Source organism: Aeromonas sp. PrichA-15 (genome assembly GCF_017939245.1).
GTDB lineage: Bacteria > Pseudomonadota > Gammaproteobacteria > Enterobacterales > Aeromonadaceae > Aeromonas > Aeromonas caviae.
On the sequence record NZ_JAGKRH010000078.1, the window covers coordinates 1 to 41,634 of the forward strand.

The window sequence follows — 41,634 nt, forward strand, 5'->3', positions numbered from 1 at the left end:
ATAACCTGGCCAGAAGGAGGCAATATCAATATGATGCACGGCGACAGCAGGGTGATGGTGGTGGTGTGTTTGGAGACAACCAGTTTACCAGCACCCTGTCTGTCAACTTCCACTTTCCCAGGATCCCGCGAAGAACCTTTTTTTATGGTCGAATACCTGCCATCGACAACAAAGGCGCCCGTAGGCGCCTTGTGGAAGATGACCGTGCTTACTGGTCTATCTCGTCCATGTAATCGTCGAGGTTGCCATCATCCGCCGCCTCTGGCTTCTGCTCCTGGAGCTCGGGTTTGCGACCCGTCACCTTGCCATCGTTGTACTGCAAGTAGAAGTCCTTGGTCAGGGCGTAAGGATCCAGCGCGTTGTCGATGATGCGCTCCTGATCGATCAGCTTGGAGCGGGTACCGAGGCCATCCAGCGCCCAGTGCACCACCTTCAGCGGGAAGGTCAGCAGGGCATAGGGGAAGTAGATGGTATCGATGGTATCCCCAACCAGTTGACGGGTGGTGGTGGGACCGTAGACCGGCACCATCAGATAGGCGCCATCCCCGATGTCGGCCTTGCCGAGCACGGTGTCCATTTCCAGCGTGTTGCGAGCCAGGCCCGCATGCTTGGCCACGTCGAACAGACCGAGCAGGCCCACAGTGGTGTTGAGGGTGAAGCGGCCCAGGTTAGTACCGGCCCCTTTCAGATCACCCACCAGCAGGTGGTTTACCATGCTGCTCGGTTCGTCGAAGTTGTCCACGAAATTCTCGATGCTGTCCCTCACTCCTTGCGGGACATAGCGGGCATAGCCGTGTACCACGGGGCGCGCTACATAGGGCTCCAGCACGTCATAGTTGACGGCCCACATGGCACGGTTGGGCCCCTGGAAGGGGTCGCGAGGATCGCTGGCCGTGCTGGATGCCCCGGGGCGGCTCGGGGTCTCACCGAGATCCAGGCTCTCCGGGCCCGGCTTGGGAGGGCCGCCCGCACAGCCCGCGAGCAGCAATGCCACCGCCAATGCTCCTGAACGCAGATACATATGAAAGTCCTAAGATTTTTTTGGGTATTGATATGAATTATACAGGGGGCCCACCCCAAGGGGTGGGCCAAAAGCGTATTAGAGGGCGTGATCGATGCGGATGTCAATCGGCGCTGTGGGGATGGTGCTGGTCAGCACGGTGACCGAAACCCCTTCAAAGGCGCCTTCCTTGTTCATGACGTTGCCGCCCCGGGAGAGGCGCGCCTTGAACTGCAGCTCGGCATGGGCCGCCAGCTTGCTCCCCTCCATCATGGCATCCCCGTCCCCCAGGGAGAGGGTGAGCGGGAGATGCGGGCCTGCAATGCGCTTGACCGCGATGGGCATGGGCGGACCGTTGGGGATCACCGCAAAGACGAACAGATGGGCATCTTCCGGCATCTTGATGCCCGGCGCCAGGGTGATGTGCAGGGGGAACTCCCCCTCTTTCACCGCCAGCACCTCGGCTTGTGCCTGGCCTTCGGCAGACGGGGTAGTCACGGCGATGCCACGCTGGCCAAGCTGCTGCCTGGCGTACTCCATGGAGCGTTCCACCATGGTGTAGCGGGCCGAGCCCGGCTCCAGCAGCGGCAACATCCCCTGCCAGCGGTCGAGGGCGGTCTGGAAATCCTCTTTTTGCAGGGCCATGAAGGCGTGGACGGAGCGAGCCTCGATGTTGGCCGGGTCCTCGGTAATGACCGCCTGCAACAGTTGATCCGCACGGGCTTCCTCCCCCGTCATCATCAGGGCCTGGGCATAGGGCACCGCCACCATGGCCTTCTGGGGCGCGAGAGCGTAGGCACGCTCCAGCGCCTCGCGGGCCATCTCGGGATCATTGCCATCCAGGGTCAGGCGCCCCAGCAGCAGCCAGCCACGGTAGTCGTTCGGTTCTTCTTTCAGCCGGGTTCGCAGGGCCAGGGTGAAGTCCAGCAGATCCTGCTCGGTCACCCGGGTGTCGCGCTCCACCAGGATGCGATTGCTGAGCTCCCCCAACCGGCTGCTGGCATCCTGCCAGCGGCTCACCTCCTGCCAGGCGCCGAGCTTGGCGTAGAGGCCGATGCTCACCACCGCCAGCACCAGCACACCGGGGATCCAGATCAGGCTCTTGCCGCCACGGGCGGTCTGCTCCACGTCGGGAATGTCGTCCAGGAGGCTGCGCTGCAGCTCCACCAGGGATTCCGGCTCCTCCGCCAGTATCCCCTGCTCCCGCTCCTCCCCTATCTCCAGCAGGCGCTGGCGATAGAGCTGCTTGTTGAGGGCCGAGCGACTGATGCTCTGCCGGCCCTCGCCGCGCCACAGCGGCACGATCAGCGCCAGGCTCGCCAGCACCAGCAGGGCCGCACCCAGTATCCAGAATGGGGTCATGGTTTATCTTCCTCTTTGAGCAGGGCGGACAGCCTGGCCTGCTCTTCTGCACTCAGGGTGCCTTCAGGCTGTTGCAAGGGAGCAGGGGCATGGCGGCGGCTTCGCACCACCACGGTGGCGACGCCAATCACGATGACCAGCAAGGGGCCAAGCCAGAGGATCAGGGTCGAGGCCATCAGGGGGGGATCATAGAGAATGAAGTTGCCGTAGCGGGCCACCATGTAGTCCACCACTTCCTGCTTCTCCTTGCCCTCGCGCACCATCTGGTAGGTCTTGTCCCGCAGATCCTTGGCAAGCCCGGCGTTGGAATCCGCGATGTCCTGGTTCTGGCACTTGGGGCAGCGCAGCTCCTTAGTCAGCTCGCGAAAGGTCTGCTCCTGGGCGTCGCTCTCGAAGGTGTAGACATCGATGGCGGCGCGGGCCTGTCCGGCGCAGACGAGACCGGCCAGCAGCAACAGGGATGCAATCAGTGTTTTCATCGGGGAGGCCTCACTTCATGGCATCGAAGATGGGTTTGAGGGTCGACGCCCAAACGTCTGGGTTGATGTCCCCCACGTGGCGATAGCGGATGATGCCCTGGCTGTCGATGAAGAAGGTCTCGGGCGCGCCATAGACACCGAGATCCAGCCCCAGCATGCCGTCCGGATCGTAGAGGTTGACCTGGTAGGGATTGCCAAGCTCCGCCAGCCACTTGATGGCCTTGTCACGCTCATCCTTGTAGTTCATGCCGACGATGTAGATCCCCTGCCCCGCCAGCTCCTTGAGGTAGGTGTGTTCTCCGTAACAGGTCGGGCACCAGGTGGCCCAGACGTTGAGCAGCATGGGGCGCCCCTTGAGGATGCTCCTGTCGTGCTGCTTGCCCAGGTCATAGATGTCCTGCAGGGTGAACACGGGCACCTCCTTGTCCACCATCACGGATTCGAGCTTGGTGGGATCGGAGTAGAGCCCCTTGAACAGAAACACGGCCCCCATCAGGAAGATGATGAAGGGCAGCAGATAGAGCCAGGTCTTCTTGCTCATGCCTTGGCCTCCTCGTCACGACGTCCGAAGCGGTAGCGCTTGTCCAGCATGGCCAGCACGCCGCCGAGGGCCATGAAGACGCCGCCGAACCAGATCCAGCGCACGAAGGGCTTGTAGTAGATCCGTACCGCCCAGGCGCCGTTGTCGAGCTGCTCGCCGAGCGCCGCATAGAGATCCCGGGTAACCCCCGCATCGATGGCCGCCTCGGTCATCGGCATGCGGCTCACGGTGTACATCCGCTTCTCGGGTTTGAGCAGGGCAACCTGCTTGCCATCCCGGTGCACTTCCAGCACGCCCTTGAAACCGTCGTAGTTGGGGCCGTTCTTCTCCTTGATCCCGGTGAAGACGAACTCGTAATCGGCGAACTGGACGCGATCACCGGCCTGCATCCGCAGGTCCTTCTCGATGCTGTAGTTCTGGGTGCAGGCGATGCCGATGATGCTGACCGCGAGCCCCACGTGCCCCAGGATCATGGCCCAGTGGCTGTTGCCAAGCTTGCGCACGCCGGTGGCAAAACCGTGTTTGTGGGTAGCCCGCGCCCAGGTCTCCTGCACGCTGGTGACGATGATCCAGACGCCAAGCCCGATACCGAGCGCAGCCCAGGGTTTGAACGCCTCGGCAAAGAGTTTGGGCAACAGCAGAGCCGCGGCCAGGCTCAGCACCAGGGCGAGCATCACCTTGCCCTTGAGCTCACCGAGATCCTGGCGGCGCCAGCGGAACAGGGGGCCCACCCCCAGCAGCAGGGCGAAGGGGATGATGAGCCAGCTGTAGATGTGGTTGAAGAAGGGGGTGCCGATGGAGATGCTGCCAAGCCCCAGCTCCTTGTGCACCAGGGGCAGCAGGGTACCGAGCAGCACGGTGAGCAGGCCCGCCACCAGCAGGATGTTGTTGCCAAGGAGCAGGGTCTCGCGGCTCCACAGCTCATGCTTGCCGTGGCTCTTCACCTGGGAACCCTTGAAGGCGAACAGCAATAGGGAGCTGCCTATCACCGCCAGCAGGAAGCCCAGGATGAACAGACCCCGGGTCGGGTCCGAGGCAAACGCATGGACCGACACCAGCACGCCGGAACGCACCAGGAAGGTGCCGAGCAGGCTCAGGGAGAAGGCCGAGAGCGCCAGCAGCACGGTCCAGGCCTTGAAGGTGGCGCGCTTCTCGCTCACCGCGAGGGAGTGGAGCAGGGCCGTGCCCGCCAGCCAGGGCATGAAGGAGGCGTTTTCCACCGGGTCCCAGAACCACCAGCCGCCCCAGCCGAGTTCGTAATAGGCCCACCAGGAACCGAGCACGATGCCCAGCGTCAGGAAGACCCAGGCCGCCATGGTCCAGGGACGGGACCAGCGCGCCCAGGTGGCGTCCAGACGCCCCGTCATCAGGGAGGCGATGGCGAAGGCGAAGGCCACCGAGAAGCCCACGTAGCCCATGTAGAGCATGGGGGGGTGGAAGATGAGACCGGGATCCTGCAGCAGCGGATTGAGATCCCGCCCGTCCACCGGGAAATACGGCAGGGTGCGGGTGAAAGGATCCGAGGTGAACAGCACGAAGGCGGTGAAGCCCACCGAGATAAGGCCGAGCACCCCGAGTACCCGCGCCACTGCATCGAGCGGCAGGCGGCGGCTGAAGAGGGCTACCGCCGCCGTCCAGCCTCCCAGGGTCAGCACCCAGAGCAGCAGCGAGCCTTCATGGGCTCCCCACACCGCCGAGATGCGGTATTGCAGGGGCAGCAGGCTGTTGGAGTTGGTGGCCACGTACTGCACGGTGAAGTCGTTGTCGATAAAGGCCCAGGTGAGGCAGAGAAACGACAGCAGCAGCAGCAGAAACTGGCTGTAGGCGAGCGGGCGGGCTGCCGACATCATGCCAAGACGACCGAGATGGGCCCCGATCAGCGGGTAACTGCCCAGCAGCAGGGCGGTGGCGAAGGCCAGGATCAGTGAGAACTGCCCTAATTCCGGGATCATTGACTATTCCCTCTCGATTGCACGGAGAAACCTGCCGATTTGGCGGTATAAAGAAGTGAATTCTTGGCGCATACCGGCATCATTGCTTGGCTCCCTGCAACTGCGCCTCTGTGTATTCGGGCTTGAAGTGCATGCCGTTGGTGGCGTCGGCCACTTCCGGCGGCATGTAGTTCTCGTCGTGCTTGGCCAGCACCTCGAAGGCGGCGACCGTGGTGGCATCCTTGAGGGTGCCTTGAGCGACAATGCCCTGCCCCTCGCGGAACAGGTCCGGCAGGATACCGTCAAACTCCACCGTCACCAGATGGCCGCCGTTGTCCACCAGCTTGAAGGCTACCTTGAGGCTCTGGGGATCCCGCACCACAGACCCCGGCACCACCAGGCCACCGATGCGCAGGCGCTGCCCCTCCTCGGGCTTGATCTTCTCCGGCCCCTTCCCTTCCACCAGCTCGCTCGGGGTGTAGAAGAGGTCGATGTTCTGGCTCAGGGCATAGAGCACCAGGCCAGTCACGCTGGCAAGGCCCAGGCTGATGGCCAGGATGATGGTGAGGCGTTTCTTGCGGCGCGGGTTCATAGGGTGTTCTCCATCTGCTGGGCCGCCTTGCGGCGTGCCTCCCGAGCCTGCTTGTTGCGCAGTTCGCCGAGCAGGCTGCGGGTCTTCAACCGGGTGGAAATGACGATGCCGACCAGGCAGAGCAGGGTCAGACCGAAGGAGAGCCAGACGTAGAAGGCATAGCCTCCCATGGCCATGAAATCACTGAACGAGGCAAAGTGCATGCTTACTTCTCCTGCCTGGCGATGTCGGCGACCCAGGGGCGGTGCCACTCCCGCATCAGCAGCTCATTGCGAAAACGCATCAGGGTCAGGGCACCGAGAAACGCGGCGAACGCCAGGATCATGATGAGCAGCGGCCACAGCATCTCGGGGGAGATGGAGGGCTTGTCAAACTTGGTGATGGTGGCCCCCTGGTGCAGGGTGTTCCACCACTCCACCGAGTAGTGGATGATGGGCAGGTTGATCACCCCGACCAGCGCCAGGATGCCGGCGGCGCGGCCCGCCACCACCTTGTCGCTGAAGGCGTTGTAGAGGGCGATGACACCCAGATAGAGGAACAGCAGGATGAGCTCGGAGGTGAGCCGGGCATCCCACACCCACCAGGTGCCCCACATGGGTTTGCCCCAGGCGGCGCCGGTAAAGAGGGCAATGAAGGTGAAGACGGCCCCCACCGGGGCGATGGCCGCCACCGTCATGTCTGCCATGCGCAGTTGCCACACCAGGCCAATGAAGGCGGCCACCGCCATGGTGGAGTAGGCGCCCATGGAGAGGATGGCGGAGGGCACATGGATATAGATGATCCTGAAAGAGTCGCCCTGCTGGTAATCGGCGGGTGCGAAAGCCAGCCCCCAGACGGTGCCGATGATGAAGGCGAGCAGGCTTGTCACGGCAAACCAGGGCAGCAGGGTGCCGGCCAGCCCATAGGCGCGCTCGGGTTTGGCATAAGGGTGCAACCATTTCCACATAGCTCACGAAACCTTTCAGTTATTAATTTTTAAGTGGCGAGGGCTACCATACCCATGGGGGAAAAACATCATATCCCCCGAAAGCAATAAGCAGCCATCCCCTTGATCTATCTCAACTATCTCGCCCCTAACAAGGCTTCAAACGAAAATCTTTTCACCAAATCAATCAGTTGACACTCACCCGCAGCGCCGCCGAGATGGCCAGGGGTGTCAGGGTCAATGCCCCCACCAGCATGGCCCCCAGGATGGCGAGCTGACCCCCGTAGGGCAACCCCATGCTCGCCGCGTCGATGGCGGACGTGGCGAAGATAAGCACCGGAATATAGAGCGGCAGCAACAACAGGCTGAGCAGCACGCCCCCCTTGCGCAGCCCTGCGGTCAGCGCCACTCCGACCGCCCCGAGCAGGCTCAGCACCGGTGTACCGAGCGCCAGGGTGGCCACCACGGCCAGATAGGTCTTCAGCTCCAGGGAGAGCAGGATGGCGAGCAAGGGGGAGACCAGCAACAGCGGCAGACCGGTCAGCAACCAGTGAGCGATCACTTTGGCCAGGGCCAGCAACCCCAGGGGATGGGGCATCAGCATCATCTGCTCCAGGGCGCCGTCACTGAAGTCGTCACGAAACAGCCGCTCCAGGGAGAGCATGGCCGCCAGCAGGGCCGCCACCCAGATGATGCCGGGAGCGATGCGGGCCAGCAACTGGGGCTCGGGCCCGATCCCCAATGGAAACAGGGTGATGACGATGAGGAAGAACCAGAGCGGGTTGAAGATGTCGGCGCGCTGGCGCAGGGCCATCAGCAACTCGCGGTGAATAAGGTGTATGACGGCGTGCAGCATGGGCTACTCCTGCAACAGCGAGGTCAGGGAGAGGGTCTTGAGCCGCCCCTGCATCAGGGTCAGATCCTGGTGGGTCGTAAGGACCACCATGCCCCCCCTGTCCGCGTGGGCGAGGAACAACTGCTCCAGCACCCTGACCCCCTGCTTGTCGATGGCGGTGAAGGGCTCGTCCAGGATCCAGAGCGCCGGTCGCTCGCTCAGCCACAGCCTGGCCAACGCCACCCGTCGCTGCTGCCCGGCGGAGAGCTGTCCCGCGGGATAGTCTTCGAAACCGGCGAGGCCGACCTGGGCCAGCACCCGCCAGAGATCCACGCCGTCCCCGGCAGGGCAATGAAGCTTCTGGTAGAAGGAGAGATTCTCAAGGGGGGTCAGGGTCGCCTTGACGCCGGGCTGATGGCCCAGGTAAAGCAGGCTGGCGTGGTATTCATCCCGGCAATGGCGGATATTCTCCCCATTCCAGCACACCTCGCCAGCAAAGGGCTGGGAGAGGCCGGTGAGCAGGCGCAACAGGCTGGTCTTGCCCACCCCGTTGGGACCCTCAATCTGCATCAAATCCCCGGCACGCACCGCGAAGGAGAGATGTTCAAACAGGGTGCGATCTTCACGCACGCAGCTCAGATTGTTCGCTTGAAGCAGCATGGGGATGTAATCGTTGAAAATGAGGCTGCCTGCATCTTAACACAGGATCCGGAGGCGTCTTTTCAAAGATGCCAATAATCAACAGGATTTGTGGGGAAGATCGCGCCCCCACCAAAGAGATTGATGCCAAAGGATTATCCACTGTCCCGGCATCGAGAAAGAGGTGGCCACGGGTCGAACAGAAAGCGGGGAGGCACCGGCCTCCCCGCGACACATCCGTCAGCTGCGTCCCTTTCGCAAGGAAATAAGCAGCTCCGCTTCCGCCTGGGGCAACTCGCACTCGCTCATCACCTCGTCCAGATCGGCACCAAGCTCCACCATCTTGGCGGCGCGGCTGTAGAGGCGGCGCTCCGGATCCTGCAACGTCAGCTCCTGCTGGCTGTCGTGGATCTTCTGCATGGCCCCTTCTGCGGCTTGCAGACGCTGACCCATGCCGATGGCGCCCGTGTGCAGCTCCATCATCTGCTTGCGCAGACTCTCGAGCTGCCCCTGCAGCGCTTCCACCCTGGCCTCGGACTCTCGCTGGCGACGACGGTGCCCCAGGATCCCGTAAAGGGCCAGCACCAGTGCGAGCAAGGACAACCCCAAGGCTGCAAATTCAATCATCAAACCATCACCTTACCGTCACAGGGAGGCGGACAGGTGCCATCGCCCCCGTCCGCACGTTCCCGTCCCTGTTACAGGGAACCAATGTCTTCCCACTCTTCGTCGGAGAGCAGCTTGTTGAGATCCACCAGGATCAGCAGTTGGCCGTCACGGTTGCTGACGCCCTGGATGAACTTGGCGCTCTCCTCGGTGCCCACCGCCGGGGCGGCATCGATCTCGGAGGAGCGCAGATAGACCACCTCGGCCACGCTGTCCACCATGATGCCGATCACCTGCTTCTCCGCCTCGATGATGACGATGCGGGAGTTCTCGCTCACGTCCCCGGCCGGCAGGCCGAAACGGGAGCGGGTATCGATGACGGTCACCACGTTGCCACGCAGGTTGATGATACCCAGCACGTAGTCAGGTGCACCCGGGACCGGAGCGATCTCGGTGTAGCGCAACACTTCCTGAACCTGCATCACGTTGATGCCATAGGTCTCGTTTTCCAACTGGAAGGTCACCCACTGCAGCACTTCGTCTTCGGCCAGATTCTGTGCAATATTGCGCTTCTCTGTCATCTTCTTGATCCTTGTATGAACCCGTCAACGGGTAAAATTAGCAATAAAACCATGGCGATGCCGATGTTGTCAGCGGCCTTCGATGTTCACGCCCCGGCCAAGCAGCAGCAAGAGCTCCCTGACGTGCAGCAGGGCACACATCTTCTCCTTGACCATGCCGGCCAACCAGGGGCGCTTGCCCTCCTGATGGCGCCACTTCACCTGGTCCCGGTGCAGCAGTTCTGTGCCCTTCAACTGGTGACAGGCCAATCCCCAGGGTGATTCTCCCAGCATAATCAGATATTTGTAATCGTCCATCTCCAGATGCTGGCCCGGCATGACCCACTGGGCCGTGTCCACCACGTTCATCTTCTGCTCGCGGGAGGTCATGATCCCCTTGTACCAGCCCGGCTGGCCGAAGAGAGAGGTCACCTCCCCCAGTTGATGGATGCCCCCCAACTCGGTCAGAGGCACCGCAAACGTCACCCCGGCCACGTCGAAGAAGAGCGCCTGAAAATCGTTGCCGGTATCCAGGTTCTCCCAGGTCGACGGTGCGGGCGCCGCCTCGAGGACGGGCGCGGGTTCTGCCACCACGAGGGCGACGGGCTCGACCTCCTCCACCACGGCTTCCACCACCGGCTCTGCCAGAGCGACCAGAGGCTCACTGTCAACCACCTCCGCCTCGAGCTGGAATGGCTCGACATGCACCTCTTCGTGGCTCAGGGCATCCATCTCGAACTGGACCTGTCCCACCTGGGCAAGCAGCTCGCTCAGCTGGGCCAGTCGGGTATCGGCTTCAAGATAGGGGGTGCCAGCCACCTCCGGCACGGCGACGGTCTGACGTTGCAACGCAGGGGTCGGTGCTTCGTCTTCGGGATCTTCCCGCAGCAGGGCATCGTCCAGCAGCAGGGAGTGGAAATAGTCGTCCATGGCCCGAACCTGGGTGGTCTCTCTCACGGCATCACCTCCTGGGTCCGTTGACGCTCCAGCGCGTCGAGATGGTTGAGCAGGGTCTCATAGGCATAGGTGCCCCGGCTGCCCGGTGCATAGATGGAGGGAGGAATGTGCACCAGACTGGCATCCCTGAATTTGGTGTCGATGGGAATGACCGCATTCCACACCGCCTCCCCATACTGCTCCTTGATGGACTGCAATGTCATCAGGGAGGCGCGGGTACGCTTGTCAAACATGGTCGGAATGATGGTGTAGCGGAACTTCTCCCGCTTGGAGCGCTGCATGATCTCGAAGGTCTTCATCATCCGCTCCAGCCCCTTGAGGGCCAGGAATTCGGTCTGTACCGGCACCAGGATGCGATCGCAGGCCGCCAGCGCGTTCACCATCATGACCCCCAGCACCGGCGGGCAGTCGATGAGCACGTAGTCGAACTGATCCTGCACCCGCAGCAGAGCGCGCTTGAGCACCAGCCCCATCCCTTCCCGGTTGCCCATCACCCGATCCAGCGTGGCCAGGGTAATCGAGGCGGGCAGCAGGCTGATGTTCTCGAATCGGGTCTTGAGGGTCATCCGGTTGACCAGCTCGGCGCTGGGTTTGGCCGCCTGGAACAACTCGTACAGGGTGCCTTCCAGCCTGTCCGAGTCGAAATCGAGATAGGAGGTCAGGGAGGCGTGGGGGTCGGTGTCGATCAGCAGTACCCGCTGGCCACGCTGGGCCAGAATGCCCGCCAGGGAGACGACCGTGGTGGTTTTACCGACTCCACCTTTCTGATTGGCAACCGTCCAAACAATCACTATATCAATCCTGCCTTGTTGTTATGCGTATGCCCCCACCGGGCAGCGCGATCACCCTGATCTTTTCACTGTCGACACTCTGCGGTGCGTCCTGCACCGGTGCCACCGTCAGCGGTTTGACGGGGGCTGGCGGCACCCAGGCGAACCTGGATATGGCGACCACCACCTTGCGATTCTGTAATCGTCCCTGCTCGGTGCCATTGTCGACGAAGGGGGAAAACTCTCCGTACGCCTCGTAGGCGAGCCGACCGGGAGCCACCCCTTTGCCCACCAGGGCATTGAGCACTGCCTCGGCGCGGGCCGCTGACAATGTCCAGTTGGAGCGGAAAATTTCGTTGTTTATCGGTTGGTTATCCGTGTAGCCCCGCACCCTGACATAGTTATCGACCGGTTTGAGAATACCTGAAAGCGTATCGAGCACAGGGGCGGCATTGTTACCCAGAAAAGCGCTGCCACTGTTGAACAGGAGACCTGAACTCAACTCCACCGTCAGCCAGTTGTCATCCTGCGCAAGCTTCACCACCCCCGCATCGACCAGGGCGCCCATGGACTCCTGGATCTGCATGTCGATCTGCGCAAGAGCCGTGCCATCTTGCGAGACGGGCGTACCCGTGATGGGGGCCCGCGAAGGGGACGCAGAGGCCTGGCTCTCCAGCAGGCTGGGGGCGGCCGACACCGGGTTGTCCAGCAAGGAATTGCCCCGTCCTTCCAGCAGGCCATCGCTGCGCGGCGCCTGGTTGAAGGCCTGGGTCATGCCCTCGATGACGGCGCGGTACTCCTCCTTGTTGACGATGGCAACGGAGTAGAGCACCACGAAAAGGGCGAAGATGAGCGTCATGTAATCGGCATAGGAGACCAGCCAGCGATCGAGATGCTCTCGCCCTTGCAGGTGCAAACGATAGCGCTTGCGCATGGCTACTCCCCTTTCAGATAAGCCCGTAACCGCCTTTCAACCTGCGGGCCGTTCTCCCCGTGGGCGATGGCCAGAAGCCCCTCCAGGGTCATCTCCTGATAGAGGCCGTAATGGTAGTGGAAGGCGCGCAACCGATTCGCAATCGGCAGATAGAGCAAGTTGGCAAAGCCCACCCCGTAGATGGTGGCGACGAAGGCCACGGCAATGCCCGCCCCCAGGGTGCCTGGCTCCTCCAGATGAAACATGGCCTGGATGAGGCCAATCACGGCCCCGATGATGCCGATGGTGGGGCTGTACCCCCCCATGGACTCGAACACCCTGGCCGAGTGCTCGTTGCGCTCCTGCTCGATGTCGATGTCCGCCTCCAGCAAGCTGCGGATATCCTCGATGGAGACGCCATCCACAATCATGGAAAGCCCCTGGCGGGTGAAGGGATCGGGCTCGGCCTCGGCCTGGTTTTCCAGCGCCAGCAAGCCTTGCTGGCGGGCGAACTGGGCCCACGCTTTCAGGCGTTCGGCCTGCTCCGCAAGATCCAGCTGCGGCGGAAACAGCATCCAGGTTGCCTGCCTCAGGGCACTGAGCAGGTACCTGCGGGGAGTCTGCAAGATCACCGCCCCCCAGGTTCCCCCGACGACGATGACAAAGGCCGGGCCATCCAGCAGGGTCAGCAGGCTCCCGCCATGCCACCACTGGGCGATGGCGACGGCCCCCAGCGCCAGCACCAGGCCGAGCATGCCCATGGTCAGCGACCCAACTCGACCAGAATGCGCTGGGCCACCCGATCCAGCGGCAGGGATTCGCTTGCTATGCCCGCCTTGGCAACGGCCTGGGGCATGCCATAGACCACGCAGGAGGCTTCATCCTGCGCCCAGATGGTCGCCCCCTGCTCCTTGAGCAGACGGGCACCGTCGCGGCCATCCGCGCCCATGCCGGTCAGGACGATGGCCAGCACCTTGTCGCCATAGGTCTTGGCGGCGGAGGCGAAGGTAATGTCCACGCAGGGTTTGTAGTTGACCTTGTCATTGCCATCGATGATGCGAAGACGGGCACCGGGCCCGCGCCCTTCCAGCAACATCTGCTTGCCACCGGGGGCAAGATAGGCCTGACCCGGCTTGAGCACGTCGCCATCCTGCGCCTCCTTGACCCCTATCTGGCACAGCCCGTTGAGGCGGGCGGCAAAGGCAGCGGTGAAGGTGGCCGGCATGTGCTGGATCAGCAGGATGGGATGAGGGAAATCTCCCGGCAGCTTGGTCAGCACGTTCTGCAGTGCCACCGGCCCGCCGGTGGAGGTACCGATGGCAACCAGCTGGTAACTCTTGCCACTGCGCTTGAACGCGGCGGGAGCCGCCGCTGCCCGCGCAGGCTCGGGCTGGCGTTCGGCCAAGGGACGATTCAGGGCCCCCGTGACGGCGGGCCGGACGGCAGGCTCGGGGGCTCGGGGCCGGGTGGCCATCAGGAAGCGTTTGCGGGCGATCTCCTTGACCCGCTGCTGCAGCAGGTTGACGGCTTCGTCCTTGTCGCGGGCGATGTCTGCAAACTTCTTGGGCAGAAAATCGAGGGCGCCCGCATCCAGCGCATCCAGGGTTGCCTTGGCTCCCTCGTGGGTCAGGGAGGAGAACATCAGGATGGGGGTCGGACACTTGGCCATGATCTCGCGCACGGCGCTGATGCCGTCGAGCACCGGCATTTCAATGTCCATGGTAATGACGTCTGGCCGCAACTGCTGCGCCTTGTCTACCGCCTCCCGCCCGTTCTGGGCCGTGTCGATCACCGTCATCAGGGGATCCTGATTGATGATCTCGCTGACCCGACGGCGGAAGAAACTCGAATCGTCGACCACTAATACCTTGACTGCCATTGTTATTCTTTTAACTCCTTGAGCCTGGCGCTCAGTGGCGACGGGCATAGGCCTTAAGCAGGCTGGGCACATCCAGAATGAGGGCGATGCCGCCGTCGCTGGTAATGGTAGCGCCGGCCATGCCGGGGGTACCTTGCAGCAGGTTGTCCAGGGGCTTTATCACCACCTCTTCCTGACCGATGAGGTTGTCTACCACGAAGCCGACCTGCTGGGTGCCGATCTGGACGATGACCACGTGGCCCTGGTCCTGGCGGGCCGTCTTGCCGGCACCGCGTACCAGCCACTTGTGCAGGTAGAACAGCGGAATCGCCTTGTCACGGACGATGATGGTGAGCTGGCCATCCACCACGTTGGCCTTTTTCAGATCCAGGTGGAAAATTTCATTCACGCAACCGAGGGGCAGGGCGAAGGTCTGTTGACCCACCTCCACCATCAGGGTCGGCAGAATGGCCAGGGTCAGGGGAACCTTGATCTCGAGACGGGTGCCCTTGCCCCAGGTGGAATCGATGTGCACCGAGCCATTGAGGCTGACGATGCTGGTCTTCACCACGTCCATGCCCACTCCACGGCCGGAGATGTCGGAGATCTCCGACTTGGTGGAGAAGCCGGGGGCGAAGATCAGGTTGTAGGCATCGTTGTCGCTCATGCGCGCTGCGCTGTCAGCATCGAGCACGCCACGGCTGATGGCGATCGACTTGAGCTTCTCCGGGTCCATCCCTGCGCCGTCATCCTCGATGCAGAGCAGAATGTGGTCCCCTTGCTGGGAGGCGCTCAGGGTGATGGTACCCTGACGGGGTTTGCCCGCTTTCTCGCGCACGTCCGGCATCTCGACGCCATGGTCGCAGGAGTTGCGCACCAGGTGAACCAGGGGGTCGGCCAGGGCCTCCACCAGGTTCTTGTCCAGATCCGTGTCCTCACCCACCATCACCAGCTCGATCTCCTTCTTGAGGGTACGAGCCAGGTCGCGCACCACACGCGGGAAGCGGCCGAATACTTTCTTGATAGGCTGCATGCGGGTCTTCATGACCGCGCCCTGCAGATCGGCGGTCACGACGTCGAGGTTCGCGACAGCCTTGGACATCTCTTCGTCATTGCTGGCGATGCCGAGGCTCACCAGGCGGTTTCTCACCAGCACCAGTTCGCCCACCATGTTCATGATGACGTCCAGGGTCTTGGTATCCACCCGCACCGTGGTATCGCTCTGTACCGCGCTGCTCTCGGCGGGAGCGGCCTGCTTGGCAGGGGCGGCCTTGGCTGGCGCTGGGGGCTCTGCCGGTGCGGGTTTGGCGGCCACTGGCGCCTTGGGCTGCGTCACCGGGGCTGCGGGGGCAGCGGGTGCCGGAGCCTTGGGTTCGGGAGCGGGCGTAGGAGCAGATGCCAGACTGTGCTGGGGCCCCTGCCCACGGCCGTGCAGTTCATCCAGCAGGCGCTCGAACTCATCGTCGTCGATGAGCTCGTCCACCTCTTTCTGGACCGACTGCAGGGGGGCCAGATCGGGGGCACCACCGTGCTGGCCCTGACCATGGAGCTGGTCGAGCAGGGCTTCGAATTCGTCGTCTGTGATGTCACCTGAACCGCTCAGCACGGGGGCGGCAGAGACCGTCGGCGCTTTGCCGACACCGTGCAGCTCATCGAGCAGGCGTTCAAATTCGTCGGCGGAGATCTCGTCGATGGAGCCACCGCCATTGACGGCGACAGGCGCCACCTCGGCGATGACCTCGGGTTCTGGTTCGGGCTCAGGCTCGGGTGCTGGCTGGGCCGCCACGCTGGCGGTACGCAGCTGCTCCTGCCCTTCCGGCTTGCACAGCTCGTGCAGATCGTGCAGCAGATCGGGAGAAGCGGGGCTTATCTCTTCGCGGTTCTGGACCTGGGCAAACATGACGTTGATGGCATCCAGCGCCTGCAAGATGACATCCATCAGCTCGGCACTGAGGGTCCGCTTGCCGTTGCGCAGCATGTCGAACAGGTTCTCGGCACCGTGACAGACATCCACCAGTTCGGTGAGGGAGAGGAAGCCCGCTCCCCCCTTGACGGTGTGGAAGCCGCGGAAGATGGCGTTCAACAGGTTCTTGTCATCGGGCCGCTTTTCCAAGTCGACCAGTTGTTCAGACAACTGTTCCAATATTTCTGATGCTTCGACCAAAAAGTCTTGCAGTATGTCTTCATCAACTTCGAAGGCCATGCGTCACTCCATTAGAATCCCAGGCTAGACAGCAGATCGTCCACATCATCTTGACCATTGACCACATCTGAGCGGGTCTGCGGGTTCATGATGGGGCCTTCCGCCTCGATGCCGCTCGCTGGCAGGCTACGTGCCGAATTGTCGCTAACGCCCTCACCGAACATGGTCAGCATCTCTATCAACTTCGTTTCAACTTCCTGCACCAGTTTGATCACCTTGCGGATCATCTGACCGGTCAGGTCCTGGAAATCCTGAGCCATCAGAATTTCCGTCAGCAGTTGTCGTAACTTATCGGCATCCGTCTCAGAAGCCTTAATAAAATCATTCAGTTGATGGCACAGCGCCTTGAATTGACCCAGCTCGAGATCCCGGCTCATCAGGGCATTCCAGTTGGGCATGACCAGCTGAATGTTGTCGTTGAGTCGATCGGCGATGGGAAGGCTTGCCTCGACCGCATCCATGGTGCGATTGGCCGCCTTGTCCGTCATGTCGATGACATAGCTCAGACGCTCCCGGGCATCCGGGATCTCATGGGTGGCCAGGTCGGGGATCCTGGGATCCAGGCGAAAATCCTGCAATGAGTTGTGCAATTGGCGGGTCAGCTGCCCCACCTTGTCAAACAGGGCCGCCGCATTGGGGGCGCACACATCGGCGAGGATGGTATCGGCCTGTTCAAACTCTTCCCGCTCCAGGTGGGCAACCAGCATCCTTGCCTGGTCAAGCGAGATCATGGCACTCGTTTTGGCCTTCATCCCTGCCGCTCCTTAGCCGATACGTTCAAAGATTTTGTCGAGCTTCTCTTTGAGGGTGGCAGCGGTGAACGGCTTGACGATATAGCCATTGACCCCGGCCTGGGCGGCTTCGATGATCTGCTCGCGTTTGGCTTCGGCAGTCACCATCAGAACCGGCAGGTGCTTGAGCTTGTCGTCGAGGCGAATCGCCTTGAGCAGGTCGATGCCCTGCATGCCGGGCATGTTCCAGTCGGTGACCACGAACTGGAAGTCGCCATTTTTCAGCATCGGCAACGCCGTGTTGCCATCGTCTGCTTCATGGGTATTGTTGTATCCCAGGTCACGCAGCAAGTTCTTGATAATCCGGCGCATCGTTGAAAAGTCATCGACGATGAGGATTTTCATGTTCTTGTCCAAAGTTCCTCCTAAATAGCCGCCAAGACGGCTCACTTACATGATGCAGATCGCAGGTTTTATGGTGCGGATTATGCCTTAGAGTTGTGCTCCAGTGTAGCCAGTACAACCACTTATAAATTCCAATCTCGCAAACGGGCGCGCAGCCTGTGCATGGCCTGACTATGAATCTGGCTCACCCGAGACTCACTCACACTCAATACTTCACCGATCTCGCGCAGATTCAGCTCTTCATCGTAATAAAGGGAGAGCACCAGCGCCTCCCGCTCCGGCAGGCGGGCGATGTGCTCGGCCAGAGCCCCCTGGAAGCGTTCGGCCGCCAGATCGTCGAATCCTCCCTGACCGTTGCCGTCATCGGGATGACCGATGACATCTTCACTGACGCCCAGATCCTCAATGCCGATGATCTTGCCGCAGGAGACATCCTGCAGCATGGCATGGTACTCCCCGAGGGACACCCCCATATTGGCGGCCACCTCGGTGTCTCTGGCATCCCGGCCATGGGCCTGCTCCACGTTCTCGATCGCTTCTGCGATGGCACGGCTGTTGCGGTGCACCGAGCGGGGCACCCAGTCCCCACGGCGGATCTCGTCGAGCATGGCACCACGGATGCGGATGCCGGCATAGGTTTCAAAGCTGGCGCCCTTGCTGCCGTCAAAGTTGCGGGAAGCTTCGAGCAGCCCAATCATACCTGCCTGGATCAGGTCATCCAGCAAGACACTGCTTGGCAGGCGAGCCAATAAATGCTGGGCAATCCGCTTGACCAGCGGAGCGTGTCGCTCGACCAGCACGTAGGAATCCTGATGACGCAAGTATGCTTGGGCTTTATTCACGGGAGTCTTCCTGTGTTATGACCGGCTTTTGCAACAAGTTTTCCAGGAAAAATTCGAGGTGGCCGCCCGGCTGATTCGGGATGGGCCAGCTCGCCGCCTTGTTCGCCAGGGCACGAAATACCAGGGCGGCAGGGGATTTTGGAAACGCCTCAACTATCAGTTTCTGCTTGCGCACCGCGGCCCGCAGGTTGGTGTCGTAAGGCACGCAGGCCACCAGCTCCAGGGAGGTATCCAGGAAGCGGTCGGTGACCCGGGTCAGCTTGGCGAACAGCTCCTGCCCCTCGCGCAGGGAGCGGACCATGTTGGCCACCACCTTGAAGCGGAACACACCGTGATCCTTGGAGAGGATCTTGATGAGCGCGTAGGCATCCGTGATGGAGGTGGGTTCATCGCACACCACCACCATGATGTCCTGGGCGGCGCGGGTGAAGCTCAGCACCATGTCGGAAATCCCCGCCGCCGTGTCCACCAGCAACACGTCCACCTGGGTCTTCATCTCGCTGAAGGCGCGGATGAGCTCGGCATGTTGTACCGGGGAGAGCTCGACCATGGACTGGGTACCCGAGGTGGCTGGCACTATCATCATGCCGTAGGGCCCCTCGACGATGATGTCATCCAGGGTGCATTCCCCCGCCAGCACATGGGAGAGGTTGCGATGCACCCTCAGCCCCAGCATGACGTCGACGTTGGCCAGGCCAAGGTCGGCGTCCAGCACCAACACCCGCTTGCCCTGGGCGGCCATGGCTCCCGCCACGTTCAGGGTCACGTTGGTCTTGCCGACGCCCCCCTTGCCTCCGGACACGGCGATCACTTTCACTCGATTGTTTTGACGCATTTTGCGCAGACCACTCGCCTGATCCATATACATGTTACTCATAAAACTCCGAATCTTCGGATTCGCCAAAACCCGATCCCCAGAAATAGGGATCTTCTGCTTCCCGTTCCAGCGACCCCATGGCGGCACCGACCAGCAGCGCCGCGTTGGCAACTTGAATATCTTCCGGCACCCGTTGCCCGTCGGTGATGTAACTGATGGGCAGGGCGTTTTGAATGCACACGTTGATCACTTCACCCAGATTCAGGCTCTCGTCTAGCTTGGTCAGAATGCAGCCGGAGAGCGGAATGCGCCGGAAGTGATCCACCGCCTCCTGCATCACCCGTCGCTGGGAGGTGGCCGACATGACCAGATAACTGCGTATACGCACCTTGGCATTCTTCACCAGGGTGTCGAGCTGTTCGGTCAGGCGGATATCCCGCTGACCCACCCCGGCGGTGTCGATGAGCACCAGCCGGCGATGGCGGAACTGATAGAGGGCACTGGCCAGCTCTTCGGCGTCCCGCACCTGACGCACCGGGCAACCCATGATGCGACCATAGGTCTGCAGCTGTTCGTGGGCCCCGATCCGGTAGTTGTCCGTGGTAATGAGCGCCACCTGCTCGGCGCCATACTTCATGGCAAAGCGAGCCGCCAGCTTGGCGATGGTGGTGGTCTTGCCCACCCCGGTCGGTCCGAGCAGGGCCACCGCCCCTCCCTGACGCAGGATCTCGTCCTCGCTGATCTTGAGCTGGGCCGTCAGCACCTCGGCCAGCTGGGCCATGGCCTGATGGATCGGCATGTCTTCGGGGATGAGGCCCGCCAGCTGATCGGCGAAGGCGTCGTCAAACCCCATCTTCTTGAGCTCCTTGATGAGCAGGGCGCGCATGGGTTCGCGGCGTTCCACCTCCTGCCACATCAGGCCGGAGATCTGGTGCTCCAGCAGCTTGCGGATGCTGGCCATCTCCTTGCGCATCCCCTCCATCTCCTGATCTCGCTGGGCGGACTGGGCCTGGCGCGGGGCGGCGGCAGGACGGGCCTTGGGCTTGGCGGGCTCGGGAGCGGCGCCCCACTGGCCCTGTTCGGCCAGGGTTCTGGGAGCACTGGCCGCGCCCGCCAGTCCGGCGGACTGGGTGCCGGCAGCGCCATTGGCGGGCCAGGAGGCCGAGGCCGGCTGACCGTTGCCTCCGTTGCCAGACCATGATCCCGGTGCGGCATTGCCACCCGCCGGGTTGGCCGGATTGAGCTTCTGCTGGCGTGCCAGCAGGGCCGCCAGGGTATCGGCGTAGTATTCGTTCTGTTCCTTGGGTGGCGCCGACCTCGTCATCTGCTTGCCCGCAGACGAGATATTGACGCTCTCTTCATTCAACTGACGGCGAACCGGCGCGTCTTTGGGCCCCGGTACCTGGGATTGATAATCGACGGCCGCGACTATCTCCACCCCACCGGTGACCTTTTTGTTGGACATGATGACGGCATCGGGTCCGAGAGTCTCCTTGACCTCGGCCAGCGCCGTGCGCATGTCTTTGGCAAAAAACCGCTTAATCTTCACCCGTCATCTCCGCTAACTAGCCCTGTCCCACCGCACTGACGATGCGGATCTGCTTGTCGTCAGGCACTTCCTGATAGGACAGCACGCGTAATCCAGGAATGGCATTCTTGACAAATTTCGCCAGGGTATTGCGCAATATCCCCGATGTCAGAAGCACGGCCGGCTGGCCTTCCAGTTCTTGTCGTTGAGTGGCTTCCACCAGGGAGCGTTGCATCCGCTCCGCCAGTCCCGGTTCGATACCGGCGCCATCTCCCCCACCTGCTTGCAGGGATTGATGCAATATACGTTCCAGTTCTGGTGACAAGGTGATCACCGGCAGCTCGGGCTCGGGGCCGGCAATCTCCTGCACAATCAATCTACGCAGGGCGATCCGGCAGGCTGCGGTCAGCACTTCCGGGTCCGGGCTGCGGGGCGCATATTCCACGAGGGTCTGCAGGATAGTGCGCATATCGCGAATTGGCACGCCTTCATTGAGCAAATTCTGCAATACCTTCACCAGGTTGCCCATGCTGATCACCTCGGGAACCAGTCCTTCCACCAGCTTGCTCTGATGCTTCCCTATCATGTCAAGCAGTTGTTGCACCTCGTCATGACCCAGCAGCAGCGCCGCATGGTTGGAGAGGATCTGGCTCAGGTGGGTAGCCACCACGGTGGCCGCATCGACCACGGTGTAGCCAAGGGTCTGGGCCTGGGAGACCTGCTCCTTGGCGACCCAGACCGCCTCCAGCCCGAACGCCGGGTCCTGGGTGGCGATACCGTGGATCTGGCCGAACACCTGCCCCGGGTTGATGGCCATCTCCTTGTCGTGATAGACGGTGGCTTCCCCCGTACTCACGCCCATCAGGGTGATGCGGTACTGGTTGGGGGCAAGATCCAGATTGTCGCGAATGTGGACGGCAGGCACCAGAAAGCCCAGCTCCTGGGAGAGCTTCTTGCGCACCCCCTTGATCCGGTTGAGCAGCTCGCCCCCCTGATTCTTGTCCACCAGCGGGATCAGCTGATAACCCACCTCCAGGCCGATGATGTCCACCGGCATGACGTCGTCCCAGCTGAGATCCTTCTGCTCCACCGGGGCATCCCCCTGGGCCGGCATGAGTTCGCCGCTCGCCGCCTTCGCCTTGTTCTGCTTCTCGCGGCGCAGCAGCCACCAGGCGCCCGCCGCCGCCACCGCCCCCAGGCTCAGGAAAGCCAGGTGCGGCATGCCGGGCACGCTGCCCATCATCAGCAGGATGCCTGCGGAGATCACCAGCGCCTTGGGATTTTCGAACAGTTGGCCGAGTACCGCTGTTCCCATGTCTTGGTCGGTATTCTGACGGGTGACGATGATGGCCGCGGCAATGGAGAGCAGGAGCGAGGGGATCTGGGCGACCAGACCGTCACCGATGGCGAGCAGGGTATAGACCTGGGCCGCTTCGCCGAAGGTGAGCTGGTGCTGCATCATGCCGATGATGAAGCCGCCGATGATGTTGATGAAGAGGATCATGATGCCCGCGATGGCATCCCCCTTCACGAATTTGGAGGCACCGTCCATGGAGCCGTAGAAGTCCGCTTCCTGAGTCACGTCCTGACGGCGCTTCTTGGCCTCTTCCTGGTTGATGAGACCGGCGTTCAGATCCGCATCGATGGCCATCTGCTTGCCGGGCATGGCGTCAAGGGTGAAGCGGGCGCTCACCTCTGAGATCCGGCCCGCCCCCTTGGTGACCACCACGAAGTTGATGATCACCAGGATCATGAAGACGATGATGCCCACGGCATAGTTGCCGCCGATCACCACGTTGCCGAACGCCTCGATCACATGGCCTGCCGCCGCGCTGCCGTTGTGGCCTTCCAGCAACACCACCCGGGTGGAGGCGACGTTGAGGGCGAGCCGCAGCAGGGTGGCGATCAGCAAGACGGTGGGGAAGGCGGCAAATTCCAGGGGGCGGCGGGTATAGACCGCCACCAGCAGCACCACGATGGAGAGGGCGATGTTGAATGAGAAGAGGATATCCAGCATCAGGGGCGGAATGGGGAGTACCACCATCCCCAGAGAGGCCAATACCAGCAGCGGCGTCCCTACCCCTCTGCTGAGCAGCCACTTGTACTCTTTGAAACGGCCCAGTCCCGCTTTGAATCCCATCGTGCTTCTCAATGATAAACTGCCAATGACGGATTAAAGCAAATATCAAGCCAAGGATTCAATGCATTGATCTATATGGCTTTTATTTTAACGCTGTCAGAAGTCCGTCGTTGGCGTCACGGGGAATGGTGACAGGGGGAAGCTGCCTTCACCAAGCCGGCCAAAGGCCAGCCCAGGCCATGGGGCGAGGCGCCGCGCCTCGACAGGGAGATTGCGGCCTTGTTTTCGACACAAGGGAGAGATCGGATGGTGGGGACATCCCACCGCTTTATTTGCGAAACGCGGGGGCGCAAGGGAGAGAACCCGGGATCAGGCTGCCTCCACTGCGTTATTTGCGAAACTCGGGTGGAATGGGCAGATCCGTGGCGATGGGGGTCGGACGCCGGCCGCGGCCACGGCGGAACTTCTTGAGCTGATAGACATAGGCCAGCACCTGGGCGACGGCGGCGAAGAGCCCCTCCGGGATCTCCTGGCCAATCTCGGTGGCGTGGTAAAGGGCCCGGGTGAGCGGCGGGGAGGACATGACGGGGATGTCGTATTCGCGCCCGATCTCCCGGATCTTCATCGCCACCTCGTCGACCCCCTTGGCCAGTACCTTGGGCGCAGCCCCCGGCTTGCCCGCATCGTATTTGAGCGCCACCGAATAGTGGGTCGGGTTGGTGATGATCACATCGGCCTTGGGGACATCCCCCATCATGCGGCGCATGGCCATCTGCATCTGCAACTGGCGTATCCGCCCCTTGACCTCGGGCTTGCCTTCGCTGTCCTTGAACTCGTCCTTGATCTCCTGCTTGGTCATCTTGAGCTGGCGATTGTGGTTCCAGCTCTGGAACGGCACATCGATGGCGACAATAGGGATCAGGGCGCAGCAGAGGATGATCAGCATCCAGAGCAGCAGGTCCAGGGCATCGACGATGCCGCCGGGAAAGCCCTCAAGAGAGAGATTCAGCAGATGGTTGAACTGGCTTGATAGCATCCACCAGGCGAACAGACTAATAAACACCACTTTTGCGATGGATTTGACAAGTTCCACCAGAGATTGCACCCCAAACATCCTTTTGATGCCGCTCAGGGGGCTCAGCTTGCTCCACTTGGGCAGCATGGCCTCGGAGGAGAAGTTCATCCCGCCGAGCAGGGTGTTGCCGACGAAGGCGGCGATGATCACCAGCATGAACAGCAGCCCCAGAGGCTGGATCAGCTCCCCCAGCAGGGCAGGCACCATGGCCCCCATGGCATTGGGGTCGAACGCCTGATCCCGGTCCAGGGTAAAGCCCATGGTGAGTACCTTGATCATGGCCCCTGCCAGACTCTCCTTGATCATCAGGAGGCCGAACACGGTCGCCAGCAGGACGCTGGCGGTACCCAGCTCCTTGGAACGTGCAATCTGCCCTTTTTCCCGGGCTTGTTGCAGTCGTTTGCCCGTGGGTTGTTCTGTGCGTTCCTGATCGGTATCAGCCATGCTGGCCTCCTGCCGGCATCAGCCGACTGGCGGCCCGCCAGACTGGCAGCAAAAGGGCCGCAACCGGGAGGGCCTCAGTCATGCTGGCCCCCGAAGCACTGGACGTTGATGAGCTCGCAGCTGGTCTCCTGCACCCGCTCCCAGAGCGCGTCGAAGTGCCCCATGAAGCCACCTATGGTGAGCCAGAGGATGAACAGGCCCGACATCATGCTGACCGCAAAGCCGATGCTGAAGATGTTAAGCTGGGGGGCCGCACGGGTCATCACCCCGAACGCGAAGTTGATCAGCAGCAGGGCGATGATGGCCGAAAGCGCCATCACCAGAGAAGCCTGATACATGACCCCGAGAAAGCTCACCAGGCTGCGGATGGCAGGCAGGGTGAGCCCGCTGTCAGATACCGGCAGGGTTTCGAAACTCAGCACCACCATGCGCAGCATCAGCAGGTGGCCGTCCACCGCGAGAAACACCAGGGTCGCCAGCATCAGGTAGAACTGGCCCACCACGGGAGCCGACTGGCCGTTCATGGGATCCACCAGGGTGGCAAAGCCCAGGCTGGTCTGCATGGCGATGACCTGACCCGCCATCACGAAGGTCTCCAGCAGGAACTGGGTCATGAGGCCGAGCGCGATGCCGATGAGCAGTTGCTGCCCCAGCACCAGGAAGCTGCCTAGGGAGAAGAGCTCGATCTTCGGCATGGGGGGCAGCAGGGGGGCGATGATGAGGGTGATCGCCAGCGCCAGGCCGATACGGATATGGGCGGGGGCGAGCCGGCTGCCGAAGACCGCCATCACCATCAGGAGACTGCTCACCCGGGCCAGAGGCCAGAGGATGGAGGAGAGCCACTCCATGATGAGCGCCGTGGTGTAGGTCATGACAGCAACACTCCCGGCAGGGGCAAGCCAACGGGAGGACGCAGGCCCCGGTCTGCCTCGGCCAGAGCAAAAGAGTGGCCCTTGGCTGGCATCAGCCCACCACCTCGGGGATCTGGCTCACCATCAGCTGGAAGAAGTCCATCAGACTCTGCAATCCCCAGTGAGCCCCCGCCCCCAGGGCCAGCAGGGTGACCACCAGACGGGGCAGGAAGCTCAAGGTCTGTTCGTTGATGGAGGTGGCGGCTTGGAAGATGGCGACCACCAACCCCACCATCAGGCTCGGCAGGATCACGGCGCACACCATGATGGTCACCAGCCAAAGCGCCTCGCGAAAGACGTCGACGAAGGTTTCAGGACTCATTGCTCGCTCCTTGTGATGGGTTTGCCCAGGGCCGCATCCTCCTGGCCTCCTCTTTCGAGAGAAAGAGAGGCCTCGCTTCCTCCCCGAGTGAATGGGAGAGCCGGGGGAGGGTCTGCCCTCCCCTAACCACCCGAGCCCAGCCCGAAGCTGGTGGCCAGGGAGCCCAGAATAAGGTTCCAGCCATCTACCATGACGAACAGCATCAGCTTGAACGGCAGGGAGACCAGCATGGGGGAGAGCATCATCATCCCCATGGCCATCAGGATACTGGCGACCACCAGATCGATGACCAGGAAGGGCAGAAATAGCATGAAGCCTATCTGGAAAGCGGTCTTGAGCTCGCTGGTGACAAAGGCCGGGATCAGCACCCGCAGCGGCACGTCAGCAGGCTCGGCTACCTGCACGTTCGCTATCTCCATGAAAGTATTGAGATCCTTGACCCGGGTCTGGGCCAGCATGAACTGGTGAATGGGCAGCTCCGCCTTCTCCAGGGCCTCCTTGGCCCCGATGGTCTCGGCCAGATAGGGCTGCAACGCCTCGTTGTTGATGCGATCCAGCACCGGCGACATGATGAAAAACGACATGAAGAGGGCGATGCCGATCAGCACCTGGTTGGAGGGGCTCTGCTGCAGACCGATGGCCTGGCGCAGGATGCCGAGCACCACGATGATTCGGGTGAAGGAGGTCATCATGATCACCATGGCCGGCAGGAAGGAGAGCGCGGTCATCAGCGCCAGTACCTGCAGGGTCAGGCTGTACTCCTGACTGCCATCCGCCATGGTCTTGACGGTGAGTGCCGACATGCCGTCCTGGGCCATCGCCAGGGGCGAGAGCACCAGAGAGAGCAGTGCCAGCCACCGGGTCCAGTTAACGTTGTTCATGCTTGCCCATCAGTTTGCCCAGTTGCTCGGAGAACGCCTGGGGCTGGCTCTCGTCCAGCGGCTCCTCCAGGCGATAGAGGAAGTTGACCTGCTGCGGCGTCACCCCGACCAGCAGCTGCTGGCCGCCCACCTTGACCACCATCAGCTTCTCCTTGTAGCCAAGGGGCAGGGTGGCGATGACCTTCATCTGGCCCCCTCCCATCGCCTGGGAAAGCTTGCTCTTCTTGAGCAGGAAGCCGAGCACCAGGATGAGGCCGATCACCATCAGGCTGGAGAGCAGCCAGGAGGTGAGGCTGGGGGGATTGGCCCCTACCCCCGGGTTGGCCAGGGCTGGCAGGGAAAACAGCCACAACGGGAGCACACGGATCATTTGAGCTTCTTGATCCTTTCAATCTGGCTGATGACGTCGGTGAGGCGGATACCGAACTTGTCGTTCACCACCACCACCTCGCCGTGGGCGATCAGGGTGCCGTTGACCAGCACATCCAGGGGCTCACCCGCCACCCGATCCAGCTCCACCACCGAACCCTGGTTCAGTTGCAGCAGGTTGCGAATGCTGATCTGGCTGCGGCCCACTTCCATGGCGATGGTCACCGGGATGTCCAGAATGGTGTCCAGCTTGCGCCGCTCTTCAGCGCTGATGGGGGCTTCGTCCTTCAACTCCTCCAGGGGGGCAGGCTTGGCTTCGGCCGTGACCTGCTCCTCCAGTGCGGCCGCCCAGGCGTCAGCCATCAAATCCTGCTCGTCATCGGTTCCGCTCATCTTCAATTCCTCAGTGTTGCAACACCTCCCCCGGGGGGAGGATCAATCAGGGTGTTTGTCAGAGATGCTTCGCTCGAGCTCTTCCAGCTCGGCTTCGCCATCAATGCGCACGCCCCCGCGGGTCACCAGATGCATCTCTGTCTTGACCCCGTCAGGGCGCTTGATTTTGTCGGTGATCTTGAGCGCCACGTTCTCCTTGGTGCGCCCCATCTTGGCGTGGAAGGTGGGCAAGTCCTCCACAAAGACCAGCAGGTTCTCCGGCATCTCCACCGGGATGATGTCCCCGGGTCTGAGCTCCATCAGCTCACGCAAGGAGAGCTCGGTCTCCAGCAGCTTGGCCTTGAGCTCCACCTTGACGTCCATGATCTCGTCGCGCAGGGCCTTGCTCCAGCGCACGTCGGTATCCCCTTTGTCGCTCTGCACCCCCGCATCCAGCAATTCGCGGATGGGTTCCAGCATGGAGTAGGGCATGGCCACGTGGAAGTCGCCGCCACCGCCGTCCAGCTCGATGTGGAAGGAGCTCACCACGATCACCTCGGTGGGGCTGACGATGTTCGCCATGGCCGGGTTCACTTCGGAGTCGAGGTATTCAAAGCCCACGTCCATCACCGGCGCCCAGGCATCCTTGTAGTCCTCGAACACCAGCTTGAGCAGCATCTGGATGATGCGCCGCTCGGTGGGGGTGAATTCCCGCCCCTCGATCTTGGCGTGGTAGCGGCCGTCACCGCCGAAGAAGTTCTCCACCAGGATGAAGACGAGGCGGGCCTCCATGGTGATGAGCGCCGTGCCCTTCAAGGGGCGGAAGCGCACCATGTTCAGGCTGGTCGGCACGAACAGGGTGTGCACGTACTCGCCGAACTTCAGCATCTGCACGCCGTTGATCGACACCTCCGCGGTGCGCCGCATCATGTTGAACAGGCTGATGCGCATGTGGCGGGCGAAGCGTTCGTTCACCAGCTCCAGGGTCGGCATGCGGCCACGGACGATGCGGTCCTGGGAAGAAAAGTCGAACTGGGTGATGCCGGGATCCCCGGCAGGCCCTAACTCTTCCTCTTCGACATCATCGACACCGTGCAGCAGGGCATCAATTTCGTCCTGACTTAACAGATCGCTCACGCTTCACCTTTTATTGCATGACAAAGCCGGTAAACAGCACTTGTTCGATTACGGGGGAAGAGACCAGGTCGTTCAGCACCCGGCGACACTCTTCCAGCGAGTCCTGTCGCAGCTTCTCCTTGCCTTCGAAGGTCATCAGCTGTTCGGCTGTCGCCGCGCTGAAGACCCGCAGCAGGGTGCCTTCGATCAGGGGAATATTCTGTTTGGCCAGGGTCTCGTCGGGGGCCCCCCGCACCATCAGCTGGATCTTGATCTGCACCAGCCGATCCCGCTGGCTGCCCGCCACGTTGAACACGAAGGGGCGCGGCATGCCCACATAGAGTGAGGGCTGGGGCGTGTTGGCCTCAGGCTTGGCCTCGGCCTGCTCGGCCGGCGGTGTATCCGAGCCGGCGAACATGAACCAGGCACCGGCCCCGCCGCCGCCCAGCAGGACGACAACCAGGGCGACTATCATGATCAACTTCTTTTTCTTGGCCGCCGCCGGGTCTTTCAGCGTCAGCTCGTTATCCTCTGCCATCCCTTGTCCACCCTAGTCTTAAACTTGTTCGGTATCATAAACTTACTTATGAATGCATCAAGCATAGAAATCGATCCCGGCATCGTTTGCCGATTCCACCAGCAGGCTCAGGGTGCGGGACCCGCCCTCGCCCCCCGTCTGCTCGCCGCCACCGAAGCCGCCCCCCCCCTGCTGACCCTGACCACCGAAGGCTGACTGGCCCTGGGATTGCTGCTGGGCCTGCTGCTGCGCCTGCTGTTGCGACTGCTGCTGCACCTGGGTCTGGCCGAGCTGGATCCCCTGTCCCGCCAGCATCTCCCTCAGCCGCGGCATGGCCTGCTCCAGCATCTCCCGGGTCTGGCCATGCTGCACCACGAAGTGGACGTTGGCCTGGCTGGAGGCATCAATCTGGATCTGGATCTTCATCTTGCCAAGGCCCAGGGGGTCGAGCTGGATCTCCGCCTGTTGCAGCTTGTCCGCCAGCATCAGGTTCACCTTCTGGTGCAACTGGGCCGGCGCCTCCGGGGTCGCCAGCTTGAGGTGGGGCAGACTCTGGGGCTCCCGCCGTGCGGCGAGCTCGGCCGCGGGCTTGCTCTCGCCAGCCGCCGTCTGGGCAGGCGGCAGGGAGGCCGTGGCGTCGGTCTGTCCCGCCCCCTTGGTCTCAACCCCGCCAGGCTTGCCCACTTCGTCCAGGGACCCCTTCATATCGCTCTTCTTGAACTCGGCGGCAACCTTGACCATCGCGGGGGCCGACTCCATCTGCTGGATGCCGGCCGACAAGGCCGTCAGAGAGGCCTGGGGCCCCTGGGACTCCTGGCGGGCCAGGATCTGTTGCGGCGCCGCCAGCGTCGGCTCCGGGGTGCTCACGGGGGCGGCTGCCGGGCTGGGGCTGCCGGTCTGAGCCGTATTCTGTTCCGGCTTGGTCGTATTCTGTTCGAGCCTGGCTGCCTGCACCGGCTTGTTCTCCGATGCGTCCTGAGCCGAGCCGGGCTTGCCGTCCCCGGTCGTGCCCGTCAGCCCGTCCCGGGTGCTGGCCTCACGGGGCAGGTTCCCAGCGGCATTGGGCGCGTCACCCTGGGCTGTCACCTGACTGTCCAGACCAACCTTGACCAGCCCCTCGCCGAAGGACCTGGCCGCACCGGCCTGCGCCGTTGGGGCTTCGAGGTGTACCGCAGTGCCGGTTCCCTTGTCAGCAGCGGCCTCCGGGCTCGGGATCACTTTTGATAGCAAAGCCGCCCGCTCCGCGCCGGACAGGGGGGATGGCCCCTCGGTCTTGGCCCGTGTGGCGCCAGTGTCGGCGGCCTTGTCTGTACCCTTCTCCGTGCCTTTCTCCGCAATCTGGTCGGGAGCGGCGGATCCGAGCTCTGCGTCGCTCGCCACAAGGGCGTCTGCCAGGGTCCCTTGTCCCCCCTTGCTTGCGCCAGCCTCGGTCGTAGCAGATTTATCCACGCTCTGGACATCGCCGCGCACCGCGGTTTGCGTCGTCTCGCCGTCCGCTGCTAGTGCTGGCTCAGCCTTTGCGAATCCGGTCTGAGCCAGGGCGCCTCTGGCAAGGTCGCTTTGTGTCACGTCGCCCTGTGCCTGGCCACTCTGTATCGGGCCACGGGCTGTCGCCCCGGTCTGTGCCAGCTCGGTCAGTCCTGCGCTGCCCGGCACAGGGCCGCTCGGCGGCATCGGTGCAGGCTTTGCGGTAACGCCCTTGCCTTCGGCACCGGGCCCGGACAGGGCACGGGACTCGACCAGCGGCTGCGACTCGGGCGGCAAGTCATTGCCGTCGACGGGCGCACTCTCTCCCTGAGGTGAAGGAGGCACGGCGGGGTGCACCAGGCTCACGTCCTGACGCAGGGAGGCCTGCAACTGCTGAAGGAAATCGTCGGGGGGCAGACCCGGCTCGTCACCCGCCGCCCTCGCGGGCTGGGTCTCGTCGGCAGGGAGGTCGGCAGACGCCAAAGATTTGGCATCAGCGCCGTTCGTCTGCGGGATATCGTCACTCACCTGAGGCGTCATCGCGGCCTGACTGGCGGGGGCCTTGCCCATCAGCTGGGCCCTGACCATGGCGTCGGAGAAGGCAACCTTGCCATCGACCGGCAGCTGACCCCCCTCTACTCCTCCGATGGGAAGCGCCGAGGACGCACTGCTGTCGCTGGAAAGCACCTGAGCGGGCGTTTTAATCAACTGGGTCTGTATCATGCTGGGATCCCTGGCGACGATTCGGTGATGACAGCACGAGCAGCGGGGTAGGCCACGTGCCCGTTCAGACTATGGAAAGCAAATTACAGGCCAGATTGGTGGTAACGACGCTGGATGGCGTAATCGTCCAGCATCTTCTGCTCCTGGCGCTGGGCCTTCTGGCGCACCTTGTCCGCCTTCTTCTCCAGCAACAGCTCCACCGCCTTGCGCCGCTGCTGGGCCTCGAGCCACTGGGTACGGCACTGGGCCAGCGCCTCGCGCACCTGAAGCACCCCCTGGTACTGCTGGGTGGCCGCATTCTCGAGCTTGTTGATGAAGGCGTGATACTGGCTGTTCTGTTGGGGGCTGATCCCCTGCAGACCGCGGTCGGTCCACTGCTGGTGATAGATCTGGCGGTACTGATTCAGCGCCTCTTGCTGCTCCATAAACAGCTTCAAGTCCTGCTGCGCCTTGGCCAGCGCCATGGCGGCCTGGTTCTCGGCCTCCACCAATCGGGTCGCCAGCAACTCCAATCCTTTACTCATCTCGGCACTCCAGCGGCATTATCGGCTCAACGCATCAATGGCATGGCGACCATGTGCAGGGATTGCAGGCCTTCGTCGTAGGGAATGACCTCGCGCATCTTCTGTTGCAAGAACTGATCCAGATAGGGTTTCTGGATGATGGCCCGGTCGATCCTGGGATCCGATCCCTGGCTGTAGGCGCCTATGGTGATGAGATCCCGGTTCTGCTGGTAGAGGGAGTAGAACTGCTTGAAGGTGCGCGCCAGCTCCATGTGCTCAGGCGAGGTGACCATGGGCATGACCCGGCTGATGGACTTCTCGATGTCGATGGCCGGGTAGTGCCCCGCATCCGCCAGCTCCCGCGCCAGCACGATGTGGCCGTCGAGGATGGCCCGCGCCGCATCGGCGATGGGGTCCTGCAGATCGTCCCCCTCCGTCAGCACGGTGAAGAACGCCGTGATGGAACCCTGACCGTCGCTGCCGTTGCCGGCCCGCTCCACCAGCGCCGGCAATTTGGCAAACACCGAGGGGGGATAGCCCTTGGTGGCCGGCGGCTCCCCCACCGCCAGTGCAATTTCCCGCTGGGCCTGGGCGTAGCGGGTGAGGGAGTCCATCAGCAGCAGCACGTTGAGCCCCTGCTCGCGGAAATACTCGGCGATGGCGAGCGCCGTCTCGCACCCCTTGAGGCGCATCAGCGGCGAGGCATCGGCAGGGGCGGCCACCACCACGGCGCGCTCGCGCCCCTCGGCGCCGAGGATCTCCTCGATGAACTCCTTCACCTCCCGGCCCCGCTCGCCGATGAGGCCCACCACGACGACATCCGCCACCGAGCCCCGGGTCATCATGCCAAGCAGCACGGATTTGCCGACACCGGAGCCGGCGAACAGCCCCATGCGCTGACCCCGGCCCACGGTGAGCACGGCATTGATGGCCCGTACCCCCACGTCCATGGGTTGATGGATGGGGCGACGGGCCAGGGGATTGATGCGGTGCTGGGCGAACTGCACCGTCTGGGACGAGAGGATGGGACCGAGCCCGTCCAGGGGCTGGCCGATGCCGTCGATGACCCGGCCAAGCAGACTCATGCCCACCGGAATGCCGTGATCTTCGGTGACGGGCACCACCCGGGCGCCGGGAATGACCCCCTTGAGCTGCTCGCTCGGCATCAAGAACAGGCGATCCCCGGCAAACCCCACCACCTCGGCCTCCAGGGCCCCATCCTGGGTATCGATACGGCACAGGGAGCCGATGGCGGCGCGGCAGCCAATGGCTTCCAGGGTCAACCCCACCACCCGGGTGAGCTTGCCTGCCACGGGCGGTATGGGGGCCTGCTCGCGAACCCGGTAGCCTTTAAGCCGATCAAGAAGGGGTGCCGTCATGTCGCCTCCGACGATGGGTGCCTGATGATGCCGTCAGCAGGGCGCTGCACGACGGGTTCGAACCGGGCCATGGCTCAGCTCGCGTTGTCACGCAGGAAATTGCGCAGCAGCTGATCGATGCGCCCACAGAGGGTAAGATCGATGCTGGAAAGCTCGGTGGCCAGTTGCAGATCGCCGGGGGAGAAGGTGGGCTCGCTTTGCAGCCGCCAGTGGCGCCTGGCGCACTCCTCGGCGCCAAAAGCGGCCTCTACCCGGGTCACATCCTCCGGGTGCAGCATCAGGGTGACCCCCTGCTCGGCGGCAGGGAGCAGGGCCAACCCCTGCTTGAGGGCCTCCAGCAGCAGCGTGGGGGAGGTTTGCGCCTCATGGCGGATGAGGGCGCGGGCGAGCTGTTGCACCAGGGCGATGAGCTGCTGCTCCACCGCCTCGTCCATCTCGCCAAGGGGAGTGGCCAGGCGTGAGACCAGGGCTTGCCAGCGGGCTATCTCCAGCTCCACCTGCTCCCGCCCCATGGCGAGTCCCTCTTCCCTGCCCTGCTCCAGCCCGGCCTGGTGGCCCTGCTGCAAGCCTTCGAGCTTGCCCTCTTCCAGCCCCTTGGCAAAACCGGCCTCGCGCCCATCGCGCATCCCCTCTTCCCAGGCGGCCTGACGAATCGCCTCCACCTCTTCGGCGGTGATGCTGGGGGCGGGTTCTTCGGGTTGTTCTTCCGGCAGGGCCGCATCGGCCTGCTCCTGACGATACCAGTCAGGAGCCAGCCCCAGGGCATTGGTCTCGACCTCGGCTTCGGTCTCCATCTCTGGCCAGCCCCAGGTCTCAATCTGCGCCGTGTCGGACTCGGGCCTCAGATAGCCGCGCAGTTTGCTGTTCTTGTCATTCATGTGCCGAAGAGACTCCTATCGAGGGCCGGGTACAGGGCCGACATCATCGCACATTCCATGGCCCATGGCTTAGAGGAACTCTTCGCCACCACCCGCCCCCAGCATGATCTCGCCCGCATCCGCCAGGCGGCGCGCCGTGGAGAGGATCTCCTTCTGGGCGGCCTCCACCTCGGAGACCCGGATCGGCCCCATGGCCTCGAGGTCGTCCGCCAGCATCTCGGCGGCCCGCTTGGACATGTTCTTGAATACTTTTTCCCGCATCTGGTCGTCCGACCCCTTGAGGGCCCGTTGCAGCAGATCCCCGGGCACTTCCCGCAGCAGGGTCTGGATACCCCGATCGTCCACGTCGATGAGGTTTTCGAACACGAACATCAGATCCTGGATCTGCTGGCTCATCTCCTCGTCCGACTCGCGGATGGAGTCCATCAGCTGCCCTTCGATGTTGGTGTCCAGGTAGTTCATGATGTTGGCCGCCGCCTTCAGGCCGCCCATCTTGGCCGCCTGGGCACCGGCTGCACCGGCGAACTGTTTCTCCATGATGTCGTTGAGCTCCTGCAGCGCCGCCGGTTGCACCTCTTCGAGGTTGGCGATGCGCATCACCAGATCCAAGCGCACCTGCTCCGGGAACTGGCTCAGGATCTCGGCGGACTGCTCCGGCTCCAGATAGGAGAGGACGATGGTCTGGATCTGCGGGTGCTCGTTCTGGATGATGCTGGCCACCTGGCGGGCATCCATCCACTTGAGGGAGTCGAGGCCACGGGCGCCTGAGCCCAGGATGATCTGATCCACCAGGTTGCTGGCCTTGTCCTCCCCGAGCGCCGCCACCAGAGCCTTGCGCACGAAGTCTTCACTGCCGATGCCGATGTTGGTGTACTTCTGGATGTCGTCGATAAATTGACGATGCACCGCCGCCACCCGATCGTGGCTGAAATCCGACATGGAGGCCATGGACATGCCGAGCCGCTGCACCTGCTTGGGCTCGAGGTGGCGAAAGATCTGGGCCGCGTCCTCCTCGTTGAGGCTCAGCATCAGCACCGCCGCCATCTCCATGCCCCCCATCTGATCCAGGATCAGACGCTGGCTTTCGGTGATGTCGTTGCCGGTGACCTGGCTTTTATTCTCTTCAGGCATCTTTGGTTACCCATTCTTTGATGACCTGGGCGGCCAGGTCAGGTTCGTTCGCTACCAGGGCGCGCACGGCCTTGAGCAGATCCTCGTCACGGTGCAGGTCAGGCAGCTTGAGCTGACCATCCCGCAGACCGAATACCGGTTCGGCCTCGGCCTGGGCGGCCAGCAGGCTCAGTTCGTCGTCGCCACCCAGCACGGTGTGGTTGTCGAAGTCCAGCTCCCCTTCCGGCTTGGCGTCCGGGTAGAGCAGGCGCTTGAGCATGGGCCGCACCACGGTGACGATGAGCACTATGATGACCAGCACTGAGGCGGCGATGCGCACCGCGCGCCAGAACCAGGGCTGCTCGTAGAGGGGGATGTCGGCCACGGTCTCGAGTTCCGGACGGTTGAACGGAATGGCGACCACCTCCAGGGTATCCCCCCGGGTCACGTCAAAGCCCAGACCGCCGCTCAGCAGACGGCGCAGGGTATCGAGTTCGGCCTGGCTGCGGGCTTCCCGGGTCACGGCACCGTCGGCGCCGGGGATGGCCTTGTAATCCACCGCCACCGACACCGTCATGCGGCGAATGCCGCCCTGCTGGCGCCGGATGTGGCTGACGGTGGTGTCCAGTTCGAAGTTGCGGGTCGCTTCCTTGCGGGAACGGCCGGAAGAGGCGGTTCCTTCCCCGCCGGCAGCCTGCTCGGGAATGTTGGACGCGGCGGGCGGCTGGTTGGAGAGGGCGCCGGGCACCCCGCCGTTGCTGCCGCTGGCGCTGTTCTCTTCCATGGTCATTTCGGAGCGCACCGCCGGCAGGTCCGGGTTGTAGGTCTTGCGGGTCTGTTCCTGCTGGGAGAAGTCGAGGGAGAGATCCACCTCTGCCGTATAGTTGTCGGCCCCCAGCACCGGGATCAGGATGGCGTCAATTTTTTGTTTGTATTCGAGCTCCTGCTTCTGCTGCATCGCAAACTCCTTGCGGGTCTGGGCAGAGAGGGGATCCTGGGAGCCGGAGTTGAGCAGGCGACCGTTCTGGTCGGTCACGGTGACGCGGGTCGGCTCCAGACCGTGAACGGCGGAGGCGACCATGTCGACGATGGAGTCCACCTCACCCTGGCCCAGGGCGTTGCCCTTGAGGCTCAGGACCACGGTGGCGCTGGGCTTGCGTTCGTTGCGGGCAAACACGTTGTCTTTCGGGATGGCCAGCAGCACCTGGGCCTTGGCTACGTTCTGGAACTGCTCGATGGCGCTCGCCAGCTGACGCTCGCGGCTCAGTTTCAGGCGCTCGCTCTCCATGCGCTGGCTGACGCCGAAGCTGGAGTCCTTGAGCAGGATGGCTTCGCCGTCGTTGCTGGCGTCGCTGTTGTTGGCCAGACCGGCGCGGGTCAGGCGCAACCGGATGTCCGCATAGTTTTCAGCACTGACCAGCACGCTCTTGCCATCCACCTGATAGGGGATCTTCTGCTGATCCAGGTAATCCAGGGTGGAGACCAGCTCCTGGGTGGTGAAGGTGCCGAGGGGACGCATCTCCGGCTCCTTGCCCCACAAGAGGATGAAGACGGCGATGGCCAGACAGATGGTCAGCCCCAGGATCAGGGTGATCTGGCGCAACACATCGGTGTTGGACAGGAAGCCCAGCGCCGAGCTCTTCTGCTCGTGCTCGTCGAGGGCGGCCGCCCCCTCGTTGTTGATCAGCAGATCGCCGTTTTGATCAGTTGCCACGGTTTATGTCCTTATTGCTGACATCTTCATGATGCTCGGTCGCCATGGGCCCGAGTTACACCGGCATGTTCATGATGGTCTTGTAGGCATCGACCATCTTGTTGCGCACCTGCACCGTCGCCTCGAAGGCGATGGAGGATTTCTGGCCGGCGATCATCACCTGGGAGAGATCCACCGACTTGTCGCCGAGATCGAAGCGGGTACGCAGATCGTTGGCGGTGCCCTGCAACTCGTTGACGTTGTCCAGGGCCTGTTGCAGCATCTGGCCGAAATCCGAGCTGACCGGACGACCGGGCTGGGTCAACGGCGTGGCACCGGCTTCCACCTTGAGGGCCTGCATCTCTTGCATCAGGCTGCTTGCGCTAATTTCCATCTTCCCTTCCCAGACAAATCATTGACACTGACTGGCTTGAAGCAATAAAGGTGCCAACCAGAGCGAGATCTCGAGATCAGGGATAAAAGCGGGGCGCGATCAGGCCGACGGGCACCGGCCATCCGGGGATCAGGCCGCAGAGCCGGGGGGATCGCCCAGCAGCCGCCGCAGGTAGATGCTCTGCTTGTCCCACTCCCGGCGGTGGGCAACCATCCGATCCTGCTCGGCCTCATGGGTCATCTTGCTCTCCTTGTCGCTGGACTCTGTGCGGCGCCCATGAAAAAGAGGGCCCAAGGCCCTCTTTTTACTGCAAGTCCCGACAATTAAACAGAGTGCACCTCGATCTCCTCCAAGAAAAAACGAGTCAGATCGGCAGGGATCACTTGTTCAGGTCATCATCCAGCCAGTACTTGGAGCCCGAGATGTTGGCGTCAAGCAACAGCCCCTTCTCGCCAATCTGGTAGATGGCCATGCCGCCATTGTACTTGGCGGTGAGCTCGGCGCTCTCCTTGCCCGCCACGGCGCCCACCTCGGAGGTGGCTTCCCACCCCTTGCTGACGAAGGCATCGAACCTCGCCTTGTCCTCGAACAGGATCACCTGCTGGTAGAACTTGCCGCCGATCCCGGCCGCAAGACCGGCACCGAACATCTTCATGTAGGTGTGCTTGCCACTGGTGCGATTGACGGCGACCCCGGCCCCCTGATTGGTGTGGATCATCAGGGAGAACTTGCGCGAGTCGAACACCGCATAGCCATAAGCCTTGTCAAACAGCAACTTGGCCGAGGGCTGCTCGTTGAACAGCCGCACCAGGGCGGTATCGGCCATGGTATCGAGGGCGGTTCTCGCCTCCTCCGGGGTCTTGGGCTCGAGCATGGTGTCGAGCTTCTTGTCGGCGGCGGTCAGCCACTCCTTGCCGGTGGCCGCACTCTCTGCCGTCCAGGCCCCCGCCTTGTTGTAGGCCTCGGCCCCCCAGCTGGACACCGACTCCCAGGTCTCCTTGGAAAAATCGGTGATCCCCTTCCACGCCTCCTTGCTGGTATCGCTCACCGCGGTACCGAGTTCGGAGGCGGCCTCCTTCAGCTTTGCCCAGTCGGCCAGACCGGGGGTCGAGGCCAGCGCCAGTGCCGTGGCTATCACCAGGAATCGAATCTTCATTGTTTCCACCCTCTGTGATGAGTCGAAGGTCACAGTAGCAGATCTGGCGCCTGCCCGTTAAGGGCATCCCCCCGGCGCGGGTCAGACGCTGACGCGCAGGGGCTCAACGAAGCCGTTTGCCCTGACCGTCCACCACCTGCTCACCATCCTCCTTGGCAAAGGCCCCTTGCTGCGGGTCGGGCAGGATATCGAGCACCACCTCCGACGGGCGGCACAGCCGGGTGCCGAGGGGCGTGACCACGATGGGCCGGTTGATGAGGATGGGATGGGCCAGCATGGCGTCGATCAGTTCGTCATCGCTGAAGCGATCTTCTGCCAGCCCCAGCACTTCGTAGGGGGGCACGTTCTTTCGCAGCAGATCGCGCACCGGCATGCCCATGGCGGCGATCAGGGCCACCAGCTCGTCGCGGGAGGGGGGCGTCTCCAGATAGTGGATGATGGTGGGCTCCACACCGCTGTTGCGAATCAGCGCGAGGGTGTTGCGGGAGGTGCCGCACTCCGGGTTGTGATAGAGGGTGATTGCACTCATTTGCCTGTCTCTCATGACTCAAGTGAATAGAAATGGGTTAGTGGCCATCCGTTAGCGCCTTAGTCCCGCCTCGTACCAGGGTTTGCTGGCGTTGACCACGCGCACCACCAGCAGCATGACCGGCACCTCGATGAGCACCCCGACCACGGTGGCGAGCGCCGCGCCCGAATGAAAGCCGAACAGGCTGATGGCGGCGGCCACCGCCAGCTCGAAGAAGTTGGAGGCCCCGATCAGGGCGGAAGGGCAGGCCACCGAGTGCTTCTCCCCCACCTTGCGGTTGAGCCAGTAGGCGAGCCCTGAGTTGAACAGCACCTGGATCAGGATGGGCACCGCCAGGAGGGCGATGACCAGCGGCTGCTCCATGATGGCGTTGCCCTGGAAGGCGAACAGCAGCACCAGGGTGAGCAGCAGGGCCGCCACCGACCAGGGCTGGATGCGGGTCATGACGCCGTCAAAATGGGCCTGCCCCTTTCTCAGCAAGGCCTTGCGCAGCAGCTGGGCGAGGATGACAGGGATGACGATGTAGAGCACCACCGAGGTGAGCAGGGTATCCCAGGGCACGACTATGCTGGAGACCCCGAGCAGCAGCGCCACCAGCGGGGCAAAGGCAAACACCATGATGAGGTCGTTCACCGCCACCTGCGACAGGGTGAAGTAGGGATCGCCGTTGGTGAGGCGACTCCAGACAAACACCATGGCGGTACAGGGGGCCGCTGCCAGCAGGATCAGCCCAGCCACGTAACTGTCGAGCTGATCCGCCGGCAGCCAGTCGGCAAACAGCACCCGGATGAAGAGCCAGCCGAGGAAGGCCATGGAGAAGGGCTTAACCAGCCAGTTGATGAAGAGGGTGACCCCGATTCCCTTGAGGTGCCCCTTCACCTGGTGCAGGGCGCCAAAGTCGATCTTGAGCAGCATGGGGATGATCATCACCCAGATAAGCAGCCCCACCGGCAGGTTGACCCTGGCCACCTCCATGGCGCCGATGGCCTTGAAGAGACTCGGCAACCCCTGCCCCAGACCAATGCCCACCAGGATGCAGAGGGCGACCCAGGCGGTCAGATAACGTTCAAAAAAGCCGATGGCAGAGGCTGCCTTGGCCTCACAGTTTGCAGACATGATGACTCCCGGTGCGATCCACGCTCGCACCCCAGGTTGAATAGATGAATGACACGGCACATGGGCATCGACAGCCCTGGCCCGTTACGACTCGCCGCAGCAGGGCGACGGCCCCTCGGCGCGGGAAGCGCTGCCGGGCCCGGCGGGCAGCAGGCCGCACGCCTCGGGATGACCGGCGCAGCATTCCTCGGTGAGGTAGGCGATCACTCCCAGCATCAGGGGGATGTTGGCGCGGTAGCGCAGAAAGCGCCCCTCCTGCTCCACCGACAGCAACCCGGCGTTGAGCATCCCCTTGAGGTGAAACGAGAGGGTATTGGGGGCGATGTCGAGCTCGCCGGCCAGCTCCCCCGCGACCCGCCCCTCCAGCCCGGCCTTGACCAGCAGCCGCCACACCTCGAGCCGGATGCCGGAAGCCAGCGATTCAAAGACCTTGGTGGCCGTCTCTTTGTTCATGGGTCTCCCCCCTTGAATGCTTCATTTCAACTATACAAGAATTATTGAAATGATCAAAGTGTCACCACCTAGCCGACATCGCGACGGGACGGGCCACCAGAGGCGCCGTCCCGGCCATGTCGTGCCCGCCAGCGGCCTCATACCAGTCATATGGCTAATATATTTCCTCTCTTTATAAGGCAATCTTATGACCTTACCCCGGACAATCCTCCCGTTGGCCGCCCCGCTCACCGCGGCGCCCTGCCCCGCCGCAAAGCCGCAATGCCGCAGAACAACCCCCGGCGCCGGATGCACCAAAAGGCGATGAAACGAGAAATGGCCCCAGGCCCCGCCATCAGATGACGGGGCCTGGGGAATCCGGGAGAAACCGGGGAGGAGAGAGAGGCGCAATCAGGTGATCACGGGATGCATATTCCGGCCGATCATGAACACCGATTCTGGTTCAACGTGAACACCATTTCCGGACCAACGTGAACGCTCATTCCGGTTCAACCTGAACACTTTGCACCTCCTTTCCGGAAACAGTGTTCAACATCCCGGAATCACTGTTCACATTCACCAGAATCATCCTTAACGCATTGATTTAACAACCTTTGATACGCTCTCCCTTTTGCCAGGGAAGAGCCTATGTCTGCCAAGAGGATTGCAATGCGTAAAATTCGTGAAGTGCTGCGACTGCGGCTGGAAGCTGACCTCTCTGTTCGCCAGATAAGTTGCTGCACCAAGGTCAGCGTTGGCTCCATCCAGAAACTCCTCAAAAGTGCCCAGACGCTCGGCCTGACCTGGCCTTTACCTATCGAGCTTGATGATGGCCAACTGGCGGCCCTGTTCTATCCGCAGGCCGATACCACCATCTCGGCCCGCCATGTTGTACCGGATTGGCCCTCTGTCCATCAGGAGCTCAAGCGCAAGGGGGTCTCCAAACAGCTGCTCTGGGAGGAGTACACCCAGCGCTATCCCAATAGCTGTTACAGCTACTCCCAGTTCTGTGACCGTTACAAGTCCTGGTGTCAGTTGCAAAAGCGCTCCATGCGCCAGATCCATAAGGCGGGGGAAAAGCTCTTTATCGACTACTGCGGGCCCACGGTGCCCATCGTCTCGCCGACTACGGGTGAGGTCCGTCAGGCCCAGATCTTTGTCGCCGTGCTTGGTGCGTCCAACTACACCTTTGCCGAGGCCACCTGGTCCCAGTCACTGCCGGACTGGCTGCAAAGCCATGTCCGTGCCTTTGAGTTTTTCGGTGGTACACCGGCACTACTGATCCCCGACAACCTCAAGAGCGGTGTCAGCAAGGCTTGCCGATACGATCCCGAGCTCAACCCCAGCTACCAGCAGTTGGCCGAGCATTATCAGGTGGCGGTGATGCCAGCTCGTCCTTACAAGCCCAAGGACAAAGCCAAGGCCGAGGTGGGTGTGCAGATCGTCGAGCGCTGGATCCTGGCCCGTCTACGCCATCAGACCTTCTTCTCGCTTGCCGAGCTCAACCAGTGCATCCGGGCTTTGTTAAATGAGCTCAACGAGCGCCCGTTCAAGCAGCTGCCCGGTAACCGACGCGAGGCGTTTGAGCAGTTGGACCGCCCGGCACTGGGGTCACTACCGGTGCATCCCTATCGCTATGTCGCCATCAAAACGGTCAAGGTCAACATCGACTA

At 62.5% G+C, this 41,634-nt stretch carries 44 protein-coding genes; 1 reads left to right on the forward strand and 43 read right to left on the reverse strand.

Features of this window, described 5'->3' with window-relative positions; all coding sequences use genetic code 11:
• Positions 1–208: 208 nt before the first annotated feature.
• The 43 genes from J9889_RS12105 to J9889_RS12315 form a co-directional block, all read right to left on the reverse strand.
• Positions 209–1,021 carry a VacJ family lipoprotein gene (locus tag J9889_RS12105; protein ID WP_029314176.1) on the reverse strand — a complete coding sequence of 271 codons (813 nt, stop codon included), beginning with the start codon at positions 1,019–1,021 and terminating at the stop codon, positions 209–211.
• A 78-nt stretch (positions 1,022–1,099) separates the two neighbouring features.
• Complete coding sequence (gene ccmI, locus J9889_RS12110) at positions 1,100–2,362, reverse strand: c-type cytochrome biogenesis protein CcmI (protein WP_210556832.1); 1,263 nt, start codon at positions 2,360–2,362, stop codon at positions 1,100–1,102.
• Entirely contained in the window at positions 2,359–2,841 is a 483-nt protein-coding gene (locus tag J9889_RS12115; RefSeq protein ID WP_182721776.1) for a cytochrome c-type biogenesis protein, read from the reverse strand. Before J9889_RS12115 ends, ccmI begins: the two co-directional genes overlap by 4 nt.
• A 10-nt stretch (positions 2,842–2,851) precedes the next feature.
• Positions 2,852–3,382, reverse strand: coding sequence for a DsbE family thiol:disulfide interchange protein (locus J9889_RS12120; RefSeq protein WP_041215578.1), 531 nt, complete (start codon positions 3,380–3,382; stop codon positions 2,852–2,854).
• Positions 3,379–5,334, reverse strand: coding sequence for a heme lyase CcmF/NrfE family subunit (locus tag J9889_RS12125; protein ID WP_041212639.1), 1,956 nt, complete (start codon positions 5,332–5,334; stop codon positions 3,379–3,381). Before J9889_RS12125 ends, J9889_RS12120 begins: the two co-directional genes overlap by 4 nt.
• Before the next feature lie 79 nt (positions 5,335–5,413).
• Positions 5,414–5,905, reverse strand: coding sequence for a cytochrome c maturation protein CcmE (gene ccmE / locus J9889_RS12130; RefSeq protein WP_010673948.1), 492 nt, complete (start codon positions 5,903–5,905; stop codon positions 5,414–5,416).
• Positions 5,902–6,108, reverse strand: a complete 207-nt coding sequence (gene ccmD / locus J9889_RS12135; RefSeq protein WP_039039901.1) for a heme exporter protein CcmD — start codon at positions 6,106–6,108, stop codon at positions 5,902–5,904. Before ccmD ends, ccmE begins: the two co-directional genes overlap by 4 nt.
• A 2-nt stretch (positions 6,109–6,110) precedes the next feature.
• Entirely contained in the window at positions 6,111–6,851 is a 741-nt protein-coding gene (locus J9889_RS12140) for a heme ABC transporter permease (protein ID WP_010673946.1), read from the reverse strand.
• A gap of 166 nt (positions 6,852–7,017) precedes the next feature.
• On the reverse strand, positions 7,018–7,686 hold the full coding sequence (gene ccmB / locus J9889_RS12145; protein WP_182721774.1) for a heme exporter protein CcmB: 669 nt from the start codon (positions 7,684–7,686) through the stop codon (positions 7,018–7,020).
• Between the two features lie 3 nt (positions 7,687–7,689).
• Positions 7,690–8,325, reverse strand: coding sequence for a cytochrome c biogenesis heme-transporting ATPase CcmA (gene ccmA / locus J9889_RS12150; RefSeq protein WP_210556833.1), 636 nt, complete (start codon positions 8,323–8,325; stop codon positions 7,690–7,692).
• 219 nt (positions 8,326–8,544) lie between these two features.
• Positions 8,545–8,931, reverse strand: coding sequence for a DUF2802 domain-containing protein (locus J9889_RS12155; protein ID WP_010673943.1), 387 nt, complete (start codon positions 8,929–8,931; stop codon positions 8,545–8,547).
• 71 nt (positions 8,932–9,002) lie between these two features.
• Entirely contained in the window at positions 9,003–9,491 is a 489-nt protein-coding gene (locus J9889_RS12160; RefSeq protein WP_010673942.1) for a chemotaxis protein CheW, read from the reverse strand.
• A 69-nt stretch (positions 9,492–9,560) separates the two neighbouring features.
• Positions 9,561–10,427, reverse strand: a complete 867-nt coding sequence (locus J9889_RS12165; protein ID WP_210556835.1) for a chemotaxis protein CheW — start codon at positions 10,425–10,427, stop codon at positions 9,561–9,563.
• A complete protein-coding gene (locus J9889_RS12170; protein ID WP_010673940.1) occupies positions 10,424–11,218 on the reverse strand; it encodes a ParA family protein in 795 nt (264 codons plus the stop codon). Before J9889_RS12170 ends, J9889_RS12165 begins: the two co-directional genes overlap by 4 nt.
• Positions 11,219–11,222: 4 nt before the next feature.
• Positions 11,223–12,131: an OmpA family protein gene (locus J9889_RS12175; protein WP_134996662.1), complete on the reverse strand. Its 909-nt coding sequence runs from the start codon at positions 12,129–12,131 to the stop codon at positions 11,223–11,225.
• A 2-nt stretch (positions 12,132–12,133) separates the two neighbouring features.
• On the reverse strand, positions 12,134–12,871 hold the full coding sequence (locus J9889_RS12180) for a flagellar motor protein (RefSeq protein ID WP_042016381.1): 738 nt from the start codon (positions 12,869–12,871) through the stop codon (positions 12,134–12,136).
• 2 nt (positions 12,872–12,873) lie between these two features.
• Positions 12,874–13,989 (reverse strand): chemotaxis response regulator protein-glutamate methylesterase, encoded by a 1,116-nt coding sequence (locus J9889_RS12185; protein ID WP_210556837.1) that lies wholly within the window; start codon positions 13,987–13,989, stop codon positions 12,874–12,876.
• 31 nt (positions 13,990–14,020) lie between these two features.
• Positions 14,021–16,171, reverse strand: coding sequence for a chemotaxis protein CheA (locus J9889_RS12190; protein ID WP_210556839.1), 2,151 nt, complete (start codon positions 16,169–16,171; stop codon positions 14,021–14,023).
• A gap of 11 nt (positions 16,172–16,182) precedes the next feature.
• Positions 16,183–16,923, reverse strand: a complete 741-nt coding sequence (locus J9889_RS12195) for a protein phosphatase CheZ (RefSeq protein WP_010673935.1) — start codon at positions 16,921–16,923, stop codon at positions 16,183–16,185.
• A 12-nt stretch (positions 16,924–16,935) separates the two neighbouring features.
• Positions 16,936–17,319: a chemotaxis response regulator CheY gene (cheY, locus tag J9889_RS12200; RefSeq protein WP_010673934.1), complete on the reverse strand. Its 384-nt coding sequence runs from the start codon at positions 17,317–17,319 to the stop codon at positions 16,936–16,938.
• A gap of 110 nt (positions 17,320–17,429) precedes the next feature.
• Positions 17,430–18,149 carry an RNA polymerase sigma factor FliA gene (locus J9889_RS12205; RefSeq protein WP_041212632.1) on the reverse strand — a complete coding sequence of 240 codons (720 nt, stop codon included), beginning with the start codon at positions 18,147–18,149 and terminating at the stop codon, positions 17,430–17,432.
• Positions 18,142–19,017: a MinD/ParA family protein gene (locus J9889_RS12210; RefSeq protein WP_041215585.1), complete on the reverse strand. Its 876-nt coding sequence runs from the start codon at positions 19,015–19,017 to the stop codon at positions 18,142–18,144. Before J9889_RS12210 ends, J9889_RS12205 begins: the two co-directional genes overlap by 8 nt.
• A 1-nt stretch (position 19,018) precedes the next feature.
• On the reverse strand, positions 19,019–20,515 hold the full coding sequence (gene flhF, locus J9889_RS12215; RefSeq protein ID WP_041212630.1) for a flagellar biosynthesis protein FlhF: 1,497 nt from the start codon (positions 20,513–20,515) through the stop codon (positions 19,019–19,021).
• Positions 20,516–20,531: 16 nt separating this feature from the next.
• Positions 20,532–22,634: a flagellar biosynthesis protein FlhA gene (gene flhA, locus J9889_RS12220; protein ID WP_010673930.1), complete on the reverse strand. Its 2,103-nt coding sequence runs from the start codon at positions 22,632–22,634 to the stop codon at positions 20,532–20,534.
• Between the two features lie 328 nt (positions 22,635–22,962).
• Positions 22,963–24,093 (reverse strand): flagellar biosynthesis protein FlhB, encoded by a 1,131-nt coding sequence (gene flhB / locus J9889_RS12225; protein ID WP_010673929.1) that lies wholly within the window; start codon positions 24,091–24,093, stop codon positions 22,963–22,965.
• A gap of 74 nt (positions 24,094–24,167) precedes the next feature.
• Positions 24,168–24,965, reverse strand: coding sequence for a flagellar biosynthetic protein FliR (gene fliR / locus J9889_RS12230; RefSeq protein WP_010673928.1), 798 nt, complete (start codon positions 24,963–24,965; stop codon positions 24,168–24,170).
• 91 nt (positions 24,966–25,056) lie between these two features.
• On the reverse strand, positions 25,057–25,326 hold the full coding sequence (gene fliQ / locus J9889_RS12235) for a flagellar biosynthesis protein FliQ (RefSeq protein ID WP_010673927.1): 270 nt from the start codon (positions 25,324–25,326) through the stop codon (positions 25,057–25,059).
• Positions 25,327–25,448: 122 nt separating this feature from the next.
• A complete protein-coding gene (gene fliP, locus J9889_RS12240) occupies positions 25,449–26,207 on the reverse strand; it encodes a flagellar type III secretion system pore protein FliP (protein WP_210556840.1) in 759 nt (252 codons plus the stop codon).
• Complete coding sequence (fliO, locus tag J9889_RS12245) at positions 26,194–26,577, reverse strand: flagellar biosynthetic protein FliO (RefSeq protein ID WP_210556841.1); 384 nt, start codon at positions 26,575–26,577, stop codon at positions 26,194–26,196. The genes fliP and fliO overlap by 14 nt, the downstream gene beginning before the upstream one ends.
• On the reverse strand, positions 26,574–26,969 hold the full coding sequence (gene fliN / locus J9889_RS12250; RefSeq protein WP_010673924.1) for a flagellar motor switch protein FliN: 396 nt from the start codon (positions 26,967–26,969) through the stop codon (positions 26,574–26,576). Before fliN ends, fliO begins: the two co-directional genes overlap by 4 nt.
• Before the next feature lie 42 nt (positions 26,970–27,011).
• Positions 27,012–28,085: a flagellar motor switch protein FliM gene (fliM, locus tag J9889_RS12255; protein ID WP_210556842.1), complete on the reverse strand. Its 1,074-nt coding sequence runs from the start codon at positions 28,083–28,085 to the stop codon at positions 27,012–27,014.
• Positions 28,086–28,095: 10 nt separating this feature from the next.
• Positions 28,096–28,602 (reverse strand): flagellar basal body-associated protein FliL, encoded by a 507-nt coding sequence (fliL, locus tag J9889_RS12260; RefSeq protein ID WP_209793468.1) that lies wholly within the window; start codon positions 28,600–28,602, stop codon positions 28,096–28,098.
• A gap of 57 nt (positions 28,603–28,659) precedes the next feature.
• The gene (locus tag J9889_RS12265) at positions 28,660–30,771 is read right to left on the reverse strand and encodes a flagellar hook-length control protein FliK (RefSeq protein ID WP_210556844.1); all 2,112 of its coding nucleotides are present in this window, start codon (positions 30,769–30,771) and stop codon (positions 28,660–28,662) included.
• 83 nt (positions 30,772–30,854) lie between these two features.
• Complete coding sequence (fliJ, locus tag J9889_RS12270) at positions 30,855–31,295, reverse strand: flagellar export protein FliJ (protein WP_104455532.1); 441 nt, start codon at positions 31,293–31,295, stop codon at positions 30,855–30,857.
• Between the two features lie 26 nt (positions 31,296–31,321).
• Positions 31,322–32,653 carry a flagellar protein export ATPase FliI gene (gene fliI, locus J9889_RS12275; RefSeq protein WP_104455531.1) on the reverse strand — a complete coding sequence of 444 codons (1,332 nt, stop codon included), beginning with the start codon at positions 32,651–32,653 and terminating at the stop codon, positions 31,322–31,324.
• A gap of 74 nt (positions 32,654–32,727) precedes the next feature.
• Positions 32,728–33,531: a flagellar assembly protein FliH gene (gene fliH / locus J9889_RS12280; protein WP_010673918.1), complete on the reverse strand. Its 804-nt coding sequence runs from the start codon at positions 33,529–33,531 to the stop codon at positions 32,728–32,730.
• Positions 33,532–33,600: 69 nt separating this feature from the next.
• Positions 33,601–34,662 carry a flagellar motor switch protein FliG gene (fliG, locus tag J9889_RS12285; RefSeq protein ID WP_010673917.1) on the reverse strand — a complete coding sequence of 354 codons (1,062 nt, stop codon included), beginning with the start codon at positions 34,660–34,662 and terminating at the stop codon, positions 33,601–33,603.
• Positions 34,655–36,355 (reverse strand): flagellar basal-body MS-ring/collar protein FliF, encoded by a 1,701-nt coding sequence (gene fliF, locus J9889_RS12290; protein WP_041212623.1) that lies wholly within the window; start codon positions 36,353–36,355, stop codon positions 34,655–34,657. The genes fliG and fliF overlap by 8 nt, the downstream gene beginning before the upstream one ends.
• Positions 36,356–36,410: 55 nt before the next feature.
• Positions 36,411–36,728 (reverse strand): flagellar hook-basal body complex protein FliE, encoded by a 318-nt coding sequence (gene fliE / locus J9889_RS12295; protein ID WP_029314161.1) that lies wholly within the window; start codon positions 36,726–36,728, stop codon positions 36,411–36,413.
• 379 nt (positions 36,729–37,107) lie between these two features.
• Complete coding sequence (locus tag J9889_RS12300; protein ID WP_041212621.1) at positions 37,108–37,884, reverse strand: lipoprotein; 777 nt, start codon at positions 37,882–37,884, stop codon at positions 37,108–37,110.
• A gap of 103 nt (positions 37,885–37,987) precedes the next feature.
• Positions 37,988–38,413 carry a glutaredoxin-dependent arsenate reductase gene (gene arsC / locus J9889_RS12305; RefSeq protein ID WP_210556846.1) on the reverse strand — a complete coding sequence of 142 codons (426 nt, stop codon included), beginning with the start codon at positions 38,411–38,413 and terminating at the stop codon, positions 37,988–37,990.
• Between the two features lie 51 nt (positions 38,414–38,464).
• Entirely contained in the window at positions 38,465–39,529 is a 1,065-nt protein-coding gene (gene arsB / locus J9889_RS12310; RefSeq protein WP_210556848.1) for an ACR3 family arsenite efflux transporter, read from the reverse strand.
• An 84-nt stretch (positions 39,530–39,613) separates the two neighbouring features.
• Positions 39,614–39,982 (reverse strand): helix-turn-helix domain-containing protein, encoded by a 369-nt coding sequence (locus tag J9889_RS12315; RefSeq protein ID WP_010673910.1) that lies wholly within the window; start codon positions 39,980–39,982, stop codon positions 39,614–39,616.
• A gap of 627 nt (positions 39,983–40,609) precedes the next feature.
• On the opposite strand from J9889_RS12315, the gene istA reads away from it, so the two are divergent.
• A partial coding sequence (gene istA, locus J9889_RS12320) for an IS21-like element ISAs29 family transposase (protein ID WP_210556850.1) occupies positions 40,610–41,634 on the forward strand: 1,025 nt, incomplete at its 3' end.

What these genes read in the sequence shown, in the direction of transcription:
- J9889_RS12105 (WP_029314176.1), bottom strand. Translation starts at nt 1,021, where the DNA reads ATGTATCTGCGTTCAGGAGCATTGGCGGTGGCATTGCTGCTCGCGGGC.
- ccmI (WP_210556832.1), bottom strand. Translation starts at nt 2,362, where the DNA reads ATGACCCCATTCTGGATACTGGGTGCGGCCCTGCTGGTGCTGGCGAGC.
- J9889_RS12115 (WP_182721776.1), bottom strand. Translation starts at nt 2,841, where the DNA reads ATGAAAACACTGATTGCATCCCTGTTGCTGCTGGCCGGTCTCGTCTGC.
- J9889_RS12120 (WP_041215578.1), bottom strand. Translation starts at nt 3,382, where the DNA reads ATGAGCAAGAAGACCTGGCTCTATCTGCTGCCCTTCATCATCTTCCTG.
- J9889_RS12125 (WP_041212639.1), bottom strand. Translation starts at nt 5,334, where the DNA reads ATGATCCCGGAATTAGGGCAGTTCTCACTGATCCTGGCCTTCGCCACC.
- ccmE (WP_010673948.1), bottom strand. Translation starts at nt 5,905, where the DNA reads ATGAACCCGCGCCGCAAGAAACGCCTCACCATCATCCTGGCCATCAGC.
- ccmD (WP_039039901.1), bottom strand. Translation starts at nt 6,108, where the DNA reads ATGCACTTTGCCTCGTTCAGTGATTTCATGGCCATGGGAGGCTATGCC.
- J9889_RS12140 (WP_010673946.1), bottom strand. Translation starts at nt 6,851, where the DNA reads ATGTGGAAATGGTTGCACCCTTATGCCAAACCCGAGCGCGCCTATGGG.
- ccmB (WP_182721774.1), bottom strand. Translation starts at nt 7,686, where the DNA reads ATGCTGCACGCCGTCATACACCTTATTCACCGCGAGTTGCTGATGGCC.
- ccmA (WP_210556833.1), bottom strand. Translation starts at nt 8,325, where the DNA reads ATGCTGCTTCAAGCGAACAATCTGAGCTGCGTGCGTGAAGATCGCACC.
- J9889_RS12155 (WP_010673943.1), bottom strand. Translation starts at nt 8,931, where the DNA reads ATGATTGAATTTGCAGCCTTGGGGTTGTCCTTGCTCGCACTGGTGCTG.
- J9889_RS12160 (WP_010673942.1), bottom strand. Translation starts at nt 9,491, where the DNA reads ATGACAGAGAAGCGCAATATTGCACAGAATCTGGCCGAAGACGAAGTG.
- J9889_RS12175 (WP_134996662.1), bottom strand. Translation starts at nt 12,131, where the DNA reads ATGCGCAAGCGCTATCGTTTGCACCTGCAAGGGCGAGAGCATCTCGAT.
- J9889_RS12180 (WP_042016381.1), bottom strand. Translation starts at nt 12,871, where the DNA reads ATGGGCATGCTCGGCCTGGTGCTGGCGCTGGGGGCCGTCGCCATCGCC.
- J9889_RS12185 (WP_210556837.1), bottom strand. Translation starts at nt 13,989, where the DNA reads ATGGCAGTCAAGGTATTAGTGGTCGACGATTCGAGTTTCTTCCGCCGT.
- J9889_RS12190 (WP_210556839.1), bottom strand. Translation starts at nt 16,171, where the DNA reads ATGGCCTTCGAAGTTGATGAAGACATACTGCAAGACTTTTTGGTCGAA.
- J9889_RS12195 (WP_010673935.1), bottom strand. Translation starts at nt 16,923, where the DNA reads ATGAAGGCCAAAACGAGTGCCATGATCTCGCTTGACCAGGCAAGGATG.
- J9889_RS12210 (WP_041215585.1), bottom strand. Translation starts at nt 19,017, where the DNA reads ATGTATATGGATCAGGCGAGTGGTCTGCGCAAAATGCGTCAAAACAAT.
- flhA (WP_010673930.1), bottom strand. Translation starts at nt 22,634, where the DNA reads ATGGGATTCAAAGCGGGACTGGGCCGTTTCAAAGAGTACAAGTGGCTG.
- flhB (WP_010673929.1), bottom strand. Translation starts at nt 24,093, where the DNA reads ATGGCTGATACCGATCAGGAACGCACAGAACAACCCACGGGCAAACGA.
- fliR (WP_010673928.1), bottom strand. Translation starts at nt 24,965, where the DNA reads ATGACCTACACCACGGCGCTCATCATGGAGTGGCTCTCCTCCATCCTC.
- fliQ (WP_010673927.1), bottom strand. Translation starts at nt 25,326, where the DNA reads ATGAGTCCTGAAACCTTCGTCGACGTCTTTCGCGAGGCGCTTTGGCTG.
- fliP (WP_210556840.1), bottom strand. Translation starts at nt 26,207, where the DNA reads ATGAACAACGTTAACTGGACCCGGTGGCTGGCACTGCTCTCTCTGGTG.
- fliO (WP_210556841.1), bottom strand. Translation starts at nt 26,577, where the DNA reads ATGATCCGTGTGCTCCCGTTGTGGCTGTTTTCCCTGCCAGCCCTGGCC.
- fliN (WP_010673924.1), bottom strand. Translation starts at nt 26,969, where the DNA reads ATGAGCGGAACCGATGACGAGCAGGATTTGATGGCTGACGCCTGGGCG.
- fliL (WP_209793468.1), bottom strand. Translation starts at nt 28,602, where the DNA reads ATGGCAGAGGATAACGAGCTGACGCTGAAAGACCCGGCGGCGGCCAAG.
- J9889_RS12265 (WP_210556844.1), bottom strand. Translation starts at nt 30,771, where the DNA reads ATGATACAGACCCAGTTGATTAAAACGCCCGCTCAGGTGCTTTCCAGC.
- fliJ (WP_104455532.1), bottom strand. Translation starts at nt 31,295, where the DNA reads ATGAGTAAAGGATTGGAGTTGCTGGCGACCCGATTGGTGGAGGCCGAG.
- fliI (WP_104455531.1), bottom strand. Translation starts at nt 32,653, where the DNA reads ATGACGGCACCCCTTCTTGATCGGCTTAAAGGCTACCGGGTTCGCGAG.
- fliH (WP_010673918.1), bottom strand. Translation starts at nt 33,531, where the DNA reads ATGAATGACAAGAACAGCAAACTGCGCGGCTATCTGAGGCCCGAGTCC.
- fliG (WP_010673917.1), bottom strand. Translation starts at nt 34,662, where the DNA reads ATGCCTGAAGAGAATAAAAGCCAGGTCACCGGCAACGACATCACCGAA.
- fliE (WP_029314161.1), bottom strand. Translation starts at nt 36,728, where the DNA reads ATGGAAATTAGCGCAAGCAGCCTGATGCAAGAGATGCAGGCCCTCAAG.
- J9889_RS12300 (WP_041212621.1), bottom strand. Translation starts at nt 37,884, where the DNA reads ATGAAGATTCGATTCCTGGTGATAGCCACGGCACTGGCGCTGGCCTCG.
- arsC (WP_210556846.1), bottom strand. Translation starts at nt 38,413, where the DNA reads ATGAGTGCAATCACCCTCTATCACAACCCGGAGTGCGGCACCTCCCGC.
- arsB (WP_210556848.1), bottom strand. Translation starts at nt 39,529, where the DNA reads ATGTCTGCAAACTGTGAGGCCAAGGCAGCCTCTGCCATCGGCTTTTTT.
- J9889_RS12315 (WP_010673910.1), bottom strand. Translation starts at nt 39,982, where the DNA reads ATGAACAAAGAGACGGCCACCAAGGTCTTTGAATCGCTGGCTTCCGGC.